This is a genomic window from Halorubrum ezzemoulense DSM 17463, from assembly GCF_002114285.1.
Taxonomy (GTDB): Archaea; Halobacteriota; Halobacteria; order Halobacteriales; family Haloferacaceae; genus Halorubrum; species Halorubrum ezzemoulense.
In genome coordinates, this window is record NZ_NEDJ01000021.1 from 1 (window position 1) to 50,113 (window position 50,113).

The 50,113-nt window shown below is 53.3% G+C and carries 37 protein-coding genes and 2 pseudogenes; 14 read left to right on the plus strand and 25 right to left on the minus strand.

Annotation, left to right across the window (positions count from 1 at the left end):
- Window positions 1–116: 116 nt before the first annotated feature.
- The 13 genes and pseudogenes from B9H04_RS07770 to B9H04_RS07825 form a co-directional block, all read right to left on the minus strand.
- The gene (locus B9H04_RS07770; protein WP_211216872.1) at window positions 117–269 is read right to left on the minus strand and encodes a hypothetical protein; all 153 of its coding nucleotides are present in this window, start codon (window positions 267–269) and stop codon (window positions 117–119) included.
- Window positions 270–855: 586 nt separating this feature from the next.
- Entirely contained in the window at window positions 856–2,091 is a 1,236-nt protein-coding gene (locus B9H04_RS18035; protein ID WP_139835056.1) for a DUF5797 family protein, read from the minus strand.
- 72 nt (window positions 2,092–2,163) lie between these two features.
- Window positions 2,164–5,331, minus strand: a complete 3,168-nt coding sequence (locus tag B9H04_RS07775) for a PD-(D/E)XK nuclease family protein (protein WP_162141814.1) — start codon at window positions 5,329–5,331, stop codon at window positions 2,164–2,166.
- A gap of 2 nt (window positions 5,332–5,333) precedes the next feature.
- Window positions 5,334–7,466 (minus strand): hypothetical protein, encoded by a 2,133-nt coding sequence (locus B9H04_RS07780; RefSeq protein ID WP_139835057.1) that lies wholly within the window; start codon window positions 7,464–7,466, stop codon window positions 5,334–5,336.
- Entirely contained in the window at window positions 7,463–10,252 is a 2,790-nt protein-coding gene (locus B9H04_RS07785; protein WP_080508607.1) for a DEAD/DEAH box helicase, read from the minus strand. The genes B9H04_RS07780 and B9H04_RS07785 overlap by 4 nt, the downstream gene beginning before the upstream one ends.
- Complete coding sequence (locus B9H04_RS07790) at window positions 10,245–13,637, minus strand: coiled-coil domain-containing protein (RefSeq protein ID WP_139835058.1); 3,393 nt, start codon at window positions 13,635–13,637, stop codon at window positions 10,245–10,247. The genes B9H04_RS07785 and B9H04_RS07790 overlap by 8 nt, the downstream gene beginning before the upstream one ends.
- Window positions 13,630–14,328, minus strand: coding sequence for a hypothetical protein (locus tag B9H04_RS07795; RefSeq protein WP_139835059.1), 699 nt, complete (start codon window positions 14,326–14,328; stop codon window positions 13,630–13,632). The genes B9H04_RS07790 and B9H04_RS07795 overlap by 8 nt, the downstream gene beginning before the upstream one ends.
- A gap of 120 nt (window positions 14,329–14,448) precedes the next feature.
- Window positions 14,449–15,603 carry a hypothetical protein gene (locus tag B9H04_RS18040; protein ID WP_139835060.1) on the minus strand — a complete coding sequence of 385 codons (1,155 nt, stop codon included), beginning with the start codon at window positions 15,601–15,603 and terminating at the stop codon, window positions 14,449–14,451.
- A 115-nt stretch (window positions 15,604–15,718) separates the two neighbouring features.
- Window positions 15,719–15,928 carry a hypothetical protein gene (locus B9H04_RS07805; protein ID WP_211277039.1) on the minus strand — a complete coding sequence of 70 codons (210 nt, stop codon included), beginning with the start codon at window positions 15,926–15,928 and terminating at the stop codon, window positions 15,719–15,721.
- A gap of 298 nt (window positions 15,929–16,226) precedes the next feature.
- Window positions 16,227–16,921 (minus strand): annotated as a pseudogene (gene queC / locus B9H04_RS07810) (7-cyano-7-deazaguanine synthase QueC).
- Window positions 16,918–17,525, minus strand: a pseudogene (locus B9H04_RS18965) (GTP cyclohydrolase I). Before B9H04_RS18965 ends, queC (B9H04_RS07810) begins: the two co-directional pseudogenes overlap by 4 nt.
- A gap of 1 nt (window position 17,526) precedes the next feature.
- Window positions 17,527–18,300, minus strand: coding sequence for a 7-carboxy-7-deazaguanine synthase QueE (locus B9H04_RS07820; RefSeq protein WP_049932892.1), 774 nt, complete (start codon window positions 18,298–18,300; stop codon window positions 17,527–17,529).
- Window positions 18,300–18,761 carry a 6-pyruvoyl trahydropterin synthase family protein gene (locus tag B9H04_RS07825; protein WP_049932893.1) on the minus strand — a complete coding sequence of 154 codons (462 nt, stop codon included), beginning with the start codon at window positions 18,759–18,761 and terminating at the stop codon, window positions 18,300–18,302. Before B9H04_RS07825 ends, B9H04_RS07820 begins: the two co-directional genes overlap by 1 nt.
- A gap of 276 nt (window positions 18,762–19,037) precedes the next feature.
- Here B9H04_RS07825 and B9H04_RS18045 point away from each other — a divergent pair, with 276 nt between their 5' ends.
- On the plus strand, window positions 19,038–19,535 hold the full coding sequence (locus tag B9H04_RS18045; RefSeq protein WP_139835061.1) for a hypothetical protein: 498 nt from the start codon (window positions 19,038–19,040) through the stop codon (window positions 19,533–19,535).
- Window positions 19,536–19,615: 80 nt separating this feature from the next.
- Window positions 19,616–22,519 carry a hypothetical protein gene (locus B9H04_RS07830; protein WP_049932894.1) on the plus strand — a complete coding sequence of 968 codons (2,904 nt, stop codon included), beginning with the start codon at window positions 19,616–19,618 and terminating at the stop codon, window positions 22,517–22,519.
- Window positions 22,520–22,612: 93 nt separating this feature from the next.
- Here the strand turns inward: B9H04_RS07830 and B9H04_RS07835 are convergent, their stop codons facing one another.
- The 4 genes from B9H04_RS07835 to B9H04_RS07850 all read right to left on the minus strand — a co-directional run bounded on the left by B9H04_RS07835 (window position 22,613) and on the right by B9H04_RS07850 (window position 26,594).
- A complete protein-coding gene (locus B9H04_RS07835) occupies window positions 22,613–23,770 on the minus strand; it encodes a BREX system ATP-binding domain-containing protein (protein ID WP_085682590.1) in 1,158 nt (385 codons plus the stop codon).
- Window positions 23,760–24,653 carry a hypothetical protein gene (locus B9H04_RS07840; RefSeq protein ID WP_049932896.1) on the minus strand — a complete coding sequence of 298 codons (894 nt, stop codon included), beginning with the start codon at window positions 24,651–24,653 and terminating at the stop codon, window positions 23,760–23,762. The genes B9H04_RS07835 and B9H04_RS07840 overlap by 11 nt, the downstream gene beginning before the upstream one ends.
- Window positions 24,650–25,684, minus strand: a complete 1,035-nt coding sequence (locus tag B9H04_RS07845; protein WP_162141815.1) for a tRNA-guanine transglycosylase — start codon at window positions 25,682–25,684, stop codon at window positions 24,650–24,652. The genes B9H04_RS07840 and B9H04_RS07845 overlap by 4 nt, the downstream gene beginning before the upstream one ends.
- Before the next feature lie 250 nt (window positions 25,685–25,934).
- Complete coding sequence (locus tag B9H04_RS07850; RefSeq protein WP_049932897.1) at window positions 25,935–26,594, minus strand: queuosine precursor transporter; 660 nt, start codon at window positions 26,592–26,594, stop codon at window positions 25,935–25,937.
- 180 nt (window positions 26,595–26,774) lie between these two features.
- Between B9H04_RS07850 and B9H04_RS07855 the strand changes: the two genes are divergently transcribed.
- The 3 genes from B9H04_RS07855 to queC (B9H04_RS07865) all read left to right on the plus strand — a co-directional run bounded on the left by B9H04_RS07855 (window position 26,775) and on the right by queC (B9H04_RS07865) (window position 28,795).
- Window positions 26,775–27,236, plus strand: a complete 462-nt coding sequence (locus tag B9H04_RS07855) for a 6-pyruvoyl trahydropterin synthase family protein (protein ID WP_049932898.1) — start codon at window positions 26,775–26,777, stop codon at window positions 27,234–27,236.
- Window positions 27,236–28,012, plus strand: coding sequence for a 7-carboxy-7-deazaguanine synthase QueE (locus B9H04_RS07860; protein ID WP_049932899.1), 777 nt, complete (start codon window positions 27,236–27,238; stop codon window positions 28,010–28,012). The genes B9H04_RS07855 and B9H04_RS07860 overlap by 1 nt, the downstream gene beginning before the upstream one ends.
- A gap of 93 nt (window positions 28,013–28,105) precedes the next feature.
- Window positions 28,106–28,795, plus strand: coding sequence for a 7-cyano-7-deazaguanine synthase QueC (gene queC, locus B9H04_RS07865; RefSeq protein ID WP_049932900.1), 690 nt, complete (start codon window positions 28,106–28,108; stop codon window positions 28,793–28,795).
- 46 nt (window positions 28,796–28,841) lie between these two features.
- On the opposite strand, the gene B9H04_RS07870 is transcribed toward queC (B9H04_RS07865), so the two are convergent.
- Window positions 28,842–29,171, minus strand: a complete 330-nt coding sequence (locus B9H04_RS07870; RefSeq protein WP_049932901.1) for a hypothetical protein — start codon at window positions 29,169–29,171, stop codon at window positions 28,842–28,844.
- Between the two features lie 245 nt (window positions 29,172–29,416).
- On the opposite strand from B9H04_RS07870, the gene B9H04_RS07875 reads away from it, so the two are divergent.
- Window positions 29,417–29,599 carry a ribbon-helix-helix domain-containing protein gene (locus B9H04_RS07875; protein ID WP_080508614.1) on the plus strand — a complete coding sequence of 61 codons (183 nt, stop codon included), beginning with the start codon at window positions 29,417–29,419 and terminating at the stop codon, window positions 29,597–29,599.
- Window positions 29,600–29,655: 56 nt separating this feature from the next.
- On the opposite strand, the gene B9H04_RS07880 is transcribed toward B9H04_RS07875, so the two are convergent.
- The gene (locus tag B9H04_RS07880) at window positions 29,656–30,636 is read right to left on the minus strand and encodes an ADP-ribosylglycohydrolase family protein (protein WP_049932902.1); all 981 of its coding nucleotides are present in this window, start codon (window positions 30,634–30,636) and stop codon (window positions 29,656–29,658) included.
- A 386-nt stretch (window positions 30,637–31,022) separates the two neighbouring features.
- Window positions 31,023–31,844, minus strand: a complete 822-nt coding sequence (locus tag B9H04_RS07885) for a CBS domain-containing protein (protein ID WP_049932903.1) — start codon at window positions 31,842–31,844, stop codon at window positions 31,023–31,025.
- A gap of 114 nt (window positions 31,845–31,958) precedes the next feature.
- Between B9H04_RS07885 and B9H04_RS07890 the strand changes: the two genes are divergently transcribed.
- The 4 genes from B9H04_RS07890 (at window position 31,959) to B9H04_RS07905 (ending at window position 38,881) form a co-directional block, all read left to right on the plus strand.
- Window positions 31,959–32,315: a hypothetical protein gene (locus B9H04_RS07890; RefSeq protein WP_049932904.1), complete on the plus strand. Its 357-nt coding sequence runs from the start codon at window positions 31,959–31,961 to the stop codon at window positions 32,313–32,315.
- Window positions 32,316–32,344: 29 nt separating this feature from the next.
- Entirely contained in the window at window positions 32,345–32,614 is a 270-nt protein-coding gene (locus B9H04_RS07895; protein WP_049932905.1) for a hypothetical protein, read from the plus strand.
- Window positions 32,615–33,043: 429 nt separating this feature from the next.
- Window positions 33,044–37,516: a DEAD/DEAH box helicase gene (locus B9H04_RS07900; protein ID WP_162141816.1), complete on the plus strand. Its 4,473-nt coding sequence runs from the start codon at window positions 33,044–33,046 to the stop codon at window positions 37,514–37,516.
- 336 nt (window positions 37,517–37,852) lie between these two features.
- Window positions 37,853–38,881 (plus strand): Cdc6/Cdc18 family protein, encoded by a 1,029-nt coding sequence (locus tag B9H04_RS07905; protein WP_049932908.1) that lies wholly within the window; start codon window positions 37,853–37,855, stop codon window positions 38,879–38,881.
- A gap of 347 nt (window positions 38,882–39,228) precedes the next feature.
- On the opposite strand, the gene B9H04_RS07910 is transcribed toward B9H04_RS07905, so the two are convergent.
- Both B9H04_RS07910 and B9H04_RS07915 read right to left on the minus strand, forming a co-directional pair.
- Window positions 39,229–39,738 carry a DNA-binding protein gene (locus B9H04_RS07910; RefSeq protein WP_211216875.1) on the minus strand — a complete coding sequence of 170 codons (510 nt, stop codon included), beginning with the start codon at window positions 39,736–39,738 and terminating at the stop codon, window positions 39,229–39,231.
- Window positions 39,731–40,426, minus strand: coding sequence for a nucleotidyltransferase domain-containing protein (locus tag B9H04_RS07915; protein WP_049932909.1), 696 nt, complete (start codon window positions 40,424–40,426; stop codon window positions 39,731–39,733). The genes B9H04_RS07910 and B9H04_RS07915 overlap by 8 nt, the downstream gene beginning before the upstream one ends.
- Window positions 40,427–40,923: 497 nt before the next feature.
- Here B9H04_RS07915 and B9H04_RS07920 point away from each other — a divergent pair, with 497 nt between their 5' ends.
- Genes B9H04_RS07920 through B9H04_RS07930 form a run of 3 tightly spaced genes read left to right on the plus strand, consistent with a single transcriptional unit; the run spans window position 40,924 to window position 42,835 of the window.
- Window positions 40,924–41,862: a hypothetical protein gene (locus tag B9H04_RS07920; RefSeq protein WP_049932910.1), complete on the plus strand. Its 939-nt coding sequence runs from the start codon at window positions 40,924–40,926 to the stop codon at window positions 41,860–41,862.
- Between the two features lie 2 nt (window positions 41,863–41,864).
- Window positions 41,865–42,182 carry a hypothetical protein gene (locus tag B9H04_RS07925; protein ID WP_080508610.1) on the plus strand — a complete coding sequence of 106 codons (318 nt, stop codon included), beginning with the start codon at window positions 41,865–41,867 and terminating at the stop codon, window positions 42,180–42,182.
- Window positions 42,179–42,835, plus strand: coding sequence for a ribonuclease H-like domain-containing protein (locus tag B9H04_RS07930; protein WP_049932912.1), 657 nt, complete (start codon window positions 42,179–42,181; stop codon window positions 42,833–42,835). Before B9H04_RS07925 ends, B9H04_RS07930 begins: the two co-directional genes overlap by 4 nt.
- A gap of 145 nt (window positions 42,836–42,980) precedes the next feature.
- Here the strand turns inward: B9H04_RS07930 and B9H04_RS07935 are convergent, their stop codons facing one another.
- The gene (locus tag B9H04_RS07935) at window positions 42,981–44,174 is read right to left on the minus strand and encodes a J domain-containing protein (RefSeq protein WP_139835062.1); all 1,194 of its coding nucleotides are present in this window, start codon (window positions 44,172–44,174) and stop codon (window positions 42,981–42,983) included.
- An 806-nt stretch (window positions 44,175–44,980) separates the two neighbouring features.
- On the minus strand, window positions 44,981–45,529 hold the full coding sequence (locus B9H04_RS07945) for a winged helix-turn-helix domain-containing protein (RefSeq protein ID WP_049932914.1): 549 nt from the start codon (window positions 45,527–45,529) through the stop codon (window positions 44,981–44,983).
- A 528-nt stretch (window positions 45,530–46,057) separates the two neighbouring features.
- Here B9H04_RS07945 and B9H04_RS07950 point away from each other — a divergent pair.
- On the plus strand, window positions 46,058–48,217 hold the full coding sequence (locus B9H04_RS07950) for a type B DNA-directed DNA polymerase (RefSeq protein ID WP_049932956.1): 2,160 nt from the start codon (window positions 46,058–46,060) through the stop codon (window positions 48,215–48,217).
- Between the two features lie 373 nt (window positions 48,218–48,590).
- Here the strand turns inward: B9H04_RS07950 and B9H04_RS07955 are convergent, their stop codons facing one another.
- Window positions 48,591–49,970: a Cdc6/Cdc18 family protein gene (locus B9H04_RS07955; protein WP_049932957.1), complete on the minus strand. Its 1,380-nt coding sequence runs from the start codon at window positions 49,968–49,970 to the stop codon at window positions 48,591–48,593.
- Between the last annotated feature and the right edge of the window lie 143 nt (window positions 49,971–50,113).

Here is a 50,113-nt window from a genome sequence, read left to right on the forward strand (position 1 = left end):
TGGTTCAAGTACCGCCTTATGCCAGATCTCTCGACGCTGAAAGATTACATTCTGCGAGGACTAAGCGCGATCACCGAACCGAACATCTGGCCGTATCTCACCGGTAAAGATTCGAATTAAACACTATCAAGCTCTCCACCACCGAAATCGATACAGCCTGGCGAATCAATTGTATAGACCTCTGTAACGGTGAGGTCGATTCCACCATTAGCGCGTTGCTGAGTCGGTTCATGGACAATTCCGTTGACGTCGTCGAGAAGGTCACTCATACCCGTGAGTTGAAGAGACAGACACATATTGGTTTGCGGCTCCGATCCTGTCCGAGACGTTCACGGGAGCAATCGAACTCCGTGGGTTTATATCGACGGATACAAACGGTCTGCTGAATAAAGAGCGCGAATCGGTCGTGTACTATCCAGTAACTGGGTGGATTCTCCGTAAACCAATACGGACAAGTGATGAATTTATCCGGTGAAGTCGTCAAAGGCTGCCTATAAATAATCCAACTCAGGGGCCAGTCGCGCAATCCATCGTCGGGAACTGCTTCGCTGACTGCCACGCTCAGGTCTTCGTTACGCTGTTCAAGGATGCTGAGAAGTTGTCTCGCAGTCCTAAATTTGTAACTTGCGTCTGGTTCTTCCAACAAAAACGCACACATCATCGATTTGGCCAGGTCTGATCAGATCGGGGGAAACCGTATCGAGCGCTCTAGCGAAGTGCTCAATGGGGCCGACGCATCGTTTATTATGCCGTCTCAATTTCTCGCTAAAATCGGCTAAAAATCGTGTTGACCAGAGAAACGCCTAGATTGCGAATAACTGCTGAAGAAAGGCCGCAAGCATGAACTTCCCACAATTACCTGTTCCAGTTAACGCCGCTGGTATCATTTTGCTGGGAGTCTGTGACTGCCAGGGTGATTCTTCCTTTACCTGGGATCCTGGGAGGCTCTTTACTGAGAGCGATCTTGCCGTCTTGCTCGAGTCCACTTACGTAACGACGGGCTGATTCGGTTGCACAAGCGAATTTGTCGGTGTTCCGGGTTACATACTGATTGAGTTCAGACTGAAGGTAATCCCAGACCTCTCTCCCATCTGAAAAACCCCAACGATCGGATAATTGTCCGTTTGATGTGGGTTGTTGCTCTACAATATCGATTACTTGACGGTCAAAGGTATCTATACTTCTGTCCTGAATCGTGATTTCGAACGGTCGCCAAGCGGTTGATCCGCCTGGCCAGAGATTTCCGTACAGGCACCGATAGAGAACCTGTCCTCCCTGCGTAACTAACTCCCGTAGCTGACTGTCGTTCTCAATTGAGGCATATTCGCTGACATCCATCAAAAATAGACTGAACGACTGAAATGCACATAGTGAGGGATTGCGCCGGCAACGAGATTTGTGGAAGCTAATGCTCTTTTTAACGCTCTGGACTGTATGCTGTTTCCGGCGGTAACTGTCCTCAGTGCTCTGGAATCGCTCTATAACGCGTTCTGCGTCCGACAAATCGCTAATAACCGGCAAAGGTCCGAGGGTTGATTTTGCGAATCCGACTTGATCATCGAGATCCATCGTTATCTCGTCTTCTGGGATTCCCCAGTAATCGATTGCTTGATCTACGTATTTATCCCGAGCAGTAGAGTTGCGCTTCGTTGTGATTTCAGGACGGGAAATCGGACATCGATCGTTAGCGTCTAACAAGTATCCACTTAGAGTTGGGTCGATACACCGTGCCGAAAATGGTATTGCTTCTACAGTATAGACATATTCTGCGCCCTCGGTATCCACGACCCTTAGTACACCAAAGTGGTCCGTAAGAAGGTCCATTGGCTCATATTTCATCCAATTGAACAAATTATCTAGCTCTTCCTTGTCGATGGGGAAGTCTGGAGCGAGTTCATTTGCGGTGTATCGGGCACCCTTGAGGCGATCGACAACGAGATCGGTGACTGGTTCCTCAAAAACGTGAATTCCGCCACGTCTGTTTGAAGGTACTGTTTCTACAATCTTGCCGTCGGTCACGACGTGGCCCGCGTCCACAAGCTCTTGCCTTTCTACCTCGGGCTTGTCATAGAATTCGTCTGTCGGAATCATAGCTTTCGGGTGTATCGGTTGGTTATTCTCTGATCCAGTTCGTACATTATTGGTATTCGTGCCGGTAAGCGCTCAGGTAGATTCAATCAACCGGCTGATGAGTGAGTTCCGTTCCAAAGTTTCTCGATCGCCAATTAGTGTAACGTCTTGTGCACAGTTGAAGCAGGTGTAGAGTTGCTCAATATCACTCACGGGCGGAGTGACCACTCGTTCTTCGCCTGTAACGGCGAGACTGACTACAGCTGAGTCTACATGAGCTCCAGATAGCTGATCGGGGAGACGAACCGCTATGTCTTCCCCAATTTCTTCTAACTCTTCTCGAATGGCATTTGCATGGGCGACAAAGGGAGTAACAACCAAATCTGGAGAGACGTTTGTACAAACTTCAGCTACCTTTTCAGCTTCGGCTTTATTCTGTGTCAGGCGCTGATGGAGGTATGGTGTCGCATGTACGGGGATACTGACCTTCAGACGATGATGATCGCTATCAATAGGATTACTGGTCCGGACTTTGAATCTGATGTCCTGGATTGTGTATGTCTCGCCGAACGTTAGTGCGCTCGCGTCAAGGGTTCTAAGTTGTTGTAGAGACTGAGAGATATGGACTGCATCAACTTGTTCGACTGGTTCCAGCCGGATGAAGCGGGTTTCGTCTTCTTCAGTGGATGTTGGTACTTGATACTCTAGTGAGGTTTCACCGATGGCCGTTGCTATTGCTCCATCCGTATCTCTAAATTCGAAACTTCCGTCAATAGTCTCAGCGTCAAGTTCCAGCCCCGAAAATGCAGATTGCATTGTACGACTGAACTCTGCTTTCACCTGAATGCTCTGACTGTCGTCGCTCTCAACATTCGCGAACCGCCGGTATAGACGGTTAAAATACGCCTCGTCAAGACGGGCCTCTCTAGCCTCCCCACTGACAATCTCAGGACCAGACCGTCGAGTGTCACCAATTGCCGCTACTCGATCGCCGAGAATCTGGAGGAAATGGAACTGGGGTTCTGCAAGACTTTCCGCACCCACAATTACGATCGTGTCGAAGAATTTGTCAGTATGGGGCCGAACCGACTCATCACCATCTCGCATAGCGTGGAATACCTGTTCACTAAGCGCATAGCGTGCCGATGAAACCACGACAGATGCGTCGCGAAGACCCTCATAAATCTCGTGCCCATCAGACGTTCCAGTAAGACCCGTCGTCGCTCCACCAGCGAATCCGTCCATCCTAGTCGCCCCTTCGACTGATGAAAGTCGCTCTTCGACCGAGTCGGTCATTTCAGGCCGCGTACAGAGAATTAACGCCCGTTGTTCATCGTCAGGTATCTCTTCGCCACCAGCGGGGCTTGGATACTGCTGCGTGGCAAGTTTTGTAACAATATCAGTAACGAGCGTAGTCCGCTCGCGACGGACTGGAACATCCAGATATAATTCCTTTGCGTCGGTGTACTCGGAAAGAGAATTTAGGTCCGAAGGGTCAAGACTGTCCTCGTTATCGCCGGCCTTTCCTGTCGTTTCAAGTAGGGGTGATACCTCTCCTCGCTGAGCGTAGTCCAGTTGTGACAACAGATCACGTGGTAGAGAATCAGCGGCGACGGTACGGACGGCTTCATACGTCTCCGTAGGATCAAGGAAGGCTGAATTGGGCGTTGATTTCAGCTGGAAGACATACTTGTTCTCAACCCGGCCATAGTATGTGGCTTCTTGATAGTATTCTGTGCCGGTCTGCATGAGACGTACGCCCGAACCTGGGGTAAAGGACGGAACTAGCCCCGCATCTGACGTGAAGACCATCCTTCGTTGGCCCTCTAAGGCGTTAAGCTTGAGATCAGGGATTCGTAACCCTGCCTCTGACAGTGTTTCTGGGGCTAATTGCTCAAGTTCGTAGCCTAATCGTTTCCGATGGTCTCGCTCAGCGTTCAGTCCCTGACGAAGGCCCGTGTAATGGTCGGTGACAGCGGGATCTCGGAATTCGAGTCGTTGGTCACAATCGTCGAAAAGCGGACACTGGGATATGATGTTCCCTTCATCGTCTGATTCAAAGCACGGCCAACGGCGCTCAGACTGACAGTAGTATTGACAAGGTGATGGAAGAATCTCATTTTCCTCTTGGTCGGTTGTCGGTGACTTGAACGTACAGCCAGTACAATCCCGACCGTAAGTCGTTGGCACACCGAATCCATCGCGAAGAACAGATGCCTCATTCCGGAGAGAAAGAATGTCTTCTACATCGCGGCGCCGCAATTCGACTTCTTCCAACACGACGCTCGATTCGTTCGCAAGGTTCGGATACACGAGATAGCCGCTGACCCCTTTGTCAATTCGATCATGAAGACGCTCTCCCGTCTCAAGAGTTTCGAGGAGGAATGCTAGGAGATAGACCCGGAGCTGAAATCGGTGATGATTCCGTGTTTTATCGGTCAGCTTGTAGTTGGTTTTGAGATCATAGGGAGTCCCATCGATGATTAGGTCAACGCGCCCATTAAAGCCGACAGAGGCAGATAGGCCTACTTCTACACTAACGTCTGTCGCTGAAGCGATTCGATTTGTAAACTCGTCGTCTGTCAGAAGACGAGTAGCAGCATCTAACGCGTTCTCCCGAATTCGGTTGGGGCTCACCCATGCCAACCGACACAGAGCCATCTCGATAGAATACTCTGACTCAATTAGCTCTTCAAGAGACGCCTCAACTTGAGCTTCCGACCATCCACCTTTGAATTGACCTTTGCCCCCTTCTTCGATGGCGTGTTCTACTAATGTGTGGACAATTCTACCTTTGATTGCTCCGGGAGAAAGATCGTACCTACCGGGTGAATATACGTTCTTCTCGTAGAGAAGGTCGTAAATACGGGGGCACTCGCTAGCGGAGCGCATCTCACTTTTGCCGATTGCGGTATCCGGGTCTCGGATTATGATTCCGGTGACGTTGAAATACCACTTGCCGTTGTGTGTGTTAGGAATCCCCCTGACGACGACCGACTCGTCTTGCTGTAAAGGCACCTCGTCGATTATTTCACGAAGATACGATGCGGTTCGCCCGAACGAGTCCGTCCAAGCAGGATCCTCATGCCAGATCGAGAGGAAGGCATCACCTTCGAACTGACCAGACACCCGAACTGGATACAGTGTCTTGTCTCCGCCTTGTTGCCCTCTTCTAGGCTCACCAACGACTGTACATCGGATAGTGACTTCCTGGCCATTGTGCGTCTCGTCGTCAACGATGTCCTGAATCGGATAGATCATCTTCATTTGCCTCCATCAAGTACCGCTAGTGCGCGTGCGAGGAGACGGCGGTCGAGCATCTGTTCTTGATACCGATACTGGTGTGTACAGGAATCCCGTTTTAGACAGTCCGGGCATGCATGAATACACTGCTTGGTTACCTCTTCTATTCGTTCAGCCAACTCACTGAGATCGCGGCGCTGGGAACGTCTATTCGCAAACCGACGATACGTTTCTCTGACCCGGGTGTCGAAGAACGTTCGGTCCTCCAAAGCAAATACTAAGTCTACCGGCCGTGGTGTGCGGTTTAGTTGTTCCTTCGTTGTCGTATATGTCTCAGCAACAACGCTATAGAAGCGGGCCATTTCCCGAGTTTCGGCAATTCGGTTAAGGCGTCGGTGAAGGAGCGGTTTGACGTCATCGTACCGAGCGTACGAGAAGTCGACTCCAAGGTCCTGAAACACATCATTGAACTCGGGTACGTCGCGCCCAGATGCAATCTCGTTCGTTTGGGCGAGGTCAAACACGTACTCTCCAGAGTATTCCTTCAGCAAGGAAACCAACGTCTCTTCTGTAGCACCAATATGGCAGCTCGACTGTTCAGCAAGCCCGCTTAGCAGTTCAGTATCGGATAGCTCGCGTAAGTCATCGAAGACTTCACGGCTCACACCAGCACCGCCTTGAATTGAATCATAGATACCGATCTCAACGGTTTCGCCGCTCGTCTCTACGAAGTTCACGTCATACCAAGCTTCGAAGTCACCACCTCCGGCACTGTATTCTGCCGCCCACGAAGCAAGTCCATGTTTGAGTGAATGGACAAAGACATGTTCAGCAAATTGTCTCACTGAATCGCCGTCAGCGCACTCCTCAATAATGGATTCCAACGAATCTCCATATTCATCCAGAAGCGTCTCATAAGTCGAGATTTTCCCGTCATCGTAATCAAGTAGGCCTAACCGCCGGTCCCTAGACGGTAAGAGGCTCGGAAGACGTGTTTTAATGTCGTTAACACTTGCCTCAAATAGCGAGTCAGGCCCGTCAGATCCCATGGAAAAGAGGTAGTCGACCGCAATTAGGGCACGATAGAACGGGGTAACGCTAAATGCGTGCTCGAGAGCCTCCTCTTGGAAGAACAGGCGATCCCATAATCGACGGTATAAGAGCGAAAATTGGAGGTCTCGAAAAAGTGGCGTTTCTTTCTGGAAGACTTTGTCAAGTAACTCGGTGACCTTCGACCGGTCTATATCAAACATCAGAACCTGGCTTTCCTCACGGCTACCGACGAATGCCGTGGCGTCATCTTCCTCGTGATGATAGCGAATTACTTCAGAGAATGTCCTCTCTTCGCCGTATAAAGTCAACAGAGTGGCATAGTACGCCTTAAGAAATGTCGCGTCGCTGTTGAACTCTCCCTGCTCAATGAGGCCACCGGTCATCGTCGACAAATCCAGTGAATCGGGACTATCGCCTCGCCCAAGGGGGTGCTTGAACCAGAGGAACTGCGAGGTCGGGTCACTTTTCAGCTTCGTGAGCTCCTCTTCTGGGACGTCCTCCGGTTTCTGGTTCCTTACAACCCCGTTCGCAGAATCCCAATAGTAGTGCGTATGCTCTCCGTTCTTGCCCACGCTCGGATTCCAGACGATGAACTGTTGGGGAATGTAGACGCTCACCTCGTCCACAGGGTGCTCAAACGGTGTGTACCGCTCTTCTTCACTCTGTGATAGAATTTCGGATAGTTGGCTAGATGTTCGAATGCGCAGCCCGTCGTTAATATCTGCAAATCCTCTTCTCGATGAAGGCCCGAAATCGCCAGTCCATAGGTCGAATTCCCATCGGCGTTTGTAGCCGCCGGGCAGAAAGCTCCCCAACATAAGATCGAGCGGCTCATTCGCCAAAAAGCCGCCATTCGCGTTGACAACACTGATGTTACCGCCGACCTGCTCAGAGATGAATGTACCAGGAACGCTAAATGGCCTTGTTGCCTCTGGATCAAGCTCAAAGAGGTCTGGAATATGGCAATATGGACGAAAACGATTGCGCTGGACCTTATCGAGGAGGTCAGATTGGTATTGAATCAGGCCATTAAGTCGTGCCAGCAATCGCTCTTCTTGCGTCAGGTCATCTGCTTCCGAGAGAGGAGTTTGATCGCTCATTTGTTGGATGTGTTCTCCAAGTCGAGGTTCCCCGCCGCAATTTCTTGGAAAAGCCGTCTCTTGAACTTCAGATCATCAAGGCTTTCCTCGAGATCAGCCTGACGAGTCCCTCTCGGGAAGCGTGCTGCCTCCCAGAATTCTTGGATGTCTCCTCCACCTACACTTGCAGGTGTTAACGGGGCCTGTGTTAGATTTATGTAGTCTCCAATTTCATCGATCACGGCAGTAATCTGCTCCTCGGGCACCATCGGGAACGCCTTGCGGAGCCAGTTAGCGATCTCATCTTGCTCATGTGTGAATTTCTCGTCTAACTCCTCAATGTCTAATCTTCGGTATATTTCGTCCGCAGTCTCGTTGTCAGTGACGTTCAAGTAATCGAAGATGGCAGAGACTAGGTGCTCTGTTCGAACAAACCTGTTCTCTTCATCCAGATTGATTTCGAGGTACCTCTCATCTGGGTCAGAGAGCAGGTTTTCATGGTGGAAGTAGAATGCGTCTTCAGGACGTGACCCGAGAACGACCACTGAGATTGGTTGATCATCAGGATCACGACCTCCTCTCCCTTTCCGTTGTACGAATCCGGGGATGTTCATCGGTGCTCGGTACTGGAAGGTTCCAATTATGCCGGGATGATCGAACCCAACTTCCAGTGCGCTAGTAGTCACCATAAGGTCCCAATTGTCGTCTTCAACGCGGGTCCCGTCCGGTGTCTCGGTTCGGCCACTCTTGTGCAGGTAGACATCCATCGGCTCAAGGTCAAGTTCGTCGGTCATCGTCCACCAGCACTCACCTGCCTCATAGACGGGACATGGATTGAGATTCTTGTTCGGAGGAAGCGGTTCACAGACCGCCCGTTCATGGGATGCTGCATTCGATCTGAACTGGTGCTTGGGACAGTCTGGATTTGTCCCTGGTTCATCTTCGTCTCGCAGGAAAGCATCAGGAGTACGGAGGGTGAACAACTCCTGACCCTCGACACCTCGTCCAGACTCTGCGTCTTGGATATAATCACCTAGTCTTTTGACAGAATCGATAGAGTCAACGAACCCCAAAATTTTGTTCTTCAGTTGCCCCTCGTCAGATTCCTGTTTGAGGATCGTATGGTACATCGTGAAGGCGACCTGAATCATGGACGAGAGGTTCGTTACGTTCGTCTCCTCGAAGTCCTCTGGCCCCCATTCACGCCGAGGTTTGTACTTTGCTTCACCCTGTGGAACCTGGACCTCACGAGGGTCTGTAGCTTTTATAAATACGAGATATTCCCACCCGATTTCTTCGATCTCACTCTCTTTTCTAAATTCCTTACTCGTCTCCTTCCATGGGATGTCTTCGTTTTTCCCCCGGGGAGTGATCTCTCTAGCATTGGGAGCGCCAAAGATCGCCTCTGTGAACTGTTCAGCGTTTGATATTGTTGCACTGGAGGCAACCAAGTTGGGTTGCTGATCAGGATCGACTTCCCGCATTGCCGCTTGGAACCGCCGCATTACGTTCGCGACGTGCATTCCGTACTGGTTCGTATAGACGTGAACCTCGTCGAGGACAACGAACTTTGGCGGTGATGCGTGTTTCCAGAACTGATCGTAGCCCCGGTGATCCATCAATCGTCGATGAAGCGTATCAGGGGTGACTACGATGATGTCGGCTGTAGCCCCCTTATCCGATCGAGCGAAGTCAGCCTTATGCGCGGGATCTTTTTGACAGACCATGTCATCCGTCGGCATTCCCCCATCACAGCCGTCGACGGGGCAGCTGATCTCAGATTGGCTTGCACTACCGTGTTGGAGGGCAACTGTTATCGGGAGCGAATCATAGGGCAGTTCGTCGTCCGCGGCGATGATCTGTTCAATCTCGTAGAGATACTCGACGATACGCTCAAACTGGTTATCACACAGGTCTTTTCGGGGGTATGCAAGAACAGCGTCAACACCGCCCACCCGAATGTTGTCATGGTTCGCTGTCAGGCTGTATGCGAGTATCGGGAACAAGAAGGCCTCTGTCTTGCCACCGCCGGTACTCGCAGTGATAACGTGGGCTCGTTCTTCGTCCCGTTCGGTAACTGCCCGGCGATAGAGTTCATCCAGGGATCTGCCCTGGAATGCAGCTAACCCGGTCATACCCCGGCGCTTACAGAGCCTGTATATCAGAGTGAGCGCGTCATTCGTGGCGTCTCGCCAGTCTGCCCGTCCTACAGACCCAAACTCAGAAGCAGGTTCGCCGGTACTCGACCGCTGTAAAATCTCCCTAATTTTGTCACCCAGGTCAATTCCTTGGTCACCCCATTTCGGCTTCTCACGGGACTGAATGTCCATCTTGACCATCTTCGTGAGACTGGGAGCATGCTCGAAACCACTCTGGTCAGCGAACCGCTGGCGAAGCAGCGCGAAGTACCTGGTGACTTCTGCTACACGACTCCGGACGCGTTGTTTGTCGTAGACGTAGAGTAAAACGTCCCTTTCGACAAGTTTGTCGATGACATGCTGAAAGAGTAGTTGGCTGGCCGTCTTGGTAGATAGCTGAGCAGGGAACGCGTAGGTAATATCGATATTTTCGCCAGTATCCGGTTCATCTGTACCGAGTACGAAAGTTCGGTGAAACCGATCGAACAGGTCGGACAGTGCTACCGTAGCATCGTAGTTACCGGCGTTGATCTGCTGCTTACAGGCATCGTCAACCCATCTAAGAACGTGCTGTTGGAGGTCATCGTGGTCTTCCCCGTCGACTAGAATCTCCCACATCTCCTTGACAGCATCAAGGTGCTCATGCTGTCTCATCGCTGCATTACTCATTAGCCATCACGACCGTTATGTCCTCAACGTCACTCGTAGAGTCCAAGTAGACATCTTTGAGCTGACTAAACGCTTCTGGCTCATCGAAGTCCGTCTCAGTGACGATCTTACTGAAACTCCCATCGTACTCACGCAAGGCAGCGACAAACTGCTCACGCCGAGTCGGCCCTTTTGCGTGTTCACGAAGGTCGTCAATGAGTGTCGGCGCCGTGGCGAAGTCGCCCTTCTTTACGGTTTTCCGTCCCTCTTCGAGCAGTTCTTTCCCTTCCTCGTCGGAGATTTCCGGGTCGAGATCATCGAGCTGTTTTAGATACTGTTGTTGCTGCTGCTCAATCCCTTTTGCCTGCTCTTTGAGAGATTTGAGGTCTGGTTCAATCTCTTCGAGGGTGCTGAGGGCCCCCTTGAATTCGCCACTGTTGAATTGGTCTCGATAATCGTCAAATCGAGATTCAATTGTCTCAAGTTCAGCTTCCAGTTCCGCGTGCGAAGAGTTCTCTGCTGCAATAGCGTCGATATGACCCTCCGTACTGTCCGCTACATCACGCAGTTGCTTGAATTTCTCAGTACATTTCGACTTGACGCCCAGGAGCTGTTCAACCTCGTCGTCTATCGTATCTACCCGGTCATCGATACTCCCGGTTCGTTTTACAAGCCGCTCATACTGTTCGTTATCTATGAGCGACTCAAGTTCTGTATCCAGTTCAGCCAACTCCTCATCGTAGTCATCAAGCTGAGACCCGAATGAACCCTCTACATCGGATTTCGAAATCTTCCGTTGAAGATCGTCAATATCGTCTCGAACTGAAACTGCGTCACCGACAATCTTCTCTTTGCGGTCAGAGACGGCATCTTCCAGGTCTTCCTCCAGTTCCACGATATCATCAATGAGGCCACGAACCTCGTTCAGGTCGTTGTGGGTCGGGTTGAAAACCTCATCAAACTGTTCGAGTTGGGCGGAGTAGTCCTCAATCCGGTTCTTGTAGCTATTGACGTTCTTGGCGTCAAGTGAAACTGCTTCGTCGTAGAGCTCCTGCGCTGCATTCAGCCTAGATTGGGCCCGGGACCTAGCTTCGTTATATTGGTCCTCAACACTAACTATGTCGTACGCGTCGTGAATTTCTCCTTCCCGTTCTACTGTTGTAGGTTCGACGTAGTTCTGCCTCTGAAGATGGTCCAGATACCACTGAACCATCGCGTTCTCGTCACCACGTGAACAACCCAGAGCGAACTCAGTGGTTAGCTGATCCTGAATCTCAGCCATGGTGAGCGCGCCGCGCTCGTTAAGTCGACGGTAAATCTCATACCACGGTGGCTTGTCGTTCTCAATGTCCGGATAGACCCAGCGGTTCCCTGATTTAGCTACGAGATTTTGATCTCGAAGCCCGCCCATTATGTCTCCATTCAGGTTATAGCTTTGAATGTCAAGTTCGTCCTTTAGGTCCCCAATTGTGAACTCTCGTGTGTCATTCTTCTCGAGATGCTCAATGACATCACGATGAACCTTGTCGGGGTACGGGAGGATCGTCTCCGTGAAGGTTTCTTGCAAGCCACCGATTATGCCGATTTCGGAGATTAGCGTGTGGCCATCGACCATCTCCTCTGCTTGAATCTCAGAATCGCCAAGAGCTAACAGCCTACCATATATGAAGTTGTCACGTTGATCGGTAGAGAGATTGACCTCTATGATGCGATCGGTGACAAACTGTCGTTCTTCGCTGTCCAACCCGTTAACGTACTTGTTCGCCTCCGCAGATTGCTGCTGATTTTGTTTGACCAACGCACCGAAGGTGGCCCCACGAGATTGGTAGGCCTCGACATAGAGTTTGAGTAATTCTGCGGGGATTTCCTGACCGTTATAGACACCAACGGCGACGGTTTGTTCTCGCTTCCCCGGCCCTCGATCAATATCGATCAAGTGAAGGGCGTATTCGTATCGACCGGCAGCGATGGTAACTGGGTCCTTGTGTAAGCTCCCTTTGCCCATCGATTGAACAGCCAGCGCTAGCCCACGTGAAAGGTATCTTTGGTATTTGTCTGGGGCGTTCGTTGCTTGGAGATCGAGCTTCTGTATTTCCGTACCTTCGTCACCTTTTCCGCGGAAGAGAAAGTCCTTGGCCTCTTCGCTCAGAACGTAATAGTATCGACCGTGTCGGTCACGCTTTTCAAGGACGCGAATTTCGCCAGCATCCTCTCCCTCAACAGTAATCGGACTCATGAGAGCGCCAGGAACGCCGTCTGAGAAGGAATTCTCTGGAATCGTGTCTCCCTCTCCAATAAGGCGCCCCTCTAAGCGCTCGAAGTCATCTCGTGCGTCCGGGTGTACACCCTCGAGGGCCTTCTTAAGTGTGGTGAGTGCTTCTCCACTTAGGAGATCCTCGTCACGCACAAGAGAGGTGAAATCTCTAAGAGCGTAAACGATAGCATCGCCATCAATTCGGTCCGCATCCACCTTCGCCGCGTAGTTGAGAGCCTCAGAGTATATCTGAAGAATCGATCGTGGATGGCCGCCCGTAACCTCAGTTACAACATCGACCGTGTCTTCCACGATTGGTGAAATCTCACCACGGTTGGAAGTTCGGTGGACGTCCATCCGGTCAATTAGCATCTCCTTGACGTCCGATTCAGTCAGGTCACCAAGATAAATATCGTCTCCCTGGAATCTTTGAACCAGCGCATTCCCAAGCGAGTCATCGTCATCCTCGTATTGGGTAATCGCCATCCGTGCACCTTGAGAGAACCCAAGCAGAATGTGTAGACCCGAGGTGTTCAGTTCGTTAACTAGGTGGAGGAACGAGCGAATAAACCGCTGTACCTTCTGCTCGTCATTTTCTGCCTCAATGTCTTCTGCTTCGTCGATGAAAAGGTAGACTGAGCGGTATCCTAATTCTTCCCTGGCGTGTGTGACGATTTTCCGAAGGTTTGTGGCAACGTTGTCTTGCAGGCGTTCATATTGATAGGCCTCGTCAACACTACTGTCAGGTTCGACATCAGGAAGTGACTCTACGTAGTCCTGAAGACCAGGCTCGTCTTCCAGTATCTCCTCGACGATTTTCTCGTACAACCGACGAATACTCAGGCCTAAGTTGCCGACGTATACTGCCAGTGCTTCGTACGTTTCGCCATCGACTTCAACGCCCTCTCTTACCTCGTCCCGCAGTTCAATAAGATGGTGGGACTTACCCGTCCCATATTCTCCGAAAATCAGCCGACGTTTCATGAGATCGGGCTCACGAATACCCGATTGGACGAATTCCCGTAGGCGGTATTCTTGGTCATCTCTTCCGACCAAATTATACTGTGCCGCGATCTCTTCATCCGCGATAGTCGTCGAGAATGGGTCTCGTTCCAACCCTAGTTCGTCGAATTTGCTTGCTGGTTCACTCATGGATTTTGGCTCCTTCAAGGACGTCTTCGTTGAGGACCAACTGTTTGTAGCTACCTTCGGAAACGATACCAGCTGTGTGAAGTCTCGTGATGTAGTTATCGAACGTGCTTCGAGGAATACCGTACAATGTTTCTAATCTCTCGAAGAGTTCCGGTTCCCGAACGCTTCCTCCGTCACCAATTAAATCGGTATATTCTTCGCAGATAACGTGTGCGAACAGGCGAACAGGCCACCTCCCCTGGATGTAGCCATTCTCAACCGGTTCAATAACGTCAGCATCCTCCAGTAGATTGAGCCCCATGTCAATTGTGAATTGGTTCATCTTGTCACCAATGAACGCATCGTCATCAAATTCCCGCATCACCTCGTAGTCCTTGACCGGGCCTTTCCGATAGATGAATTTCGAGAGGATGAGTAACATTGGGTGTTGGTACATGATATTCGCGAGTATTCGGTCTGCTTGCGCTCGCTGATCTTCTGCACCAACGACTTCCTCACCTGAATAAGTCAACACAACCCCATTGTCGTTAAATTCCTCTTCGGATGTTAGTTGATAGCCCTCTTCACTATTTTTTATGAGATTTGCATCACGAAGCTGTTCGATTATATCGTCTGCTCCTTCCGTAGCGGTTTCATCAGCATCGATCGTTTTCCGTTGTCTGAGTGCTTCTATAAGCTCCTCTTTGGACATCGGACCCGATTCTGCGATCAATTGAATGCCGGCTCGTAGCTGGAAAAGGCGCGCATACTGGAGGGTCATTCGAATAAGGTATTGTTGGTCTCGCTCATAAGTAGATAAAGCCTTCCCTGACTATTCCCATGCTTTCCCTTGTCGCTGGAAATACCGAGATGTCGACTCCTCGTTCTTTTTGCTGATAACACCTGTATTGGACAATCGTTCTAGAACTGCCTTGATTTCTGACTTATCTGTTCCCAATTGGACATCACGAGGGAGTTCATCGTGTATCTCGGCAGGCGTTCGAGGTTTCTCCGAGAGGATTAATTGTATTTCATCTCGGAGATTGATTTCTGCATCTTCCATCGAATCGTCGACATCCATAGCTGGTTCATCGGGGTGAAGCGATCGGGCTATTCGTTCTACCCAATCTCCGATTACATTATGAAGGGCATAGTCGCCAGACTGGTCCACATACCACTCAAAATCAGCAAAATCGATACTCATTACTTGATAAGTAGCTATCCCTGCTTGATTCTGTTCGACACGACGCATGAATTCTTCACCGACTTCTTGTACGTGATCTGAGGTTCCACGAAACATACGGTAGACTCCCTCAACCTGCCTAAACCGACGAGAAACGCGCTCATAGTGCTCATCCTCTTCAATATATGGTAGCGGAAGTAATGATGTATCGACATATGCGCGGTCAAACTCAGTCAGGTATTCGAACACTTCCTCTGGGTCAATGTTCCAGTATTCACCGATCACGAAGGCGTAGTCTTCATCCAGTTCAGTAGCTTTTCCACTAGGAATATGTTCGGCAATATGAGGGAGCGTATCAACATACTCGTCTAGTCCCAATAGAGAAAACATCAACGTTGGATCTACTACACGAGCGAAGAATGGGATTGTTTGAAACGTATAATAGAGTGCCCTTCCGTCACTGTCGACACCACGTATCACACCGTGCCGCTCCTCAAGAAGGTTCAGTTTGAAATTCTCGTTCGTAAAATCGTCTGACCCACGTCGGCGATACTTATGGAGTATACGTCGAACGTCGGCGGGTAGTACGCTAAAGTGGTTTGCTAATTCTTCGATAGTGTATTGGCCTTGCTCCAGTTGATCCAATACTAATTGGTCGAGAGAGCGTTCAAATATTCGAACCGCAGGCTTTCCCTTTGGCAATTCATTTAGAAGTTGGTCAGTAGTCGCAACGCGCTTGTTGTGGACCAAGCGTCTTTGTTTGGTTTTAGAGAGGGAGTAGAAATCAGCATCGTTAGCATACATATTGATAGCCAACTCTCGGTGACAGATATTTCTGTTCCTGTCTTACTCGCACCAACAATGAACTGGACCGTTGTTCTGTTCCTCGTCCTGTGATTCGATTTCGCAAACGAAAAACTCACCTTCCGGATACATGATGAACCGGTTCATCGATGTTCTGAAAGGAACCCACATCCTCAATCTCCCACTCAGCGCCCTCATTGCCGTCCCACGTGTAGTAGTCGTCTTCACCATCTACTGCGAAGTCGAGTACTCCGGTTCCGCTACCGGTGATGTGCTGAACCAGACTTAGTCGGGTTGATTGTGTGATTCTGCCCGTCAATTTCATTCAGCTACGGTAATCAATGTCCGCCACTTCAGAGGAAGGGGAGTAGTGCCAACGATGGAACTCACATTTTTACCGCCACGAATCCCACTACGCGGCGCTGTGTCGTCCAATTAGACGAATGAGTGAAACCACCATAGGTATTCACAAACTAGAATTGTTGGATGATTATTAGATTGCTTTCTACATCAGGCGCCCTAGGATCGGTGTCTCCCGCACCGGCCCTACTCTCCGTGACACCCGGATCGAGAAGAATTAGTGCCAGAACCGCCTTATTCGAGGTAAATCGGTTCAGAGGCGTCTATAATTCGGCATAATCGGGGCGCTCGGCGTATTCGATTGGATCGCGCTCGCCGAGATTTTGGAACGCCTGGAGACGGAACGCACACGCGTCACACGTGCCACACGCTGGTGCTTCTTCCCGGTAGCAGCTCCAGGTTGTTCATAGGGGATGCCGAGTTCGAGACCGCGTTCGGCGATGTCTGTCTTCGACAACTCGACGAACGGCGCTTCGACGCTGATCTCCGTCTCCGGTTTCGTGCCGACGTCGACGACCTGCTGGAACGCCTCGAAGAACTCCGGTGGGCAGTCCGGATACCCCGAGAAGTCTTCACTGTGCGCACCGATAGACACGGCCTCACAATCGTTGGCTTCTGCATACGACGTCGCCATCGACAGCAGGTTCGCGTTACGGAACGGTACGTAGGAGCTCGGAATCTCGTCGCTCTCCAAGTCTGCCTCTTCGACGTCCACCTCGTCGCCAGTAAGACTCGACGCACCGATCTTCGAGAGGTGGTCCGTCGTCAGGTGGAGGAAGTCTGCGGCGTCGAAGGCCTCGGCCTGGGCCTGCGCACATTCGTACTCCTTACTCTCGGTCTGCTGGCCGTAGGACGTGTACGAAATGTACAACTCATAGCCAGCATCCTGCGCGACAGCAGCGGCGGTCGCACTATCCGTTCCCCCAGACGCCAAGATTACCGCTCGTTGCTCGCTTATCCTTGACCCTCCGTACGGTTGACCGCTGCTTGGAACCGCTCACATTCTGCCTCAGTCGGTTTTCCGGCAGTTGCCCTGGTGGTGGTCGTGCTTCTCGTCTCGACGCCGCGCATCGTCTCACAGAGGTGCGTTGCGTTCATTTCGACAAAGATGGTAGCTGCGTCTAGTTCCTCTTTGAGTCCGACGCGATGTCGTTCGTCAGTTGTTCCTGCCTCGTGAGTTTTCGTGACTGCCAGCGGACGTACCGAGTCAGCTTCGAGGGCCCTACCACCTCGTCTGTCGGATGATACGCCAAATGAACTGTTCCAAAGAACGGCAACAAGTGGTGCTCACACAGCGAATACACGGGAATTGCGGTTTTGACAACGAGATCGGTCGTCGCGGCGTCGAAGGCCCGCATTGTCGGCTTCGTGGCCTCCCGTTGGCCTTCGGTGAGTGTCGCGAAGCCGTCCGGGACGCGGCGCTGCCAAGTCTCACTCAGCGCGTTACTGTCCGGGTCCTCGCCGACAGCATTTAAGAGGAGGCGAACGCCCCGCTGTGCCTTCTCGTAGTCGGTGTCTGATTCTACCTCGCCAGTCGCGAATTGAAAGTGCGTACTCGTCATGTTACGTTTCGGGGGCGTCGTTCCAGAGGTCTACGTGCAAGCGGGGCGTGTACCGGTAGCCGTACTCCATCGCGAGTTCAGCGACCTCATTCCGGCGGGCATCGAGTTCGTCTCGAGTCGCCCCCTCAGGCATCAGCAGCACGTCGGAATCCGGGATGCGACTCGCTGCCGTCGATCGGACGTCAGCGAGGAGGGATTCGATCTCGGGTAGGTCATCGGGGCCAGTGACGACAAACTTGAGTTGTGCGTTGTAGTCGTCGACGAGTGCGCCGAGTGTATCGAGGTCGATGCGCCTTTCTTCATGACGGTCTGCCCACTCGCCATCGCCCTTGGGGTCTTTCTCGGGGGTGGGTGTGCTGGAGGCGAGTTTCGGGCTGATGCTTTCCAGATCGATGGGGGCGTCAAGGTGGATGGTACCGTTGGTTTCAACGGTAGTGTGGTAGCCGAGATCGTCGAGCTGCTCGAGGAGCGTGACCGCGTCATCGTGGATAAGCGGTTCACCACCAGTTAGGACGACGTGGCCGGCATCGTCGTGTGACTGGACTTCCTCGACGATGTCGTCGACGCTCATTATGGCGTGGGTGGGCTCCCAGGAGGTGTGGTAGGAGTCATAGAACCAACACCGGAGATTACATCCGCTGGTGCGGACGAACACCGATGGCGCCCCGGTGAGCTTCCCTTCACCTTGGAGCGGGTAGAAGAGCTCGTTGACCGGCAGTGTTGCGCCATCGACATCGTCCGCTGGCTGCTCATCAGCTGTCGAACTGACTGGCATCAGTGTGTCGCCCCCGCACAGATTTCCGATGTCTCCCGCACCGCTACCGAGATGTCTGAGACTGACTCTGGAAGTGTCTCGAGGAGTTTTCGTTCCAAGACGAGCTCCATCACTTCCGCGGTCGGTGGGTGTTCGAGAACGACGAGTGAATCACCGTCACCGCTCTGCTCAAAGGCGTCGATGAGCGGGTCGTCATTCTCGAGGAGGAAGCGGTGGTCCCAGTCATCTATTACTGAGGTAATATCACCTTTGTCTACGACCCAGCCATCTTGGGTGTGAGAACCAGTGACTTCCACCGAGATTTCGTAGTTGATTCCATGTGGACGACTACATTTCCCATCGTGGTGGAGGAGGCAGTGCCCGGTGCTGATTCGGATCGGGTTATCCTTTCTTATGAATAGTGTCCTCCCACCAGACTCGGAAAGGTCGGAGACCGATTCTTGTTCAAGATGTACACCAATAGGTTCTCTCAGTATTCACTAAGTATTATCAGTAGCTTACTCACTATGTCCCTAATCACGTGAGGAAATTATATTTCGGTTGGTAAATTAGAGCCAATAGTTGTGGAAACGTCGTCAGTCAGGCACCTAGAGACGGTTCAGCCGGATTGGGACGACCTTCCGCTAGCTTGCGAGTTGCTTGAGTTGCGACGGCGTGAGCCGAAAGCCGATCTGCGGACATTGGCTTTCAACAGAGGTGTCGTGGGGTCAAGAAAAGTTCAGCATGTGACTCGACTCTTGGAACTCCTTGACTTTCTGGATAAGGGCGAGCTAACTGATAGAGGGCGATGGTTGACCGAAGCGTATGAACCTGCACTGCAGCAGAGTCATTCAGGAGCAAAGTTAGGCGTCGGAGTCAAAGATTCGCTATCGTGTACCGAACAGGCTCTTCTTTGGATGGTTATTTTTTATGAGCATCGTTTGCCAATGCTGGCAGTTCTCCACCAACTCACGGTTGAAACCGTTCCGACAACTCAAGACACACCAGCGGCACAAAGGTTCGGTGAGCGGATCGATCATCTCTACCCTGGTGTCGATAGTGACAGCTCATGGGTGCCACGTGCTAAAGTCCACTACAAGTGGTTATTCCACTTGGAACTCGCGAAGATTCGGTCGAACAGTTACGTTTTGAACGAGATCGGTGACGGTGTTTTTGAGCAAGTTGAGGCAGAGTGCCCTGACCAGTGGGATTCGATACAGATCCATACTGGCCCTACATTATCTGACTTCGGTTAGTTAGTGCCAGTTACAGAGTGAGGGACTTCGAACGGATTTATAGGATGCCCTCCCATCGCTACTACTGGTGACTATCTAACGTGCGGTTCTACGTACCTGAGTGGGACGACGCAGTCGACTCCCACTACGATTTCGAACACGACGAACTCTCTACCTTGAACCGTCAAGAGCGCGATCTGGATTATATCTGGGACATTTTCGAGCCTGAAACAACACCAGTAGACGGGATCCTCATATCTCGCGAACAGGTCGAAGAGACAAACCGCAAAGCCGATAGACTAGCCCAGTACGGTGTCTACGATGACCCCGTACTTTCTATCCCGAATTGGTTGCCAACGATTAGTGACTGCGGGGCTTGGGGGTACAAGTCGCTCCCTTTCCCACCGTACGGAAACGAGGATATGCTCGACTTCTACGAGACACTGGACGTTACTGTCGGCGTCACTATCGACCACCTCGTTCTAGGGTCGGGAAAGGACAAGGGGCGGCTCTATCTTGACGAACGCGCGTTCGATGGGGAACTCAACAAAGACGACATCCCCGATCCCATCACCGACGTCGTTGACGTTATGATCGAGGAATGGCCAGAGGAATGGCCCTCATATGTCGACGAGTACGAGCCGACGATTCGTACTGATCCCGATATAGAAGTTGAGCCGTTCATCGCTGAGGACTTTCGGGGAGACATTGATACCGTTCTGTCCCGTCTCGCACAGGATTCACGTGCGGTCTATCGCGAACACGACGCCGAGTTCCGCTACGACCTGACGTTGCGGAACGCCCGAGAGATGTATGACCTCTACCAGCGTCGTGACTACCCGTTCCGACTGATGGTTGCTATCCAAGGGTGGAACCCTGATTCATACAGTAAGGCGACCGAGGAAGTGCTTGGTATGGGTTATGACTACCTCGGGATCGGGGGGGTCGCAGGTAGCCCAGTTCACGACGTTCGTGGAATCGTCAAGAGTGTCGGGAAGACGATCAAGCAGTTCGAGCGGGAACACAACACCCGCATTGACTCACACGTCTTCGGCTTCGCGAAGACTGAAGCGTTCGAGACGATCGGTCGCTCGGGGATGACTAGTTTCGACAGCGCCAGTATGCTTCGTTCGGCGTGGACGGGTGGACAGAACTATCGCCTTGATAACGGCGAACGCTACGATGCCATTCGAGTTCGCTATCCATCGAGCCGAGACGATCTCGACGAAGCTGTCGAGAAATCCCTACGCGGTCGTGAAACACTGGTAGCACTCCGGGCATACGATGTAGGAGATTCTATTCGTGATGCTCTCGAGAGTTGGTACGAGCGGGCCGAGAAGGTACTACCAGCGACGAGAGAATATCTGCGGGAACACCGCCACGAGGACCAGTACGACGAGTCACTCCTACAGGACATAGAAAGGGCGTTCCGAGAGGATTTCGAGTATGGACGTGAGCTTCAGGCGAGCTTCAGCGATAATCTACGTAGTAAGCTAGTCAAGCTCCTGCGGAAAGATACCTCGGCTGCCCCAGTATCGTTCGAGAAATACGACGAACTGCTTAGCACGGCGGTAGACGTATTCGAGGCGTTCCCACACGCGAAGACCAGTTTGGACGAGCCGTATGTCGTCAGTGACTATGACCGAGTCTGGGCGATTGTCAGGGATTATGCTACTTGGATCGGTGACGACGGCCTGCTCGAAGAGTATCAAGACACCCTTCGAAGTCGTCCGTGGGAGAAATGTGACTGTCCAATCTGTACAGAGCATGGTATCGAGGTTTGTATCTTCCGAGGGAACGATCGGAATCGGAGACGAGGGTTCCACAATACACGCCGCTTCTACGATGAATTCGAAGAAGACCTTCCGAAGATCCTCGTCGCGACCCAGGGTGATGCGGCCCTCAGTGGCTACGAAACTGTTGAAGACTATCTGCGCGACAAATACTCCTCGTTTTGGACTCAGACACATGACCTTCCGGTCGCAGAGATTGGTGTACTAGATGCGAACGGTGTGAGTGAGTGGTGGGAAGAAACTCCCTCGCTCGTCTCGTTCGCCCCAGATCGTATGGCAGCAAACGTCGGCGAACAAGCAGCGAGGTACCAACACCTCTTTGTACACACCTCGGATGATGGGCTTGACGAAGAAACCGTAGCGGCTGCTCGGAAAAACGGTTGCGAGGTACACACCAATAGCAACCCTCGAGACTTGCGTGATGAAATACTCGAGGTCTGCGGGCAGAACTATTCAGCCAGCGACGATTTCGTGCCTCATCCACCTGAGATCGATACCGAAAAAGGATTGGACATCCTTGTCATCGACCAGTGTTCAGGATCGAAGGAGATACCAGACGACGCGCCCATTTTCGGTGAAGAGGAAACTCTCCAGTTCTCTCGTGAAGGCCTCCTCGCTCGTGATAATGTGCCAAGTATTGCGGCACGCGACCTGTACACGGGACGCCAGCAAAACCACGTCAAGAGTGCAATTAGATGGCTTCTGCGACAAGGCCACGACGTTGACCGTTACTTCGTGAGTGCTGGATTTGGCCTTGTCGCAGAAGACGAGTATCTCCCACCCTATGAGGTAACGTTCAGTTCAATGAACGTTAGCGATATAAGAGAGCGATCTGCGAAACTTGATATCCAAAAAGACCTACGACACCTCCTTCAAGAGGCCGATTACGATATCGTCTTCTTTACCCTCGGGAAGGATTATTACACCAGTATCGACATCGATGAGATGGTTCAGGAGGTACGTTCCGACCGAATTGGTGTGGTATTCAACCGCGAACTTGTCGAAGACCAATTTGACAATATCGAATCTATCCCTGCCCGGACAGAGGACGCAAAAGAGCATGGCACGATCGTAGTTGGACTCAAGGGGCAATATATGAAGAACTTCGCTCGATATATCGATACTGTCGATGCTCTTCGCCCGGAAACTATCGAAGAACTATGTCGGCGAGCAGAGGAAGTACCACCACAAGATGAATTCGAGTCTGAGTGATCCTCCACCTACCGTATGGCATCATATGCGTTGTTTCGTTCATTTAACAAAGACAGATTGGGATCACGAGATTCCCAATGGAAGCAGAATATTCTACGAGACGACTTCCTGAATGATCTCTTTGTCAATGTTTGCCCTCCCCCGCTTGGCGGCATCATCGACCGTGTAGCTACAGATCGAAAGCGCCTGTCGAACGTTCCCCTGTGAACTCTGTAAAATCAATTGGAGGCTATCTTCCTCGAAGACATCGAACACTGAAACCGCTTCACCGGCGGCAAGGTCAAGGTAAGAATCGACGAGGTCTTTCAAGTGGTCTTCTGTCATCGGTTGGAGGGAAACCTCTCGACCGATCCGCTCGGAAAACGCGTGGTACTCGCTCATGATGTCCTGCCAGACTTCCGGAGCACATCCGAACATCATGCTGAGTCCGGAACTGTTCTGATCCATCAAATGGCGTAGACTGTTGAGCGTCGCCTGTTCGTTCTTCGGGGAGAGTCGCGCCACGCTTTCGAACTCATCCACGAAGACGAACACGCCAGTATACCCGAGTTCCAGAAGCATATTCTTGAGCGCAGTAAACGCACGCACACCCATCGTGTCATCGTCAAGCGCGCTGTGAATCTCCATCTCCTTGCGCTGCTCGTACCGAATTCCCTCTGCGGTGAGCCACTGCCACGCGTAGAGGTTCGTGTCCTCATAGACCATATGTACAATCGCCCGAGCGAAGTCTGCGAATTTTGTGACGTCACTCAGCAGTTGGACAGCTTTTGGAACGAGTGCTGAGAGCAGAATATCTCCCTCGTCGATCAGAGATTTCATCGAGGCTGCCCCCATCGGATTCGTCTCGGTATGCTTCCGGGCGACATGAGAAAGGAACTCGTACGCAAGTTCCTGTACACGATCGAAGCCGAGATCGTACATGAACTCGTGATAGATGTCAAGGAACCCTTCTCCGGGCTGAGCGACATATCCAACGAGAACATCTTCGCGGTCACGGACGAGCGAGCGTGCGTATTTGAGGGTGTGTGATTTCCCGTTTCCGTACTTTCCGGTTATGACGAGGTGTTTCGATTTTCCGGTACTGAGCACCGATGAGACGGTATCGCTCACCGCGTCCGCTACGTGATCCTGTCCACAGTAAACCTCAGGATTGTCCGAGGGTACTGGGCTGTAGGGGAACGGGTTCTGGTCGAGACCGAGGGATGAGTAATCGCGCTGTTCGTCTGTAATCTCGAAATTGTCAGTCGTCATTGTTGTTGAACTGGAGGTTGCGGTCGTACACCGCGAGGTAGTAGTATTGCTTACCGAGCTGTTCGACACCACGCATCACCTGCTCTGAAGACTGGTTGGTAGTGACGAGTCCGCTGTCGCTGTCGGCCAGTTCGATCGTCTTGAGCCCGTACCGTGCTTCCTTCGCGCCGGTGTCGATCGGTGCTCCGGAGAGCTCTATCCGACCGATATTTTCTTGCGCGAGCGTCCGCAGGGCGTCGTCGAACGCAGCACGGTCACAACTGAGGCGCTCACAGGTATGTTCACGAAGTTCGGGGATCGAGAGATACCGCTTCTTCAGATTCACGCCAGCACTTTCTTCTAGGCTGTCAGCAACAGACAGCAACACGTACGGGAAGTTTGGCGGTACTTCGCTTTCTTCGACTGCATAGAAGGTCCCATCGAACGCGTTTCTTTGGATTGCGCCGAGGCGTTGTGCCCAAGCCCCGATGACATCTAATGATGTCTCGTTATACTCGTAGGTGGTAAACTCGGCTTGGTCCTCAAGCAGTTCCAGCGCCACATCTGGTTCGATGGTACAACCATCTTCGAATAGACCGAGAAACTCACCGTAGTGTGGACTGTGAGTTTGTAGAACCGAGCTGACTTTCTCCCAATCGCTCGCTTCGACGGCATCGATAAAACGCTCACCGACGGACGTTGTCGCGTAGGTTTCCTCGGCAGATATTTCTTCAATAAGATTGATGCGCGTCGATTCGAGGATTGTTTCTCGTGCACGTCGTTTGCTCACGTCGAGTGTATCAACGGCGTCATCCGTTGACTGTGCGCCGTCCCGACACAAGTGAGTTAGTTCGACCAGTCGGCCGAGGTTAACCGGTCGAACGGTAGGGCGTTCGTCACTCATGCGAGCCTCCTAACTTGTTGTTTCGCTAGTTTGTAGGCCCGAGCTGTAACTTCGTTGCCACGGAAGCGAAGATCGAGGTATGATTCAACATCCTCGCCTGCTTCCACCATGTACCGGAAGCGACGAAGTTCGAGTGCGAGTGCCCACAAGTTGTGCTTCACAAGAGCATCACGGTCCTTACGGACATCGTCAAGTGTGCGATCCTTACAGACCGGACAAGCACAAGGTAGATATTCAAGATCCTTGATATGTCGGAGTTCCTCCCCTCCGAATCCAGGAATCAGGTAGTTCCGGTTACCAGCACTCCGGATAAACGCACTTGAGTCGAAACTGTCCACTCCGCAATAGAGCAGTAATGGTTGATACACGAGGCCGCCCAATCCGTACGCATGGAGATGCTTATCAGTTGCTCGCCTCGCAGCTAATATCAGTTTTGTGACTTTCTCATAGTCGGTCCTGATAGGAACGAGACTACCGAGCGCGTACCCGTCGAATTCACCGTTTTTCTCAAGATATCGAATCCCGTTCTGTATTGTCTCAGGGTCGTACCCGTGTACACTAGCGAAAAGTAAGCCGTCGCCGTTATGCGAATCACTCGCGGAAAGTGCCCGCTGTATATTCTCTTCTGCCCGTCGGTCGTTCTCTCGCTCTCTATTCTCACGCGAAAGTGGAACGTCGACTGTCCCAAGAATATCTGCTTCGATTGCCTGCTGTGTTTCGAGCGATTTCTCTGGGGTGGTGTCTAGTTCCTCAGAGCGGAAATCAAATCCACCACTATCGGCGAAAATAATGGTAGACTTGGGTACCCCCATCTCACTCCGCAGGGTCTGACCGTCCTGTATTCTGTCCCACTGTGGTTCGCGCTGACGTATCGACCGAGCGTTAACCATCGCAGTCGAGAGGTCAGGGATCTCATCCGTGTACTCTGGGGTGTTATCGCTTGATCGCTTCCCGATGTTACGGACTGGAAAGAGAACAGGTGTCTCTAACTCCCCGTGTGGTGTTGATAACGATCGTCGCCTGTACAACATATGACGAGCTGCGGTAAGCTCAGCTGTAACTTATATCTTTTCCCGACTAGAATGTATGAAGACCGCATTCGGTCCACGAAAGTAGAAATATACCTATCCCGATAATATTAATCTGCTATTTATGTAGCCTGTAGTGTCGAGTATATTTGCTATTTATTACACCATGTCGAACACGCTTCTCGAGCACTATACTCGATATTCTGCTTTGATACAGCATCGGAGATTGGTCTTCATTCAGCACAGATTACATCTAAGCCGGCCGCTCCACGAACTCCGTAACGGCGTAGAACGGGAGCGTATCAATCAGCGCGACAAGCAGTTTCACGATGTACTGCCCAGCAACGATCGACACGAGCGCCCAACCCCACGTCGGGTCCCCGCCAAGGCCGAGTGCCGGAAAGATAGCGAAGCCGAGCGTGATGAACACGACTGTGTCCACGGCTTGACTAATTGCCGTGGAACCGCAGTTCCGGATCCAGCGATGCCGACCGCCGGTGCGACTCTTCAGATTAGCGAAGAGTCGGACGTCGAGATGTTGGGCAGCGGCAAGCGCTACGACGGAGGCGAGGATAATCGAGGCGGAACCACCAAGCGTCGAGACGAACGCTTCCTGGCCGCCGTAGAACGGCGCAGACGGCATCCAAATGGCGAGGAACACGAGCGCATACGCGATGACGAGCGTGACGACGGTTCCGTTGACCACGGTCGCAGCGTACTCTTTCCCGTGGTACTCGACGAGCAGGTCTGAAGCGAGGTACGCGACACCGAACGCAACGAACCCGGCAGGGACGGCGACGCCGCCAAGTCCGGGGAGTTCAATCCACGTAAGTTTCGCTGCGAGGACGTTTGCGAGGACGATTGAGCCGGCGAACACGGCAGTGAAGATCGCACGAGTGTCTTCAGTCTGCATCAACTGTCATCACCGTCAGTGACCATACAATTGCGTGCGGTGCTATGCTGCGGCCCGGCTGGAGATGATGCCAGTGGGCGACGAGAGAGTCGATGGAGAGACGATTGTGAGTGGTGCTGCCGTTCCATCGGTGGGGTATCGAAACTCAATATTTATATATTCCCCGAATATTCTTCGAGTATGGCTCGGAGTATATCAAGAGACGAATCCGAAGCAGATGTGCTTCAGGAAGCAGGCCAACGAACACTCCAAATCGGAGACGACAACCCTATCCGAATTAGCTCGGGCCATCGAATCCTCCACCACGACGGGAAGTGCTCGCGGCCACACGGGCACAACTACGAGATCACCGTCGAAGTGACCGGGGAACTCACCGAGGAGGGGTGGGTCGTCGACAAAGGCGACGTCACGGACGTCATCGACGCGTGGGACCACCGGTTCCTCGTCGAAGAGGGCGATCCGCTCGTCGACGCGTTCGAAGCGTCCGGCGACGGCGACGCGCTCGTCGTCTTGGAGCACCCGCCGACGGCGGAGGTGATGAGCGTCCTCCTCGAACAACGCATGCTCGATACATTCCCGGACACCGTCTCGGACGTGTCGGTGTCGGTGAGCGAAACCGGTGAGCTCTGTGCGAGTTACTGATGCCGGTCGCTAGCGATATCGAGGAGCCCGCAACAGACGCTGACACGACTGGTGAGGGCCTCCCGATCAACGAGGTGTTCTACTCGTTACAGGGCGAGGGAACGCTCGCAGGCGTCCCCTCCGTCTTCGTACGGACCTCTGGGTGTAACCTGCGGTGTTGGTTCTGTGATTCGTACCATACCTCGTGGGAGCCGACCGGGGCGTGGCGCGACGTCGACTCTATCGTGGAGGAAATACAGTCCCACGAACAGGCTGGCCACGTCGTGCTCACAGGTGGGGAACCACTCATCCACGAGGAGTCAGTCGAGCTCTTAGAACGGCTTGACGCAGGGGGGTATCACACGACGGTGGAGACGAACGGGACGATCCATCGGGACGCACCGATCGATCTGGCAAGTATCAGCCCAAAGTTGGCGAGCAGCACGCCGACACCGGAGCGTGACCCGAAAGGAGAGGGCGAGTGGGAAGAGAAACACGAACAGAACCGGATCGACATGGATGCGTTGTCCCAGATGGTCGACAACTACGAGACCCAACTCAAGTTCGTCGTGACCGACGAGTCGGACCTCCTGGAGATCACGGACCTGGTTGATCGAGTGCGAGAAGCGACGGTGACGACCGTCGCCGATGATGACGTGTTGTTGATGCCGGAGGGCATGACGCGCGAGCAACTCGACGGGACGCGAAGCGAGGTCGCTGAACTGGCGATGGAGTACGGCTACCGGTACACGCCGCGCCTCCACGTGGACCTATGGAACGACGCACCGGGAACATGAGCACGTCACTCTCAGACGCCGGTCGGAAGAGCGAGGTGCGCGAGTGCGGTGTGGTGAACAGAGCGATAATCAATTCGACATAACTGAGCAGATATGAGCAACAAAAGCGCGGTGATTCTGGTGTCTGGCGGGATGGATAGTGCGACGGCCGTCTACGAGGCGATCGAGCGGGGGTACGAGCCGTACTTCCTCCACACGTCGTACGGGCAGCGAACTGAAGACAAGGAGTACGAGTGTGCGAAAGCGCTTGCTGAGGAAGTTGACGCGGCTGACTTTCTCCATATCGAGACGGGGCACCTCTCGCAGATCGGGGCATCGAGTCTGACGGACGAAGAGATGGATGTGGCTGACGCGGATATGGAGAGCGACGAGATTCCGACATCGTACGTCCCCTTCCGGAACGCGAACCTGTTGTCGATGGCGACGTCGTACGCAGAGGCGACTGATTCGGAGGCGCTGTTCATTGGGGCGCACTCTGAGGACTTCTCCGGGTATCCCGACTGTCGCCCCGCCTTTTTCGACGCCTTTCAGAACGTGATCGACGTCGGGACGAAACCAGAGACAGAGATTGAGTTGAAAGCGCCGTTCGTTGAGTGGTCGAAGACGGAGATCGCCGAGCGGGGGTTAGAACTTGGTGTGCCGTACGACATCACATGGTCGTGCTACCGCGACGAGGAGCCGGCCTGTGGGACGTGTGATGCGTGTGCGTTCCGCTTAGAGGCGTTCCGGAATGCCGGGTCACGCGATCCGATCGCGTATGCTGAGCGGCCGGAGTTCTCGTAACGCTTCTATTCAAACGACGTAGGAAAACTAGCTCGGCCTGCTGGGGCTAAGCTTCGTCGGTGATGTCACCTGTAAACTCATCTTCGCCGTTAAGCCGTCCCGCAACTCCATTCATCGCATAGATAAGCGTCGCTGCGACGTCGAACGCTTCTTCTCGTGATAGCCGAGATATCGGCCGTGTTACGAATTCCTCACCATCCGTATTCACGCCGGTGATCGGGGTGACAGAATAGTCGTCATCGCCCATTGTGCCGTCAAGACGGACGAGAATTGATTCATCATCATCGGATCTCCACTCAATGTAGTACTCGTCGTGAATCTCCTCACTCCATCCTGAAGGATAGTAATCAAGGACCTCAGTTTCACTTTCAGGCATTGTGTATATCAGAGTATCATACCCACTTACGATTAAAAATATGTGTTCTGTACTTCAGTTGGGGTGCCCCAGAAAATCAAGTCAAACGAATCACTTGAAAACGTGGGTTTGTCAGGGTGCTCAATGGTTATCATATCAAATATGTCTCAGGTACTGAAAGCGGGATTACGTGATGTAACGATCAGTTAGGCGCATCCGATTTACTGGCCGACACTATGAAGATATTCCTCTGCGAATACGAGGGTATGCCAAAGGTTAGCGTCGAGATCCCCCAAGAACTGCTTGATGACCTCGATGAACACGTCGGTGACGAGGGAAAATTCGTCAATCGAAGCGATGCGGTTCGAGCATCAATCCGAAAGACACTCGATATGCTTGATGAGATAGATAGACGGCACGGACGGGCCGAAACTGATGAAGTAGAGTAGTCGATTTAACCTACAATAGCTCGAAATATCCCCAGTTGTTGGTTAAAGGTTCTAAATTAGGCTTGTAAATCAAATTGGCCACTGGAAAGTTTCTCTACGACTGACTCAGGAAGCGAGATTTCCATCGTATCGAGTTGCTGGCCCAATTCTCTGATTTCAGCCGTCTCATCGATTGCCTGGAGCCAGCGATCAGGAAGTTCGGACGCGCCAAACCGTGCCCCCGCAACAGCCCCAGCAACGGCCGCAATCGTATCTGTATCACCACCCAACATTACCGCATCGACGATGGCACCCTCCGCACTCTCAGCAGTCAGTCCGTGGTAGAGTCCCGCTTGAAGTGTTGTGACGACATAACCCGAATTAGCGAGTTCAAGATCTGCCGGAGACTCAGACCCTTCCACAATTGCCTGAACAGCTTCACACGCACTCTGGAGTTCAGCAGGCCCATTCTCTGCGAGATCAAGCGCGGACGCAAGCGGCTGGTCCGTACCGGTAAGCAGGCCAGCAAGCGTCCCATTCAGGATAACACATCCCCACTGACAGCGCGGGTCGGCGTGCGTGATAACCGAGGAAGCACGACTCGCAGTCACGAGTGCATCGGACTCACCAGCAAACGCGATCCCGTACGGGGCACATCGCATGACGCTGCCGTTGCCCGCATTGGATCCCTCTGGGAGGTGTTTCCACTCATCGATCCCAGCCTCATCCCACGCGTCACCATCTCGGAGTCGCCTGAGGACTGTGCTAGTGAGTAGTCCAATGTCGAACGGGTCTGATTGATACCACTCGACGAATCGGTCTGCGACGTCAACGGGATCGAAGTGGCCCGAATCAGCGAGGCTTCGAGCCACACACAACGCCATCTCGGTATCGTCCGTGATCGTGCCAGCAGGTTGGCCATGCGTCCCATTGGCCAGCATGTCCATGACGGGGCCGTGCCGTTGCTGAATTGAGGCTGATTGCTGGAACTCCACCGGACGACCGAGGGCGTCGCCACAGGCGAGTCCCAAAAGAACACCTACCGCTGAGTCATCCATACGACAGTGGATACGGCGAAGCGCAATAGTAGTTGGATGTGGGTGGCTTTATGGAAGCACTCAACAGGTGCAAAAAATGACTTGCTGTGATTACAGGGTACATCCTTTTCAGCAATGCCGGTAATGAAACCGTATGAGAGCTTCACGTAAGGAAGACAAGATGTGGCACTTCACTGAACCAGATTACTGCGGGTGGGCACAGACCTTTACAGAGGAGGATTCGTTTGAGGAGACAATTGAGGTCTCATCGGTAAATGAGGTCGACGATTTTTGTGGAATGTGCCGGGAACGACGCGAGAAATAAGCAATACTCAGCGAACGGCTGTCTCCGCCGGTTTTGGATTTGAAAATATATTTTCAACAGAGCCACGTGGCTGGTTCGAGGACTACTCAGCGGCGGTCGGCGGAGCATACCCACCGTCCTGTAGGCTGGTCAGAATCTGCTCGATGTCCTCAAGGAGTGTATACAGGTTCTCAGTCGTGCGGCCACTACTCAAAAACTGGTCACTGTCCGTGTTCTCGACAAGTAGATTAGCGTGGGCGACATCGTTCCGGAGTTCCGTAATATCGTGAAGCCGCGACTGCGCCTCACCTGTCGTTGAAAATCCGCACTCTTGCCAACAGGCGTCGACGCTCGACACGATTGTACTGAGTGTCGAAAATTGGGCGTAGTGGATCTCTGATAATTCCACGTTGGCCGCTTTGGCATCCGCATACCGGGCTTCGATACCATCGATTTCGTCGGTACTCACAGGAGTCTGCTTCCAATCGGGGACCTCCGCCGAGATGACCTCTCGCAAATGTTCTTCCAGGTATGTGATCCTATCGAAGAGATACATCCGCGCAGGGGGTGTGTTTAGATCTGCACGCGTCAGAATTCCGGTGATCCGGTTGTGGCCCCCAAGGAAATAGACCGGCTCCTCGATTAACGCCGCGAGACTCTCCGCGAACGACGTGTCACCGCTAATCATGTAGTCAATGGTAAGCGGCGTGAGGGCCGCCTCAAGCGTGTCACCAGTATCGTCGGTGTCGACGTCATCTTCGTGGATGAATCCAACTGGGTCGCCGTCCCGATCAACTGGCGCCGCATCGTAGCCGTTCGTCACGAGCCACTCAGCAGCAGCATCCGGTGCGGTATCGTACGAAACATGTTCAACAGAGCCAGTTGCGAGTTCTGCCGCGGTGCTCTCGTACAGGGTTCGAGCCACATACAGCGGTGAAACGGGGTGAATAATCAAGCTACGGGCTGCCCGAGTCGCATAGCTTGGTATTGCTTGGCGCCGCAATATTAATGTCTTTAGAGCATATAGAAGAAGTTGATTATGTCCGAAGGGCATTTCTATTCGGCGAGGGCAAGTATTGAGTACGGGACAGCGGCCTGTCTCTTCCCTGTCGATGAGCTGGATGCGACCGTCCTCCAGCATCGGGATGCCCAACTCGCCCTCGACGCTGTCGATGGTGATACGGTAATCGTCGTCTCTCCCACAAGTCTCGCAACCGGCTACAAGCTTGGAGGTCACCCAGTGACGGCGATCCGTGTCGACAGTCTCCCCGCCGACATTACTGCCACACTTGACGCCGCTGTTGAAGACGACATCGAGACCTTCGATCTTATTCAGATCGGAAAGTGGAACCACAACAGTCCCAACCACTCGCTTGCTGAGTTCACCGACGCGTAAGCCCGCTACCCTTCCCACTACAGTCCACAATGCCCGATACCCTTGCCGACGAGTACCCGGAAGCAGTCCCATTCATTGCCGAAGCTGTCGAAGATCACGGTGAGGAATGGGTCCTAGAAAACTACTACTCTGAGCTCTATCCGCTCGGCCAAGTGATGGCGATGCCGGAGAAAGAGGAGCTTCCGTTCTTTGACCCGGACACCGATGAGACAATGTCGAAAAACGAGCAGATCGAAATGTACGGGGCGTGGGCTGAGTACCGCGAGAATCTGCGGACTGGGACAAAACCAGACAAGTGATCGAGGTTAATGGGCTTGATAACCAGAGGATCTGGCCTTACCTAGTTAACCAACAAAGGGAGTCTTCAGAATATATTGTTGGTTAAATAGAACAAATTTCTTGTGTTACTGCCCGCAGAACGAGTCAAATTCAAGTGACCTGTACAGGTCGATAGGCTCTGTTGAAATCCTTAAGAACTGATAGAATCGGCGTGCGAGATACAGAGAGTGTAGTCACACGGGAGCAACGATATTTTTCCCCTCTAAACCTGAATCAACCGATAGAATGCGCTTGCGTATTGATTGTATAAATCCCTCTGTGAATCTAGACAATCTACGAACCCCTTTCATTTTTTATGGCTGTACGTGAGATGGAATTTCATGCCATTGAGTCGGCCTACCCTACATCCCAGTACTGTTGCGAAATATTTTGGCGTCGACTCCTGCCAGATGTTCCTACACTGGCAATACGATGAGGAAGCGCAGGACGAACTCAATAGCCGGCCCTGGGAGACTGATGAGAAAAATCCCGTTCTGACTGGGGAAGGGATTAATTTCGAGCACCGCCAACTCGATATGCTGGACGAGGCCACGTACGAGTTTATTGGCCCTCAAGAGAGCGACTGGGATGGTTACGATCGACGAATCGGTGCTGAACGTGACGTCCCGGAGTCATCAGTGCGGACGTTGATACAAAATGCAGCATCTCGGGACCCGGATGACGACGTCATCGTCTTACATCAGCCTAGTCTTTCGGGTACAGTCGGGGCGTATGAAGTATCCGGAAGTGCTGATATTGTGTTTATTGCGCCAACTGAAGATTCAGTCCGAATTCTCCTTACAGAACTGAAAAACTCGGACGAACGCAAAGTCCAGCACTCCTACCAGGCTGCCATATACGCGAGTCTGCTTCAACAGACGGCTGAAGACGCAGGCATCCACTGTTCACTCGATAATATCTACGGGGCAGTCATTACGCAGACCAACAATTTCCGTAGCGGAATCAGAGATGTGGACTCTTTCGACTATTCACGGTATCTCGCTAAACTCGACCTCAAACTCCAAGCAGGGAATGAATTCGATGAGGTCCTCGAGACGCCGTTTGAGGAAACACGGAACCGAATTGATAACCGGTGTGCGAGCTGCGAATACGAATCTGTGTGTATGACTCGTGGCGTCGAGTCAAAGGGACTCGAACTGCTCGGGTTCGATACTGCTACTCAGGAAGCTCTCGAAGGAATCGATGTGGACGGCGGTGTTACTGATCTCGAGGATTTCGCACTGTTATTTGAGCAGCCAGGAACGGACGGTTCCCATACGGATTCTTCAGCTCTGCAACCTCGCAACGAGAGATTAGTGGCAGCCGTCCGTGAGCAGACAGACATCACAAACTTGCAGATGCGGACCCAGATTGCGTTCCACTTTCTTACAGAGCTCAATGATGAATATGGGAGCGATCCCGACTTGTTTGGTCATCACCTCCAAGGGACGGGGTACAATCTTCCGCGGGATGATCACGGTCAGAACTACCCAGACAGCGCGGACTACCCCTCTGGAAGCCTGATTAAGGTATATCTGTTCGTCCAGCATGACCATGCTCTGAACCGAATCACGATTTTGAATGCGCTCGTTGAAAACAGCGAGACCGGGTCCCGCGAGTTTGCGACGGAGATTGTGGATGATATTCACACCGAGGCCGATGCGAAGGATTATCAGGAGCAACGACTACTCCGTGATTTCTTCGCGGAACTAGGTGAAGCGATTTCGGCAGTTGCCCCTGATCTCCGTGATTACGGCCTCTCGGAGTCTGTTGGATTCCCACACCTGTACTTTTATAGCTACCAGCAGCGAGAATCGCTGCTCGCCGCATTACGTCGCTGTCCGGATATTCACGGGTCTGAAGCCGTCAGAACCCTACTCGGACTCCGGCCGGCGATCGATCAGGAGATGGTCTCCGTTCTCCAGCAAGATTTCCGTGAGCGGTACGCGTTTCGGTTCAGTGGACTCGGATTTCTCCAGACAACTGCACAGTACTGCCGCCAGGAGACGGATACTACTACGGATGATAGCGGTTGGTTCAGTTGGGTTACTTCCTGGAATTCGGACAGAGAAGTTGATGTCACCCAACTGTTCCGCCGTGGATTATTCGACGGACTCGTCTCACACAATCACCCTACAGGTGGGATTGAGCTAAATCATAGCGTTCCAAGAGAGGTTGACTCGAGTAGTCATAATCTCGCTACTTGGGCGTATCCGGTCCGGAACCGAGAAACAGAACAGATTCCCCCGGCTTACCTTTGGGGCGTCCGCGATGAACTTGACCCGACGGCAAGTGATGACCCAGAACTCATCCGGGATTTCCTGTATCGGTCCAATGACCACAACACGAGGATTACAGAAGATGATGTGAAACTTCTCGCGAGACAGTTCTCCTTCGCGGTTCGGCATATCGAACGAAGCACCTGGAACAAGGATTCGTTCGTCGACAAACAGCCAGTAGATGTTTCTGACTTCCGGAACATCCAGTTCACACCACGGAGTCTTGCCGACACCGTCCGCGAATATCAGCAGTTAGAATTCTGGGCGGAGAAGAACAAACAAGAATCCTATTACAGGCAACCTCTCGTTGAACGGGCGGCATCTGGCAACTCACTCATCTTTGAAAATACGAACCCGCGAATCGAGACTGACGATAATGGGTGGGAAAATGCATTTATCAACGGAGAACTTCTGAAATACGACCGCACTCCGTATGATCCCGACGGGCACACCAGTGTCGCGCCGAACCCGCTCTCTATTGATGACTGGTCTGTCCTTACACAGGTGACCGGTGATGGGGAAATCCCCGAAGTCGTCTACCGAGACAACCCAGCGAATATACAACACCACGCGACAACCGTCGTTGATGAGGTTGATACTGACGCCGGTACTGTAACCGGTTCTGTGCTTGGAGATTGGCCGCGAGGCGATTCGGACGACGAGATGTACTGTGTGAGCCACCAGGATTGGGTAGCCGCCTCTGAAAACGATCAGGATGATTGGGGAATTTTATTTGAAGAATCCGCCGGTAGTGACCCGCTTAGATATGTGTTAGATCCGAGTGTGGATATGATCCCACAGTCCCGGGCAGCAACAGCACTACACCCCGATAGAATTGATGAGAATGTCATTTATCAACGCATCGCGCAGGTATTCAATGATAGCAGGGAGGACCTCTCTGTTGATGGAATCCATCCTGATGTAGTGGAGCAGTTCATTGACCTTCTGGAGGAGTCACTCCCCGCTCCGGCAGAAGAGGAGGACCCTGGACCGAATGCCGACCAGCATGGTTTTATTACTGACACAGATAGCGGAGTGATGCTTCTTCAGGGGCCACCCGGGACAGGTAAGACGAAATTTACGCTCGCCCCGACGATGTTGAGTCGTGTATTCGCCAGAGAGAGGACTTCGACCGATTCTGAGCAGTTCGTTGGGTTGATCTCGGCGCTGTCACACGACGCGGTCGATGAAGCCCTCCGTAGCGTTGCTGAACTCCAAGAGGACCTCAATACCGACTTTGAGGACCTCGAAATCGTTCGCATCTGTTCAGCAGAGGGTCAAGGGGTCGATCACGAGTCAGTTGAACATATTCACTACAGTGATCCTGATGCTGCTGACCGGCTCGAAGAGCTATACACCAGGTATGTTGACGACTCCACAGCTGAGGTGCCTAGCCAATTAGTGATGGCTGGAACCCCCGCCTCCCTCTACCGTGCTATCGACAAGATGGGGGAATATACAGCGGATAGTGACGGAGAGACTCTGATGGAAGATGGGCGAGCACGATACGCCGATCTGGTGCTTGTCGACGAGGCGAGCATGATTGACCTCCCGCTGTACTTGCTCGTTGGCGCGTTCCTCCGGCAGAGTGGGCAAATCGGTCTTGTCGGGGACCACCGGCAAATGGAGCCGATTCAAACCCATGATTGGGAGAGTGAAGACCGGCGAACAATCGAACTCCAAACCCCATTTTTGTCCGCCCTCAATTTCCACCGGTTCCTCCGTGGTGATATCGATACTGACGAGATTGAGCATATCCGCCGGGATCCTCCGGAGTTGGACAACCCTGGTGAGACAATTCCACTACATCAACTCACCTTCACGTATCGGCTTCCCGAAGACGCGGCGCAAATGCACACAGACCTTGTCTATGAGGAAGACGATATCGAGCTTACGAGTCGTGCCAACCACGACCCGTTCCCGGATCCTGAAGGCGACGTTCCCGACCCTCTCTCACCGGTGCTCGACCCGTCAACTGAAATCTCTCTGCTTGAGCACACTGATGGGTCAGCAGAGAAACGTAGCCCAATCGAGCAGGCAATAATCGAAGAGATTCTATCACACTACGATATCGTTGAAGAACACACAGAAGAGACAAACCCTCGTGAGGAGATTACTGTGGGAGTTGTCGTGCCGTTTAACCGGCAGAAGGACGCTCTCAACGCTTCTGTTGAAATTCCAGACACAGTCAAAGTCGATACTGTCGAAAAGTTCCAAGGGCGTGAACGAGACCTGATTATCGTCTCTGCGACGAGTTCCGACTCTGGGTATATCAACCGGCTTACTGAGTTCCTGCTAGACCCCAACCGATTCAACGTCGCAGCTAGTCGAATGATGCGAAAGGTCATCGTAGTCGGCGGGAGTGGGCTATTCCAAGCCAGCAGCGGCAACGTCAACGACTTCGATAGTCAATCCCTCTGGCTTGATTTCTACGGTCACATGGGCGGATTTGAGGATATCGCCTCCAAGAGACTGGACGAAATCCTCGATATTGGCAGGTATGAGGATGTGGTTGAGCAATCATTTGTTAGACCGTCAGAGAACCCGGCGGTATTCATTCGAGATGGATACGATGCCGACTTTGAATTTGAGGAAAGGCTCTAAGCGCCGGAACTAACCGGGCCGTGACCGCATTGAGGAAATAATACCAAGCACGGGGCGAAACCGGGAGTAGGAATCCGCAATTCCACTCTTTGGTTTTCCGCCTCTAGATGGTGTTCTCTCTAGCAACCGAAGGCCGTAATTCATACCCTCACCTGCTAGCGTTTTAGAGAGCGCCGAGTGAGTTTTCGGACGTTTCCGGAAACGGAGCGTTTCCACAATCAAAATCGGGGGACAGCGACACTACAGGAGAAGCAATTCAACGGCGATGGGGGTCTTTCTGGAACTGACCCGGTGAGGTTTTTATAACCAGACCGGAAATTACTCTGGCAGAAACAAATGATCCGTGATGCTCGCGTCCTCCGCGCCGGGTTCGTCCCTCGAGAAGTCGAGCATCGCGACGCCGAAGTTAACCACCTCTCGAGCGTTCTCGAACCGATCACGAACGGCGAGCCGGCTGACACAGCCATTGTCACCGGCCCGAGCGGTGTCGGCAAAACCTGTGTCTCGAAGTTCGTTACCGAACGGCTCCGCGAGGAAGTTCTCGACGTCGAGGCTACCTACGTCAACTGCTGGCGAAACTACAGCCGCTTCCGGACACTATACCAAATCCTCGACGACATCGGGGCCACGATAGACATCCATCGCCAGTCGACACCCCACGACGAGCTCATTGATCGGCTCCAACAGTACGACGGCCCCCGAACCGTCGTCATCCTCGACGAGGTCGACCAACTCGAAGACCCGAGCCTCATCTACGACCTCCACAGTATGGAGCAGTTCGCGGTGATCTGTATCGCTAACAAAGAAGAAGAGCTGTTCAGCCGCGTCGACGACCGCCTTGTGAGTCGGCTTCGCTCCAGCGAACACGTCCGGATGGACAAGTACCACAACGAGCAACTCTATGACATTCTGAGTGCTCGAACGAAGTGGGGCCTTGAAAACGGCGTCATCACCGACAAGCAGCTCTATCAGATCGCTGATGCCGCCGCTGGCGACGCTCGTCTTGCGATCGGGATGCTTCGCAGCGCAGCCAGCACAGCTGATCGCGAAAACCACGAAGAGATCACCAACGACATCCTCCTAGACGCCGCTGAAGATGCTCGGGCCCAAATCAAGCAGAAGAGTCTCGACTCGCTCACACCACACCAGCGGGTCGTCTACGATATTGTTCGCGACCACGGCCCGCTTGGACCCAGCGAGATCCACGACCGCTATACTGAGGCGGTCGACGATCCGCGGACGAAGCGCACCGTCCGGACCTACCTTTCGAAGATGGCCCAGTACAACCTCCTCGAAGCAGAAGGCACGAGTCGAGATCGCGAGTACTCACTCGTCGATTCAGCAGCTACATCGCCGATACAGTAACTCAGAGGCCGTGGAGTAGGTATCTCGTGGCTTTGTACAAGTCCTCTTCTCCAGATATATTCACCTCTGAAATAGATGTTCGGGGCAGGCTGCGAATTCAGAAATAGGCCATACTAACAGGACCTAGCGGCTGGCCATCATCCAAGTGTACTATCCCCTACTTCACTACAACAAACCCCGTCTGAAACTGCTGTTATTGTAACGAACCCCGTGTCAATACACTACTGACCAGAGTGCGAAATATGTACCCTGTACTGACCACACCCTAAACAGAATATATCACTTTCTAAGGATTTCAACAGAGCCGGTACAGTGATATACCATATACGGCAAAGACGGAGCGGCCGTCAGTCGCAGAGACAGACCCCCCCTTCCCGAATCTGGTTCACGCTGAATTGGTGGACGGCGAGGGCAAGACTGGCCATTGCGTCTGCCTGCTCTTCTGTCGGTCTCCCGCCGCCGTAGTAGCTCTCTGTCCGGTTCTCGCTATACAGATCCTTCATATCTTCTGCTGTTTCTTTGGTGAACAGGCCAATCTGGTATGCGCGTTTGTAGCTGAACTCGTGATCTTTGAAGTCCTGAAGTTCATCGTTCGACATCGCGAGCGCGTACGCTTCGATGGATCTCTCTATGGTTCCAAAACTCACCTCGATGATCGCTGTGTAGTAGTCTCCCTGCGCCTGAAGCGTGTTAGTCACCTCAACGAGCCGGCACGCTTTCGTCAGTTGAGTCTGCCAGTCATCGTCGGCACTAATCCCTTCCTCGAACTCTGCTCGACCACGGCCCGCCATCTTGAAGGCGTCTTGTGCCCGCTCCAGGGACTCGAGGATGTCAGTTGGATCAGACCTGTTACTCATCGCTATCACCTTCCTCGAGGAGGAGCTTTTCGACCGTCTCAAACTTGGTAGTGCTGTAGATTGGGATTCCTGAAACGACAATTTCCCGAATGTCTTCTGTGTACGTGGGAATCGCGTGGACCGCCTCAACGTCGATGTCGTAAGCATACCTATTCCCGTCGAACTCGGCGTCTTCGAGGTCGCGACCAACAGCGTTCGCCTCTCGTTGGTTTGGGGCTCGATCGTTCGTCGTGAGCACCCAGAGGTCAATGTCGCTGCGCCGATCGGCTTCGCCGCGCGCCACACTTCCGTAAAGAACGATCCCGATGACGCCGTCGAGACGGTCAGTGAGTTCATCGACGGCGGCCTTCACGGGCTTCTGGAACTCTGGTTGCGGTATTCGGAGGAGAGGGTCGTCCGGAATAGCGAGTCGCTCTCGGTTGATCTGAACGAGCCGTTGATTGTTCTCGGGCGATTCAACCACTAATTCGTTCTCGACGAGGGTATTGATCGCTCTCCGAACCGTCTGTTGGGAATGGCCAATCTGATCAGCCACTTCGCGCTGTGAGAACTGTTTGAATCGGTGGTTCGTTAAAAATAGCAAGATGTCGTTCGTTGCCTTGCTTTTGAACAAATCCGCGTCTGCGGCGGGTATTGGAACGGATATGGACACACCATGGGTGGCGTTCGATTCCGTCTCACGGCTCATATGCCATGATACGGCTCACTACTATATAAACTTTATATGAATACGGCCAGTACTTAATAACAATCGAAACGCCGGTTATTTGTCGATGTCTTCGATCGCCTCAGCAGCGGGATCACCGAACTCTCCAGCTTCAATATGTGAGTACCGTTTCCGAACCATCTCTTCGGAGTTATCCAAATATCGAGTAGTACTGAATTAGTAGGCGTGAGATAAAATATTCTGAATAATCATATTCTGGAATATCATATCTAGAGATATCATCGACGAGGTGCGTCACAATGAGGATAGCTGGATTAACCAACAAGTTGCCGGGATATACCGAAATGTTGGTTAATTCGACGGTCAAAGATAGCAGCCACCTCGGAAAGAGTCTTGGAAACAGTCTACCACTCCCCAAGATCCGGTGACAGAGTTCGAATTGACGTCTGGTACATTCTTTTCTGGAAGTCCGGAAGCGCCGCGCCGTCGCTTATTGAGAGCGTGACGAGTTATCGAGTATGGGAGATTACCCACCATCGAACCGAATGGCGGCCGACAAGCCGACACGGGGGGCTGACCGCAATCTGGGCTTGGCAGATCGCGCCGAGCCAGCCACTGAAGAGATGCTCCTGCCGTCACTCGACGACGGCATTACGCTGCTCGACATAGACGGCGGCCGTGGCGTTCCAATCCTCCAGTCGCTCGTGCTTGACCATCTCCTCCTACACGACGGGCCCGCCTTCTGGGTTGACGCGAACGGGCACGCGACGACGACGACGCTGGCTCAGATCACACCGAGCCAGCGGTTGCTCGACCGGATCCACGTCGCACGCGGATTCACCGCGTATCAGCACTACGGCGCTGTCGACAATCTCCCGACGGCAGTAAACCATGCCATCCAGAAATCGACCGCCGTCACCAGCACATCCAGTCGACAGTCATCGACTCATAGCGAAGACTCGTCTCCACACACCCCGTCGCTCATCGTCGCGCCGGCCGCCGACATCCAGTACCGCAGCGACGACACACTCAGTGAGCAGCACGCAGAAACACTCCAAGCGAGAACCCTCGCTCGACTAGCGACGTACGCCGACAGCTACGACGTCCCGGTACTCGTGACCCGGAGTACAATCGATGAGTTCACAGCACCGGTCGCGACGGCCGCCAATCATCATCTTGAGTGTGAGCAAACCCGGATGGGGCCGCGACTCGTCGGTGACGAGTTCGAGACACTCGTCTATCCCGTTGATGACGGTGCGTACTACCAGACCACGTTCGCCTACTGGCGACAGCTGCTCGCTACGCGGGCGACACAGGTCGGGCTCGAACCCGCGACACCCCCGTCGTCGACGTCGAGTCCGGCAGGTGTCGGGACAGGCGTGACCGCTGACGGCGAGACGACGTCGCTCACCACGAGTCCGCTCCTCGATGCGTGGACAGCACCTGGGGGGCGCTAACAATGGGACGCACGAACCCGACATATCGAGATGCGCTGCGGGCTATCGAAGACCGCTGGGCGGAGTTCCGGCGGGCGCTTCGTCATCACGATCAACCACGCTTCGACCAGCTGTTCGAGTACGCTCGCGAACACGCCGACGCAAGCGGGCTGTTGAATCATCAGAATCCGCTGGTGCCGGCGCTGTTCAGCATCGATCTCGAACAGGAGGCCACATTGGAAGACCACGAGGAACGCCTCGAAGCGCTCGAACACCGGCTCAACGAACAGAGCACCGATGCCCGAGTATCCGATGAAGAAACCAGCGAGCCACCCCAATGAGTACACTCGCGACGATCGCATTCGACATCGAGACGACGGGATTTTCGACGACTGACCAGCTGACTGTCGTCGGCTTCGACGCCGAGATCGGCTCACGAGTATTCCTCAATACTGACGGGAGTGCGTGTGCTTCAGATATCGAACAGCGCGTGAACGAGCACCTCACCACGCCAGTGACGCTCTCCATCCACGACGATGAGGACGCGCTGTTGGACGCCGTCAAGACGTTCGTCGACGCCACGATCGCACAGCGAGACGTCAAGCTCGTAGCCTATAACGGCGAAACCTGGAAAGGCGGATTTGATCTGCCATTTCTTCGAACGCGGCTCAGTCATCACGGACGCGAGTGGCCGTTCGCTGAGTTGCCGTACATCGACGTGATGGAGGTCTTCTCCTCACGGTTCAATACGAGCGAGAACAACCTCACAGGAGTGTACGACGAGCTTGTGGCGTCCGGCCACGGCGCAGTCGATCCATTTGGAGAAAGTAGCGAAGCCGTCGACGCGTGGGAGGCTGGTGATTTCGAAGCGGTTGTCCTCCACAACGTCGCCGATATACGGCGCACTCGGGCGCTGATGGATGTCGCCGAACGGTACTGCTCGAAATCAGACTTTTCGATGAAGTCACTAGAACCGGTAATGGGCAGTCAGTAGCCCGGCTAATACAGATCACTATTGTGTGGCTCTGTTGAAACCCTCATTCGGTGATATGTTTTTGAAGCCGTGCTGAATACAGGACGCACATCTCGCACAGGTCGAACCACACTCTGAAGAAGTGTGATTGGTCGATACAGATCGGCTATTCAGCTACTTGAACTGCTTTTTGTGTCGGTTCGATACGACTATTCTCGTTCCGCTGGTAGTAGCCGTCTAAGTGTTGTGAGAGGTACTTCCATGCCTCTTTCCCCGTCTCAAGACCCCATGACGAAGCGAGCTCCCCGTTTGAGGTCGGTGCCAAGCGAACAATATCTACTACTCGTTCTCGTTCCTGCTCTGAGAGTGCGTCCCCCCGCGAAGGATCTACACTCTCAGAATTGGTGTTGTTACCTGTTGACCTCCTAGTCATCTGTGTCGAACCTTCCTGCGTCTCAGAGTCAACCTGTACAGATTGCGAACCGGATGCTTTAGTTTGCGTTGAAGCCGCGGTGTCATCAGTACCCCCAACTGCTTCCAACGGTGTCCCTTTTGGAACTTTCTCCATCAGCTCCTGCGCAATGAGAGAGAGCATCGCTTGACGTTTCTCCGGCGTAATCGAAAACTCATACCGAATTCTTTCTTTTACGTGTCCATCGGTCTGATGGCCCTCAAATATACTGTGTGAGTAGGACAGCCGTTGAATATCTACTTCTTCAGGGAGGTTTGGAGCAACCGTTATTCCGATCGTCCATGATTTCGGCTCAAGCTCTGCGTAGTTCGCAGAGAACTGTGGAGCTAGTTGCTTATCGCGTTGATCTACGATCGGTGGAATATCAGCTTCTGTGGATGCTAAATCTTGTTTTGGTGAATATGTTTGTCCGTCGCTCCCGACGAATTTCATCTTACCGAGTCCACTCCACTTCTGAACGTATTCGGAAATGTTCTCAATTCGAGTTACACAGAGAAATCGGTTTTCTGTCTGGATAGAGTCGGCTGTATAGGGCCAGACGAGAGGTTCAATATCAGTACGGAACAACCCCACAAGAGACACACGTAGTGGGTGCTTTTCAATTGTCAAATCATCTGCGAGCATCCCTTCTATTGACGCTGAACTAACGGGTGTTCCGAGTCCGGCAAGTCCGCTTGCAAACCCGCTGAATGTACTGGTCCCGGTCCTAGTACCGGAAGTAGAATCATCGCCCTGTATTTTTTCGTATGCATCTTGAATTTCCTTGAAGCGATCCTGACTCCCGCCCTGATCAGGATGATGCTCCTTCACTAGTGCTTTGTATGCGGCTTCGACAACGACCTCGTTGGCATTCTTCGTTATCCCGAGAATCTCGTACGGATTGGGCACATACACTAACTCAATTCAGACGAAAAATTTGTTCCCCTTCACACAGACGCAGTTCTACAAGCGGACTAATTCATCTGGACTAGTGTGAAACCAATAACTATTGGCTGCTGAATTCACTCTCTGTATCACAAAAGTCGTTCCTGACAGAAGTGGAGCAATTGTACGCCGACTCTGGTATGTGGATTTCCTGTACTGAGCGATCAGCCTCTCCCGAAAATTAACCTCGGTTCGCACTACATTCACACCCTGTAATCAGTATAGCCTCTCCAAACTATCAGTCGCTGAGGGTTCCAACAGAGTTCTGTGCTCTAAACAGCGAGGAAGATATCACGGTGGATTTTCTGCGTCATTGAGTCCCTCGAATGTTCCATTCGTATAGGCGTATCGCCACCGTTGGAGAATCGCTCGCGTTACAAGGCTTGTCTCAGACACAGCAATACAGGATGGGTCGACGGGACGGCTCGGGGCATCGGGGGGTGAATGGAAGTGTCGTCGCGGCGCGTCGGGTTTCGGGTGACAGTCAAACCGAAAATTTCGGTCTCGATCATCTGTGTAGTGTGCGGCGTAGTTCCCGGTGAGACTCCACCGGACGTCTATCCGGGCGGTTGCCGCCGCTCCGACGCCGTCGGATAGTTCGACCGAGAGTGTCTGTGGATTCAGTGGGTCGTCCAATGACGCGGTCTGGACCAGCGGCTCAAGGTCCACGAACAGGTCTCGTATTTCCCGTAATGCCCCGGCGTCGATGGGACCAAACACCTCAGACTGCTCGTCTGGCTGAATATGGTGAGCGGGGTCTCCGTCGTCGGTCATACGACGATGGATGTATCGCCATTACCATCGTCATCCCTGTCCGTCCCGGTAAGGTGGCCAGTTTGACTCACTTCACCGATCGCGAGTGTTGCCTGTGCAAGCGCGAGGTTACGTCGCGTCGTTTGCCATTCTGTGAGGAGCGCACCGTGGTCGCTGTCGGCGTCGCTAATGTCCAGTTCTCGGGCGAATTCCTCAGGTGAATCAACACCGTATTCCTCGCGCCACGCCTGTATTTGCGCCTTCATATCAGCGATGCCGGACGCGATCTCTTCGGGCGTCCGTTCCGCGAGGAGCGACTGGGCGTGTTCGGTGACGATCGCCGTTTCCGACCGTCGGTAGTGCGTCGTCTGACCGTCCTGAGACGTCGTTACCTCACCAGCGCTCTCGAGCGTTCGTAGGTGCTTTCGCGCCGTGGTCGATGAGACGCGGGCACGCTCAGCGATCTGTGCTGCAGACAGCGGATCGTACACACGAGAGATAACTTCGTACACTCGTTCAAATGGCGTCGTCTCCTCGGTCCATTCCTCCTCGACGACGTCGTTCACGTCACGGTGTTCGGTGCCGCCGTCTGGGCTCATTCGATGGGACGGGGACAGCTCTTCTGACATTATGTGCCAACCAACGAGAGAGCGGTATAATAATCTGTGGGGTAGTATATTGTTCACCAAATTCAAGATATGGAGGACTGTCCACAGCAGTCTCGCTCTTGCGTAGAGCTGTGGAAAGACGATTTAACATGTTGAACACCCACCGTAGTCCGGCGATTTGAACCCGAGATAGCGTACTCAATTCGGAGCTGGCACAACCAAACGACCTCTTTCCGCGTTTCTACATAAGAGCGAGCAGTCTTAACCAACAGCGATCTGTAAGACGGTCGTTCTGTTGGTTAACGCGCGACCGGATGTTCAGCTAACAAACTCGGAAACGATTCTGGAAGTGGGATTAACAGAGCGAACCCGCGAGAGTACGCTCTTTCTGTCAAGGCGATCTCCATTCCCTGAAATCCGGAACAGACACGCCGGCGATTATGCGAGACTCCGGTGTAGAGACGGGAAGGTGGGTGATTTACGAAAATGCCGTTCACAATCGATTTCTTTGATGATGGTCGCGTTCTCGAGTGGGAGGCGACCAACGACGGCGCGACCGCGACCGAACGCGACGACTACACGCCCCGGTTTTACGTCACAGCACGTGACCCTGACACCGACATCGATCTCACACCACTTCGCGCACAATACGAGCGACACCCAGATGTCGTCGCCACAGAGATCGTATCCCGGCGCCCCGGATTTCGTCGTGACGACGAGCCTGCTCTTGCTGTCAACGTCGACCACGTCGACCGCGTCACCCCACTCGCCCGGCAAGCGCGCCAACTGTCAGCGCACCCAGTCGGGGATCTCGCCTGTTTCAACGTCGACTTCTCGCGCGAGTTCCGCTACTGTCTGGAAACCGGCGCCGATCCGACACCCGCGACCGACCTGTCGACGCTCCGGCTCGGTATTCCAGTAACCGAGACCAACAAGGACACGTACAGCGAGCTCACAGTTGCCGGGGAGACTGTTACTGGATCATCGGGGGACATCCTCACCACCGTTCAAGCGGCGATCGAGACACACGACCCAGACATCCTCGTCTGCTCGACGAGCGAGATCGTCCCGACGCTGTACGAGATGGCGACGGCTGCCGGCGTCGACGACTTCTCGCTGAGTCGGTGGCCGGACGTCGACTACCAGCAGCTCGCGAGCCGGTCGACGTACTCGAGCTACGGCCGCGTCGGCCACTCCCCGGCGCGGTACAACGTGCCCGGTCGAGCGATCATCGACGAGTCAAACACGTTCTTTTACGGGGAGACGAACCTCGAGGGCGTCCTCGACCTCGTGTCGCGCTCGAACAAGCCCATCCAGGAGCTCGCGTGGGCGTCGATCGGGAACGTGCTGACGGCGATCCAGATCTGCGAGGCCCACGATCGCGGTGTCCTCGTGCCGTGGAACTCCTGGCGGCATGAGTTCTTCAAGCCGATGGGGACGCTCCACGACGCCGACCGCGGCGGCTTCATCTTCGCGCCTGAGGTCGGCCTCCACGAGAACGTCCACGAACTCGACTTCTCCTCGTTGTATCCGAACATCATCTGTACCAGAAACGTCTCACCGGACGTCATCCGGTGTGACTGCCACAGCGACCGCGACGACGTCCCCGGCCTCGGATACTCAATTTGTGACGACCAAGGCTACCTCGTCGACGTCCTCCAGCCGATCATCGACGCTCGCGACGAGATCAAGGCGGCCATCCGTCGCGAAAAGAAACGGGACGATCCCGACGAGGATCGCCTAGCGGAACTTGAGGGGCGGTCGGGCGCGCTAAAGTGGATCCTGGTCGCCTGCTTTGGCTACCAGGGGTTCAGCAACGCGAAGTTCGGCCGCATTGAGTGCCACGAAGCAATCAACGCGTTCGCTCGTGAGATCCTACTAACGGCGAAACAGCAGCTGGAGGACGGCGGCTGGCGTGTCGTCCACGGCATCGTCGACTCCATCTGGGTGACCCCGGATCCTGACGTCGACGACGAGGAGCGCGAAGATCTTGAGACGCTCGCGACGGCGATCACGGAACGCGTCGAAATTCGGCTTGAACACGAAGCTCACTACGACTGGGTGGCGTTCGTGCCCCAGCGCGAGAGCGACGCCGGCGCGTTGACGAAGTACTTCGGGAAGGTCGCCGGCGACGACGATTTCAAGATCAGGGGCATCGAAGCTCGCCAGCGGTCGACCCCATCGTTCATCAAGGACGTCCAGCGGGACTGTCTCGAACGGTTCGACGCGACTCGATCTCCGGACGCCGTCCTCGACTGTCTCCAAGACGCCATCAAGCGTCTCCACGCTGGGACGGTGTCTGTCGATCAACTCGTCGAACGGAATCGTATCTCCAAGCCGCTCGAAGGATATACACAGAACACCCAGAACGTAGCGGCACTAAGACGGGCTCAAGAGCAGGACCTCGCCGTCCACCCAGGACAGGATATCGAGTACGTAGTCGTCGACGACGAGAAAACCTCGCGAGAGCGGGTCGCGTTGACTCACGAAGAGGTCGAGTCGTACGATGCGTCGTACTATGAGACCCAACTCGTCAGAGCTGTTGAGAGTGTACTGTCACCGCTTGGCTGGGATCGGGCGGAGATCAGTCGAGAACTCACGGAGATTCAGGTGCCAGAGCTGACAGCGTTCGCAGATAGAGAGTGATTCGCTCTTGTGTAGAGCTGTGGAAAGACGATTTGACATTTTGAACACCCGCCGCGGTCCAGCGATCTGAGTCCCAGTTAGCTACTCAATTTACTGCTGGGAAGAACTCAACAACCCCTTTCCGCGTTTCTACAGAAGAGCGGAGTGATTTAACCAACAAAAGGGTCGTTTTTGGAGTGGGTTTGTTGGTTAACTACAATCCACGCGAGATTGTCCCCACACCCCGTGTGCGATATAAAGTGGTGAAGGCGATGGGAGGAGTCGAAGAGGGGGCAACGAAACTGGTTCACAATCCCCGGCGTCACTAAATATTCCATCAATTGCGGACACACCGGGGGGTGTGCGTATCGGACTACTGCCGCCGCGACCGGGGCTAGTTCAGTGTCTGCTGTTCGTTGAGCCAGCTTTTCGCAAGTTCATTGAACTCAACCGATTCGAATCGAGAAACGGCCTCCAGTACCTCAATCGCTGTCGAGGGCTCAACGCGGAGTTCAAACGTATAGGCTTCACCACCAACCGATCCCGAGGCAGATTTTCGTGCTCGAATGATACTCAACATATCGAGCTCGATAAGATGATCACGCATTCGGCGTTGAGCCAAACGGTCAGCACCGATGTGGTCTGAAAGGGAGGTGTAGACATCATAGACATCGCGGGTCCGAATCCCGGAGGAGCCTCCGAGCTCAAGAATTGTCACCGCTGCGAGCGCGAGGTGCCCCTGAGTCGTGAGCTGTTCCATCCCTTCAATGATGAGCTCTCGCTCAGCTTCGCTTTGAGCGGCTCGGACGTGTTCTTCCCCAACTCGCGTATCACCCTCAGATTCAGCAATCGCTGCGGCTTTCCGGAGGTACTTGATTGCTTGGCGGGCACTGCCTTTGTCCTGAGCAGCGTACGCAGCACAGAGCGGAATCACGTCATCAGACAGAATCGCTGAATCAATACGAAGCAGTGTACACTCGGATCGGTCGACATCTATCTGTTCGAAGGCTTTGGCAAGCGAGCCATCGTCGTCATCCAAGTCGACATCGGCCTCAAACTCTTCGCCGGCGGGAGTCTCATATACAAGTGAAGTGTCACGGAATGCTTTGCTCGCACGGCGAGAAAGGATATCACGGAGTTCATGTGCGTCGTAAGGCGCAAAGAAAATCGAATCATCGTAGAGGCTATCTTTCGCGGCCGGATCGAGGTTATCACGCCACTGGAGGTCGTTGCTGATGCCAATGATTGACGGATAGACATCGTCGTTGACGTAGTCTTTATCACGTGCACGGGGGAGCGAATAGAGGATCTTGTCGTCCGTACCGAGGTTGTCAATCTCGTCGAGGACGATGATGATTGTGCCACCAATCTCGTTCATTCCCTCCCAGAGGTGGTCAAGAACCTTCTGCATCGAGTGGCCGTTAGGATTCTCGCCACCGATTTCTTCACAGAGTCCACAGGCGAGTGTGTAGCTTGAAGAAATACCCTCACAGGAGAAGAACACCGTTGTTAGGTCGAGATTCTGGGCGTTAGCGAACGTCTCCAGCTCGGCCAATTCTGCTTTTGCGGCTGCTGTCTTTCCCTGGCCGGCTTTCCCTGAGAGGAACGTGTTTTCAGCGCCGGCACCGCGAGCTGCTGGCTTCAACGACCGTCGTAGCTTCAAGATCTCGTTTTGGCGTTCTGGAAGCGTTGTTGGCGTGTGGCCTTCTTTGAGGTAGTCCTCGCCGCCGACCGCAAAGATCTCGGAGGTCGTTGAATACGGGGACGAGTCCATTACCATATTTCGTGTATTCATACCACATAAACCCCCGTGTCCGTAATGTCTGACTTGTCTGTATAACCCCCCGCCCCGTCCGGGATTGTCGTCAGTTTGGTAACAGACGGTCGTGTTGTGACTCAATACGAACTATACCCCCG

What these genes read in the sequence shown, in the direction of transcription:
- B9H04_RS07770 (WP_211216872.1), bottom strand. Translation starts at nt 269, where the DNA reads ATGAGTGACCTTCTCGACGACGTCAACGGAATTGTCCATGAACCGACT.
- B9H04_RS18035 (WP_139835056.1), bottom strand. Translation starts at nt 2,091, where the DNA reads ATGATTCCGACAGACGAATTCTATGACAAGCCCGAGGTAGAAAGGCAA.
- B9H04_RS07775 (WP_162141814.1), bottom strand. Translation starts at nt 5,331, where the DNA reads ATGATCTATCCGATTCAGGACATCGTTGACGACGAGACGCACAATGGC.
- B9H04_RS07780 (WP_139835057.1), bottom strand. Translation starts at nt 7,466, where the DNA reads ATGAGCGATCAAACTCCTCTCTCGGAAGCAGATGACCTGACGCAAGAA.
- B9H04_RS07785 (WP_080508607.1), bottom strand. Translation starts at nt 10,252, where the DNA reads ATGAGTAATGCAGCGATGAGACAGCATGAGCACCTTGATGCTGTCAAG.
- B9H04_RS07790 (WP_139835058.1), bottom strand. Translation starts at nt 13,637, where the DNA reads ATGAGTGAACCAGCAAGCAAATTCGACGAACTAGGGTTGGAACGAGAC.
- B9H04_RS07795 (WP_139835059.1), bottom strand. Translation starts at nt 14,328, where the DNA reads ATGTCCAAAGAGGAGCTTATAGAAGCACTCAGACAACGGAAAACGATC.
- B9H04_RS18040 (WP_139835060.1), bottom strand. Translation starts at nt 15,603, where the DNA reads ATGTATGCTAACGATGCTGATTTCTACTCCCTCTCTAAAACCAAACAA.
- B9H04_RS07805 (WP_211277039.1), bottom strand. Translation starts at nt 15,928, where the DNA reads ATGAAATTGACGGGCAGAATCACACAATCAACCCGACTAAGTCTGGTT.
- B9H04_RS07820 (WP_049932892.1), bottom strand. Translation starts at nt 18,300, where the DNA reads ATGCCAGTCAGTTCGACAGCTGATGAGCAGCCAGCGGACGATGTCGAT.
- B9H04_RS07835 (WP_085682590.1), bottom strand. Translation starts at nt 23,770, where the DNA reads ATGACGACTGACAATTTCGAGATTACAGACGAACAGCGCGATTACTCA.
- B9H04_RS07840 (WP_049932896.1), bottom strand. Translation starts at nt 24,653, where the DNA reads ATGAGTGACGAACGCCCTACCGTTCGACCGGTTAACCTCGGCCGACTG.
- B9H04_RS07845 (WP_162141815.1), bottom strand. Translation starts at nt 25,684, where the DNA reads ATGTTGTACAGGCGACGATCGTTATCAACACCACACGGGGAGTTAGAG.
- B9H04_RS07850 (WP_049932897.1), bottom strand. Translation starts at nt 26,594, where the DNA reads ATGCAGACTGAAGACACTCGTGCGATCTTCACTGCCGTGTTCGCCGGC.
- B9H04_RS07855 (WP_049932898.1), top strand. Translation starts at nt 26,775, where the DNA reads ATGGCTCGGAGTATATCAAGAGACGAATCCGAAGCAGATGTGCTTCAG.
- B9H04_RS07860 (WP_049932899.1), top strand. Translation starts at nt 27,236, where the DNA reads ATGCCGGTCGCTAGCGATATCGAGGAGCCCGCAACAGACGCTGACACG.
- queC (WP_049932900.1), top strand. Translation starts at nt 28,106, where the DNA reads ATGAGCAACAAAAGCGCGGTGATTCTGGTGTCTGGCGGGATGGATAGT.
- B9H04_RS07870 (WP_049932901.1), bottom strand. Translation starts at nt 29,171, where the DNA reads ATGCCTGAAAGTGAAACTGAGGTCCTTGATTACTATCCTTCAGGATGG.
- B9H04_RS07875 (WP_080508614.1), top strand. Translation starts at nt 29,417, where the DNA reads ATGCCAAAGGTTAGCGTCGAGATCCCCCAAGAACTGCTTGATGACCTC.
- B9H04_RS07880 (WP_049932902.1), bottom strand. Translation starts at nt 30,636, where the DNA reads ATGGATGACTCAGCGGTAGGTGTTCTTTTGGGACTCGCCTGTGGCGAC.
- B9H04_RS07890 (WP_049932904.1), top strand. Translation starts at nt 31,959, where the DNA reads ATGTCCGAAGGGCATTTCTATTCGGCGAGGGCAAGTATTGAGTACGGG.
- B9H04_RS07895 (WP_049932905.1), top strand. Translation starts at nt 32,345, where the DNA reads ATGCCCGATACCCTTGCCGACGAGTACCCGGAAGCAGTCCCATTCATT.
- B9H04_RS07900 (WP_162141816.1), top strand. Translation starts at nt 33,044, where the DNA reads ATGTTCCTACACTGGCAATACGATGAGGAAGCGCAGGACGAACTCAAT.
- B9H04_RS07905 (WP_049932908.1), top strand. Translation starts at nt 37,853, where the DNA reads ATGATCCGTGATGCTCGCGTCCTCCGCGCCGGGTTCGTCCCTCGAGAA.
- B9H04_RS07910 (WP_211216875.1), bottom strand. Translation starts at nt 39,738, where the DNA reads ATGAGTAACAGGTCTGATCCAACTGACATCCTCGAGTCCCTGGAGCGG.
- B9H04_RS07915 (WP_049932909.1), bottom strand. Translation starts at nt 40,426, where the DNA reads ATGAGCCGTGAGACGGAATCGAACGCCACCCATGGTGTGTCCATATCC.
- B9H04_RS07920 (WP_049932910.1), top strand. Translation starts at nt 40,924, where the DNA reads ATGGGAGATTACCCACCATCGAACCGAATGGCGGCCGACAAGCCGACA.
- B9H04_RS07925 (WP_080508610.1), top strand. Translation starts at nt 41,865, where the DNA reads ATGGGACGCACGAACCCGACATATCGAGATGCGCTGCGGGCTATCGAA.
- B9H04_RS07930 (WP_049932912.1), top strand. Translation starts at nt 42,179, where the DNA reads ATGAGTACACTCGCGACGATCGCATTCGACATCGAGACGACGGGATTT.
- B9H04_RS07950 (WP_049932956.1), top strand. Translation starts at nt 46,058, where the DNA reads ATGCCGTTCACAATCGATTTCTTTGATGATGGTCGCGTTCTCGAGTGG.
- B9H04_RS07955 (WP_049932957.1), bottom strand. Translation starts at nt 49,970, where the DNA reads ATGGACTCGTCCCCGTATTCAACGACCTCCGAGATCTTTGCGGTCGGC.